The 57,671-nt window shown below is 65.0% G+C and carries 46 protein-coding genes (1 of these 46 running past the window's edge); 20 read left to right on the forward strand and 26 right to left on the reverse strand.

Going from position 1 to position 57,671, the window contains the following annotated elements; translation table 11 throughout:
• Both IB236_RS14865 and IB236_RS14870 read right to left on the reverse strand, forming a co-directional pair.
• Positions 1-382, reverse strand: a 382-nt coding sequence (locus IB236_RS14865; RefSeq protein WP_192421335.1) for a dihydrodipicolinate synthase family protein, incomplete at its 3' end; no start/stop codon positions are given.
• A gap of 49 nt (positions 383-431) precedes the next feature.
• Positions 432-1,403 carry a tripartite tricarboxylate transporter substrate binding protein gene (locus IB236_RS14870; RefSeq protein WP_056062533.1) on the reverse strand — a complete coding sequence of 324 codons (972 nt, stop codon included), beginning with the start codon at positions 1,401-1,403 and terminating at the stop codon, positions 432-434.
• A 382-nt stretch (positions 1,404-1,785) separates the two neighbouring features.
• Here IB236_RS14870 and IB236_RS14875 point away from each other — a divergent pair, with 382 nt between their 5' ends.
• Both IB236_RS14875 and IB236_RS14880 read left to right on the forward strand, forming a co-directional pair.
• Complete coding sequence (locus IB236_RS14875; RefSeq protein WP_192421336.1) at positions 1,786-2,883, forward strand: beta-propeller fold lactonase family protein; 1,098 nt, start codon at positions 1,786-1,788, stop codon at positions 2,881-2,883.
• A gap of 101 nt (positions 2,884-2,984) precedes the next feature.
• Positions 2,985-3,977 (forward strand): tripartite tricarboxylate transporter substrate binding protein, encoded by a 993-nt coding sequence (locus IB236_RS14880; protein WP_192421337.1) that lies wholly within the window; start codon positions 2,985-2,987, stop codon positions 3,975-3,977.
• 69 nt (positions 3,978-4,046) lie between these two features.
• Here the strand turns inward: IB236_RS14880 and IB236_RS14885 are convergent, their stop codons facing one another.
• Entirely contained in the window at positions 4,047-4,370 is a 324-nt protein-coding gene (locus IB236_RS14885; protein ID WP_192421338.1) for a helix-turn-helix transcriptional regulator, read from the reverse strand.
• A gap of 229 nt (positions 4,371-4,599) precedes the next feature.
• Here IB236_RS14885 and IB236_RS24615 point away from each other — a divergent pair, with 229 nt between their 5' ends.
• Positions 4,600-6,636: a tetratricopeptide repeat protein gene (locus tag IB236_RS24615; protein WP_192421339.1), complete on the forward strand. Its 2,037-nt coding sequence runs from the start codon at positions 4,600-4,602 to the stop codon at positions 6,634-6,636.
• Positions 6,637-6,670: 34 nt separating this feature from the next.
• Here IB236_RS24615 and IB236_RS14895 read toward each other — a convergent pair whose 3' ends face one another.
• From IB236_RS14895 to IB236_RS14940, 10 genes are all read right to left on the reverse strand, one after another.
• Positions 6,671-6,997, reverse strand: a complete 327-nt coding sequence (locus tag IB236_RS14895) for an EthD family reductase (protein ID WP_108497174.1) — start codon at positions 6,995-6,997, stop codon at positions 6,671-6,673.
• A gap of 114 nt (positions 6,998-7,111) precedes the next feature.
• Entirely contained in the window at positions 7,112-8,959 is a 1,848-nt protein-coding gene (locus IB236_RS14900; RefSeq protein WP_056745074.1) for an ABC transporter ATP-binding protein, read from the reverse strand.
• A 77-nt stretch (positions 8,960-9,036) separates the two neighbouring features.
• Positions 9,037-9,504 (reverse strand): CopD family protein, encoded by a 468-nt coding sequence (locus IB236_RS14905; RefSeq protein ID WP_056745072.1) that lies wholly within the window; start codon positions 9,502-9,504, stop codon positions 9,037-9,039.
• Positions 9,505-9,639: 135 nt separating this feature from the next.
• A complete protein-coding gene (locus IB236_RS14910; RefSeq protein ID WP_143227261.1) occupies positions 9,640-9,960 on the reverse strand; it encodes a hypothetical protein in 321 nt (106 codons plus the stop codon).
• A gap of 21 nt (positions 9,961-9,981) precedes the next feature.
• Positions 9,982-11,349, reverse strand: coding sequence for a bifunctional diguanylate cyclase/phosphodiesterase (locus tag IB236_RS14915; protein WP_056745068.1), 1,368 nt, complete (start codon positions 11,347-11,349; stop codon positions 9,982-9,984).
• A gap of 105 nt (positions 11,350-11,454) precedes the next feature.
• A complete protein-coding gene (locus IB236_RS14920) occupies positions 11,455-12,321 on the reverse strand; it encodes an oxaloacetate decarboxylase (RefSeq protein ID WP_056745066.1) in 867 nt (288 codons plus the stop codon).
• 80 nt (positions 12,322-12,401) lie between these two features.
• Positions 12,402-13,673 (reverse strand): PrpF domain-containing protein, encoded by a 1,272-nt coding sequence (locus tag IB236_RS14925; RefSeq protein WP_192421504.1) that lies wholly within the window; start codon positions 13,671-13,673, stop codon positions 12,402-12,404.
• Between the two features lie 41 nt (positions 13,674-13,714).
• The gene (acnD, locus tag IB236_RS14930; protein WP_192421340.1) at positions 13,715-16,351 is read right to left on the reverse strand and encodes a Fe/S-dependent 2-methylisocitrate dehydratase AcnD; all 2,637 of its coding nucleotides are present in this window, start codon (positions 16,349-16,351) and stop codon (positions 13,715-13,717) included.
• Positions 16,352-16,384: 33 nt separating this feature from the next.
• Positions 16,385-17,542 carry a 2-methylcitrate synthase gene (gene prpC, locus IB236_RS14935; RefSeq protein ID WP_192421341.1) on the reverse strand — a complete coding sequence of 386 codons (1,158 nt, stop codon included), beginning with the start codon at positions 17,540-17,542 and terminating at the stop codon, positions 16,385-16,387.
• Positions 17,539-17,934: an acyl-CoA thioesterase gene (locus IB236_RS14940; protein ID WP_056745058.1), complete on the reverse strand. Its 396-nt coding sequence runs from the start codon at positions 17,932-17,934 to the stop codon at positions 17,539-17,541. The genes prpC and IB236_RS14940 overlap by 4 nt, the downstream gene beginning before the upstream one ends.
• 134 nt (positions 17,935-18,068) lie before the next feature.
• Here IB236_RS14940 and IB236_RS14945 point away from each other — a divergent pair, with 134 nt between their 5' ends.
• The 8 genes from IB236_RS14945 (at position 18,069) to IB236_RS14980 (ending at position 34,237) form a co-directional block, all read left to right on the forward strand.
• The gene (locus IB236_RS14945; RefSeq protein WP_192421342.1) at positions 18,069-19,520 is read left to right on the forward strand and encodes a short-chain fatty acyl-CoA regulator family protein; all 1,452 of its coding nucleotides are present in this window, start codon (positions 18,069-18,071) and stop codon (positions 19,518-19,520) included.
• A 271-nt stretch (positions 19,521-19,791) separates the two neighbouring features.
• Positions 19,792-22,887: an EAL domain-containing protein gene (locus tag IB236_RS14950; RefSeq protein ID WP_056745054.1), complete on the forward strand. Its 3,096-nt coding sequence runs from the start codon at positions 19,792-19,794 to the stop codon at positions 22,885-22,887.
• 133 nt (positions 22,888-23,020) lie between these two features.
• A complete protein-coding gene (locus IB236_RS14955) occupies positions 23,021-24,085 on the forward strand; it encodes a diguanylate cyclase (protein ID WP_108499451.1) in 1,065 nt (354 codons plus the stop codon).
• Between the two features lie 261 nt (positions 24,086-24,346).
• A complete protein-coding gene (gene smc / locus IB236_RS14960; protein WP_192421343.1) occupies positions 24,347-27,871 on the forward strand; it encodes a chromosome segregation protein SMC in 3,525 nt (1,174 codons plus the stop codon).
• A gap of 16 nt (positions 27,872-27,887) precedes the next feature.
• On the forward strand, positions 27,888-29,003 hold the full coding sequence (locus tag IB236_RS14965) for a cell division protein FtsZ (RefSeq protein ID WP_121942968.1): 1,116 nt from the start codon (positions 27,888-27,890) through the stop codon (positions 29,001-29,003).
• Between the two features lie 14 nt (positions 29,004-29,017).
• A complete protein-coding gene (gene ligA / locus IB236_RS14970) occupies positions 29,018-31,171 on the forward strand; it encodes an NAD-dependent DNA ligase LigA (protein WP_056745046.1) in 2,154 nt (717 codons plus the stop codon).
• Positions 31,172-31,289: 118 nt separating this feature from the next.
• Positions 31,290-33,584, forward strand: coding sequence for a transglycosylase domain-containing protein (locus IB236_RS14975; RefSeq protein ID WP_192421344.1), 2,295 nt, complete (start codon positions 31,290-31,292; stop codon positions 33,582-33,584).
• 245 nt (positions 33,585-33,829) lie between these two features.
• Entirely contained in the window at positions 33,830-34,237 is a 408-nt protein-coding gene (locus IB236_RS14980) for a hypothetical protein (RefSeq protein ID WP_056062595.1), read from the forward strand.
• A 55-nt stretch (positions 34,238-34,292) separates the two neighbouring features.
• On the opposite strand, the gene IB236_RS14985 is transcribed toward IB236_RS14980, so the two are convergent.
• From IB236_RS14985 to IB236_RS14995, 3 genes are all read right to left on the reverse strand, one after another.
• The gene (locus tag IB236_RS14985; protein ID WP_056062597.1) at positions 34,293-34,526 is read right to left on the reverse strand and encodes a DUF1737 domain-containing protein; all 234 of its coding nucleotides are present in this window, start codon (positions 34,524-34,526) and stop codon (positions 34,293-34,295) included.
• Positions 34,527-34,534: 8 nt separating this feature from the next.
• The gene (locus IB236_RS14990; protein ID WP_015014179.1) at positions 34,535-35,086 is read right to left on the reverse strand and encodes an NUDIX hydrolase; all 552 of its coding nucleotides are present in this window, start codon (positions 35,084-35,086) and stop codon (positions 34,535-34,537) included.
• A gap of 117 nt (positions 35,087-35,203) precedes the next feature.
• Entirely contained in the window at positions 35,204-35,899 is a 696-nt protein-coding gene (locus tag IB236_RS14995; protein WP_192421345.1) for a fumarylacetoacetate hydrolase family protein, read from the reverse strand.
• A 121-nt stretch (positions 35,900-36,020) separates the two neighbouring features.
• Here IB236_RS14995 and IB236_RS15000 point away from each other — a divergent pair, with 121 nt between their 5' ends.
• The 3 genes from IB236_RS15000 (at position 36,021) to IB236_RS15010 (ending at position 38,158) form a co-directional block, all read left to right on the forward strand.
• The gene (locus tag IB236_RS15000) at positions 36,021-36,476 is read left to right on the forward strand and encodes a MarR family winged helix-turn-helix transcriptional regulator (RefSeq protein WP_043566498.1); all 456 of its coding nucleotides are present in this window, start codon (positions 36,021-36,023) and stop codon (positions 36,474-36,476) included.
• Positions 36,477-36,587: 111 nt separating this feature from the next.
• Positions 36,588-37,256 carry a maleylacetoacetate isomerase gene (gene maiA, locus IB236_RS15005; protein ID WP_121942964.1) on the forward strand — a complete coding sequence of 223 codons (669 nt, stop codon included), beginning with the start codon at positions 36,588-36,590 and terminating at the stop codon, positions 37,254-37,256.
• The gene (locus IB236_RS15010) at positions 37,253-38,158 is read left to right on the forward strand and encodes a polyphenol oxidase family protein (RefSeq protein WP_192421346.1); all 906 of its coding nucleotides are present in this window, start codon (positions 37,253-37,255) and stop codon (positions 38,156-38,158) included. Before maiA ends, IB236_RS15010 begins: the two co-directional genes overlap by 4 nt.
• On the opposite strand, the gene IB236_RS15015 is transcribed toward IB236_RS15010, so the two are convergent.
• A complete protein-coding gene (locus tag IB236_RS15015; protein WP_192421347.1) occupies positions 38,078-38,419 on the reverse strand; it encodes a hypothetical protein in 342 nt (113 codons plus the stop codon). The genes IB236_RS15010 and IB236_RS15015 overlap by 81 nt on opposite strands.
• A gap of 123 nt (positions 38,420-38,542) precedes the next feature.
• On the opposite strand from IB236_RS15015, the gene IB236_RS15020 reads away from it, so the two are divergent.
• The 5 genes from IB236_RS15020 to phbB all read left to right on the forward strand — a co-directional run bounded on the left by IB236_RS15020 (position 38,543) and on the right by phbB (position 44,963).
• Positions 38,543-40,243: an alpha/beta hydrolase gene (locus IB236_RS15020; RefSeq protein WP_192421348.1), complete on the forward strand. Its 1,701-nt coding sequence runs from the start codon at positions 38,543-38,545 to the stop codon at positions 40,241-40,243.
• A 70-nt stretch (positions 40,244-40,313) separates the two neighbouring features.
• Entirely contained in the window at positions 40,314-41,492 is a 1,179-nt protein-coding gene (locus tag IB236_RS15025) for an acetyl-CoA C-acetyltransferase (RefSeq protein ID WP_099730200.1), read from the forward strand.
• Between the two features lie 177 nt (positions 41,493-41,669).
• A complete protein-coding gene (locus IB236_RS15030) occupies positions 41,670-43,109 on the forward strand; it encodes a methyl-accepting chemotaxis protein (RefSeq protein WP_225581177.1) in 1,440 nt (479 codons plus the stop codon).
• An 81-nt stretch (positions 43,110-43,190) separates the two neighbouring features.
• Positions 43,191-43,973 carry an EAL domain-containing protein gene (locus IB236_RS15035; RefSeq protein ID WP_056062613.1) on the forward strand — a complete coding sequence of 261 codons (783 nt, stop codon included), beginning with the start codon at positions 43,191-43,193 and terminating at the stop codon, positions 43,971-43,973.
• A 252-nt stretch (positions 43,974-44,225) separates the two neighbouring features.
• Positions 44,226-44,963 (forward strand): acetoacetyl-CoA reductase, encoded by a 738-nt coding sequence (phbB, locus tag IB236_RS15040; protein ID WP_056062618.1) that lies wholly within the window; start codon positions 44,226-44,228, stop codon positions 44,961-44,963.
• A 476-nt stretch (positions 44,964-45,439) separates the two neighbouring features.
• Here the strand turns inward: phbB and IB236_RS15045 are convergent, their stop codons facing one another.
• From IB236_RS15045 to dapC, 6 genes are all read right to left on the reverse strand, one after another.
• On the reverse strand, positions 45,440-47,479 hold the full coding sequence (locus IB236_RS15045; protein WP_192421349.1) for an ABC-F family ATP-binding cassette domain-containing protein: 2,040 nt from the start codon (positions 47,477-47,479) through the stop codon (positions 45,440-45,442).
• A 115-nt stretch (positions 47,480-47,594) separates the two neighbouring features.
• Positions 47,595-48,536: a 50S ribosomal protein L3 N(5)-glutamine methyltransferase gene (prmB, locus tag IB236_RS15050; RefSeq protein WP_192421350.1), complete on the reverse strand. Its 942-nt coding sequence runs from the start codon at positions 48,534-48,536 to the stop codon at positions 47,595-47,597.
• A complete protein-coding gene (gene dapE / locus IB236_RS15055; protein ID WP_146870945.1) occupies positions 48,533-49,726 on the reverse strand; it encodes a succinyl-diaminopimelate desuccinylase in 1,194 nt (397 codons plus the stop codon). The genes prmB and dapE overlap by 4 nt, the downstream gene beginning before the upstream one ends.
• A 162-nt stretch (positions 49,727-49,888) precedes the next feature.
• The gene (locus tag IB236_RS15060; protein WP_056062628.1) at positions 49,889-51,052 is read right to left on the reverse strand and encodes a PilT/PilU family type 4a pilus ATPase; all 1,164 of its coding nucleotides are present in this window, start codon (positions 51,050-51,052) and stop codon (positions 49,889-49,891) included.
• Between the two features lie 71 nt (positions 51,053-51,123).
• A complete protein-coding gene (gene dapD / locus IB236_RS15065; RefSeq protein ID WP_056744941.1) occupies positions 51,124-51,957 on the reverse strand; it encodes a 2,3,4,5-tetrahydropyridine-2,6-dicarboxylate N-succinyltransferase in 834 nt (277 codons plus the stop codon).
• Between the two features lie 16 nt (positions 51,958-51,973).
• A complete protein-coding gene (gene dapC, locus IB236_RS15070) occupies positions 51,974-53,179 on the reverse strand; it encodes a succinyldiaminopimelate transaminase (RefSeq protein ID WP_192421351.1) in 1,206 nt (401 codons plus the stop codon).
• 180 nt (positions 53,180-53,359) lie between these two features.
• On the opposite strand from dapC, the gene IB236_RS15075 reads away from it, so the two are divergent.
• Positions 53,360-54,847, forward strand: coding sequence for a methyl-accepting chemotaxis protein (locus IB236_RS15075; protein ID WP_192421352.1), 1,488 nt, complete (start codon positions 53,360-53,362; stop codon positions 54,845-54,847).
• Positions 54,848-54,890: 43 nt separating this feature from the next.
• Here the strand turns inward: IB236_RS15075 and rsxB are convergent, their stop codons facing one another.
• The 3 genes from rsxB to IB236_RS15090 all read right to left on the reverse strand — a co-directional run.
• A complete protein-coding gene (gene rsxB / locus IB236_RS15080) occupies positions 54,891-55,598 on the reverse strand; it encodes an electron transport complex subunit RsxB (protein WP_192421353.1) in 708 nt (235 codons plus the stop codon).
• Complete coding sequence (locus IB236_RS15085) at positions 55,595-57,208, reverse strand: polyhydroxyalkanoate depolymerase (protein ID WP_099730207.1); 1,614 nt, start codon at positions 57,206-57,208, stop codon at positions 55,595-55,597. Before IB236_RS15085 ends, rsxB begins: the two co-directional genes overlap by 4 nt.
• A 205-nt stretch (positions 57,209-57,413) precedes the next feature.
• Positions 57,414-57,671: the 3' portion of a GTP pyrophosphokinase family protein gene (locus tag IB236_RS15090; protein WP_099730208.1), read on the reverse strand. Its footprint extends 831 nt past the window's final position; the window shows 258 of its 1,089 coding nt (coding positions 832-1,089); its start codon lies off the right edge, out of view — the gene reads right to left on this strand; it ends in the stop codon at positions 57,414-57,416.

Here is a 57,671-nt window from a genome sequence, read left to right on the forward strand (position 1 = left end):
CCACATGGGCGATCAGGCCTTCCTGGCCAGCTTCGGTCAGGTAATGCGGCAACAGCAGGATGCCATGGGCGCCCAGGCGCTCGGCCTCCTGGGCATGGGCAATGGCCGTGCGGGTGGGGCCACCGGCACCGGCAATGATCGGCACCTTGCCCCGGCAGGTATCCACGGCCGTCTTGATGACCTCGCTGTACTCCGGGCCCGAGAGCGAGAAGTACTCGCCGGTGCCACCGGCGGCAAACAGGGCGCTGGCGCCATAGGGGGCGAGCCACTCCAGGCGCTCGATGTAGGTCTTGGGGCGGAAGTTGCCCTGCTCGTCGAAGTCGGTGATGGGGAACGAGAGCAGGCCGGAGCCCATGATGGTTTTGAGTTCTTGCGGGGTCATGGTCATTGCAGCGGGAGAGGATGGTGAATGAAACGGGTGTCTGTGGCGCTCAGTCGAGCTTGATGTTGGCGGCCTTCACCACGCTGGCCCAGCGCGCGCGTTCCTTGGCGAAGAACTGGTCCTGTTCGGTGGAGGTCATGGTCACCACTTCGGCGCCCTGGCCGGCCAGGCGCGAGCGGATCTCGGGTGCGCGGATGGCGGTGATGAGCGCCTTGTTGAGCTTTTGCACGACCGCATCGGGTGTGCCCCGTGGCAGCAGCACGCCTTGCCAGGTGCCGGACTCATAGCCAGCCACACCTTGCTCGGCAATCGTGGGCACGTCGCCGATCAGCGGCATGCGGGTGGACTTGGAAACGCCCAGCACCTTGAGCTTGCCGTTTTGTACCTGGGGCAGGGTGGCCAGCATGCCGTTCATCAGCACCTGGGTCTGGCCCGCCACGGTGTCCTGAATTGCGGTGACGCCGCCCTTGTAGGGGATGTACTGCCAGCGTGCGCCGCTGGCGCGCTCCAGCGCCACGCCCGCCAGATGGGGCGCGCTGCCGGTGGCCGTCACGGCAAAGTTCAGCTCGTTCTTCTTGGAGTAGGCGATCAGCTCCTTGAGGTTGTTGACCGGCACCGAGGGGTGCACCACCAGCAGGTGGGGCGAGTAGGCCAGCATGGTCACACCGCGCAGGTCTTTGGAGGGGTCGAAAGACAGCTTGGTGTAGACCGAGGGGCTGATCGCCAGCGCGCCCACATCACACAGCAGCATGGTGTAGCCATCGGGCTCGGCTTTGGCCACAAAGTCGGCACCCAGGTTGCCATTGGCGCCGGGCTTGTTCTCGACGATCACGCTCTGCTTGAGCGATTCGGACAGCGCCTGGCTGATCGAGCGCGCAATGATGTCAGAGCTGCCGCCTGGTGGGTAGGGCACCACGATGCGCAGTGTCTTGGCAGGCCATTCAGCGGTCTGGGCCGTGGCAGAAGCTGCCGCCAGAGCGGCAGTGCAGGCCAGAAGAATTGCGCGACGTTGCAGGCTCATGGAATGTCTCCGTGTGTTTGTGTTGTTAGTCATCGTACAACTAGATCGAAAAATATGCAATCTATGCCGGTGCCATTCAGTGCATGTTTAGGTGGATTTCAGGGTTTGTACTGAGATTTCTGGTCCAAAAAAGTCCAGAGATTGTTGACTGGCGGGTGTTTCAAGGTTGTACGTGACATCGGGTAATCCCTTTCTCTGTCAGCGCTGAAGATGGGTCAGAATGCATTCCTTGTTGTATGACGACATATCACAATTACACGATGCTGCAGCAATGAATCGCCATGCGAATGGCGTCTCCGGGCGCAGCAGAACCACCACAGCCTCACTGGCGGGCGCGCTTCAGAGTCGCAGTCCAGCCGAAGGCATTACCAGGGGACCGAGCATGAGCATCCCATTTCGTATCCATCACCGCGTCGCGCCCGTGATGCTGGCCGTCGCAACCGCGCTGGGCGTACAGGCGGTACAGGCAGCCACCTGGGTGTACGTAGCCAATGCAGACAGCCAGGATGTGTCGGTGCTGGAGCTGGACCGCGCCGCCGGGACGCTCAAGCCCGTGGACACCACGGCACTGGGCGGCGCTGCCATGCCCATGGCCGTCAGCCCGGACAAGCGCGTGCTCTATGTGGCATTGCGCTCGCAGCCGTTTCGGGTGGTCAGCCTGGCCATTGACCCGGCGAGCGGCAAGCTGCGCAAGCTGGGCGAGGCGCCGTTGGCCGACAGCATGGCCAATATCGACACCGACGCCACCGGGCGCTGGCTGTTCGCAGCCTCCTACCCCGGACACAAAATCACGGTCAACAGCATTGGCAAGGACGGTGTCGTGGGAGCGGTGCAGCAGCTCATCCCCACCGCGCCCAACGCGCACGCCATCCACGCGGACGCAGCCAACCGCTATGTCTTTGCTACCAGCCTGGGTGGCGACCACCTCTCGGCCTGGAAGTTTGATGCAGAGACCGGCAAGCTCACCGCCCACGAGCCTGCGCTGACCCCCGTGGCGCCCGAAAAGTCCGGCCCCCGCCACTTCGTCTGGAGCGGCGACCAGCGCCACCTGTATCTGCTGGACGAACTGGATGCGGCCGTGCATGTGATGGCCTACGACAAGGAGCGTGGCACGCTGCGCCCGCTGCAGCGCACCACGGCGTTGCCCGCAGGTTTTGCGGGCAAGCCCTGGGCCGCCGACATTCACCTATCGCCCGATGGCCGCACGCTGTATGCGTCGGAGCGCACGTCCAGCACGCTGAGCGCATTTCGCGTCGATGCCGCCACCGGGCAGCTGCAGCCCCTGGGGCATGTGCCCACCGAAAAGACGCCGCGCGGTTTTGCAGTGGACGCGTCTGGCCGCTTCCTGATCGCTGCGGGACAGGAGTCGCACCACGTCGCACTGCACCCCATTGACCCCGCGACAGGCCTTCCCGGTGTGCCCACCCGCGTTCCGGTGGGCAAGAACCCCAACTGGATCGAGATCGTCGATATGCCCTGAGCGAGTAAGGGCGCGCGTTCACAGGCTGCACCGACAACACGGCCTCTGCAGGCGCCCTCGCTCTTTGCCCCCTTTTTTCATTGCCCCTAGGAGACAAACACATGCAACGCAGAACCCTGGTCCAATCCGCAGCGCTGGCAGCTGCAGGCGCGCTGATGGCGCTGCCCGCCATGGCCCAGACCACCTGGCCCACCGGCAAAGCCATCAGCTACGTGGTGCCCTTTGCCGCCGGTGGCACCACCGACACCCTGGCCCGTCTGATCGGCCAGCAACTCGGCACAGCCCTGGGCACGACGGTGGTGGTGGAGAACAAGGGCGGTGCGGCTGGCAGCATCGGCTCGGAGGCCGCCGCGCGCTCGGCCCCGGATGGCTTCACGCTGCTGGGTGGCACGGTCAGCTCGCATGCCATCAACATCAGCCTGTACCCCAAGCTGGGTTACGACCCCATCAAGTCGTTCAGCCCCGTCACGCTGATCGGCACCAACCCGGTGGTGCTGGTGGTGTCGGCCAACAGCCCTTATAAAACCCTGAAGGACGTGCTGACGGCCGCCAAGGGCAAGCAGGGCGGCCTGTCGTCCGCGTCCGCTGGCACCGGCAGCTCGCAGCATCTGGCGGTGGAACTGCTGGCCTACAAGTCGGGCGTGAAGTTCACGCACATCCCCTACAAGGGCAGCGGCCCCGCCATCCAGGACGTGATCAGCGGCCAGGTGGACATGATGTTCGACACCACCGTGGTGGCCGCCCCGCACATCCAGAGCGGCAAGCTGCGCGCCATTGCCGTCACGTCGCCCAAGCGCCTGGCCTCCATGCCCGACGTGCCCACGGTGGCGGAGTCCGGCGTGGCCGAACTCAAGGACTTCGAGGTGCAGTCCTGGCAGACGATTTTTGTGCCAGCGGGCACGCCCACCCCGGTGGTGAGCCGCCTGCACGACGAGATCCGCAAGATCCTCGCCCAGCCCGACATGCAGACCCGCCTTAAAGGTTTTGGCATGGAGCCTGCCGACATGAGCGTGGCCCAGATCGCCACGTTCCAGAAGGCTGAAGTGGACAAATGGGCGCAGGTCATCAAGGCGGCCAATATCAAGGTGGACTGATCGCCCGGCTTATCCTGTTTTCTTCCTGTAGAGACTTGGCGGAACTGCCTTTGGGCCGTTCCGCCTTTTTTATTGCGGGTTGGGCGCTGGCGCGCTCGCGGGGGCGTCCGTCGATGGCGAGCGATGTGCGAGCACGAGATCGGGATGCTGTCCGGTGAGCAACAGAAACATCGCGAACACGGGTCCCTGCATGTTGCGCTCGTCGGTCATGCTCTCCAGCGCCTGCCAGGTGCGCGACTGCACACCGCCCCGGCTGCCGGTCTGCAGTGGGTAACCCATGAGTTCGGCAGCTTGCGCCTGGCTGAGCCCGGCTGCAACGCGCGCGGCCTTAAGCTGCTCGCCGGTGGGCACAGGCATCGCAAGGGCCATGGCGGAAACGGGTGGTGTGGACATGATTTGCTATAAAAAGAAGAGCTAATTGGGCATGAAGTACCGGCGCTACAGCCCATTTTTACCCAAAAAGCGGGAGCGTTATCCGGGTGTGGTGCTGGCACATCACTGGACAAAACAGAGAGGTGCCGCGATGCAGGCTGGCGGAGGGCGCTTCTAGAATTTGCTCGCACTTGACGAGCGTCAACACAAACAACAAGCCGCATTCCGAGCGGCATCCGAGGAGGGAGCCGTGAGTTACACCATCCAGATCTGGGAGAAGCCCGCTGATTGGCCCTGGCCCGCCACCAAGGCCGAGGCGGACGCGCAGTACGAGCGCGTGGAGGCCGGCCCCCAGGTGCCGATGAACCCCCAATTCACTGCCTGGGCCCGGGCCGTCGAACAGCGCTTTGCCGGGTTCTGGGACATTTACCTCGGTGGTCCTGACATCACCGACCCGACCTTTGGCGTCGGCATCAACACCCGCTTTCCGGATTGGGGCCCGCCGTTTGACGATGGCTGGGAGCAGGCGGCCCGCCTGGGCCTGAATCTGTATGACCCACAAAGTGGCGTGCACTACCTGGCCAATGGCGACGCCCCTGAGGAGCCCGACTTGCAGGTGCGCCATGCGGTCCGTGCGCGGCAGGCGGGCGATGACGCCAAAGCCTGGGCCGAGTACCGGCGCTGGGCCGCGCGGGGCAACCCCCATGCGCTGTATGCGCTGGGTCGGGCCCTGCGTTTTGGCACCATGGGCCAGCGCAGGCACTTTGACCTGGCGGCTGCACTGCAGCTCATGGGCGCGCACGATGCGGAGACCCGCAAGGACGCCCAAGCCTTCTACGAGCGCTTTCCGGACAAGGCGAAGGCCCGCGTTCAGGCTCTGATGGCACGGCTGATGGACGCCCCGGGCGAGACACTGCTGCGGATCGCGGACGAAGAGCGCAAGGCAGTCGATGACGCCGTGGCCCGCAGCGAGCAACTGGCCTTGTACTCGCGCAAGCGCATTGAAGCGGCAGACGCCCTGGAGCCCGCAGCGGACCAGGGCCACGAGGTGGCAGCCTTTCTGCAGGCGCTGGAGACCGTGACCGGCTGGGAGCAACCGAACTTTGAGAACGCACGCTCCTGGTGCCAGCGCGCGGCAGACTGGGACCATGAACCCGCCAAACGCCTGTTGGCCGTGATGTTCGAGCGCGGCTGGGGCGGGCCGGCGGACGCGCAGCAGGCCGCCAAGTGGAACGCCGCCGCGCAAACGCAGCGGCAGCGGGCGCAGCAAAAGCAGCAGGCCCAGCAAGCGTCAGAATCGCCCGGCGGCCTCAGCCTGGCGCCCATGGCCGCGGATTCGTCCGCACCAGGTGCTGCAGCACCCCTGGTGTGGACTGGCAACCCTCTGCGCGACCTGCCGGGCTGGTACGCCCGCGAGGGCGATCCGCACGCCGCGTTCCACCTGGGCACCAGCGACGAGCATGGCCGCTATGGCGGCCCCGTGAACCTGGCCCAGGCCCGCGCCTGGTATGCCCAGGCGGCCGAGGCAGGCCACGCCGACGCCACCTACAACCTGGGCACCTTCATCGAAAGCGGCAAGGGCGGTCCCAAAGATGCCCTGGTGGCCAAGGCGTTGTTCATGCTGGCCAATACGCGGGGCACCACCATGCAGGTGGTCGACCTGCGCATCAAGCCGCAAGAGCAGGGGCCCGTGCGGGCCCTGGTGATGGCACTGCGCGAGCCGGGGCGGCTGCGTGCCGTGCTGCAAGAGCGGGGACTCGCACCGAACCTGCCGGCGCCGGTCGGGGCAGCCATCGGGCCTGTGGGTATCGCGGCAGCGGCCGGCCTGTCCGCAGGCGAATGGGGGCGCGGTGATGGAGCCCAGCCCTCGCCAGCCGCAGCCAGGCCGCCCCAACCCCAGACTCCGCGCTCGCAGGCTCCCAGCCCCTCGCGCAGCCGTACGGGTCAGACGCATCCCGGGGATGAGGGGGACGAAGACGATGCCTATGAAGGTGCCCGCTACGGGCGCTCCACCTCAGCGTTTGCCTGGCACCTGGGCCATGCCGCGCTGGGCATCGGTGTGGCCAACGGGGCATTGCTCATGGCCTTCTTCAAGCCCGGGGCCAGCTTTCGCGTGGGCATGGTGGTGCTGGGCCTGATCGCGGCGCTGGGCGCCTGGCTCACAGCGCGCGACTTTGACTGGTCGCCCCTGGCGCGCGCGGTGGTCGCCGCGCTGGCTGCCATCCCTTTGCTGGGCATGGGCGTGTGCCTGGGTCTGCTCTTCAAGGCCTTGCGCGAACGCGGGTAGTGGCGGACCCAACCACCGCATACCCCCGAGGCAGTCAGGCGGTCACAGGGTGCTCCAGCATCTGCGCAAAGTACGACTCGGGCTGGATGTTGGTGTAGTTGGGAATGTCTGCCGACAGCTCAGCCATCGTCGCCTTGGCGGCCGTTTGGGCCTGCCTCAGGTCGCTGAAGAACGCGTTGGTCAGCGCCACCACCTGGCCCGGGCGCGGCTCGCCAGGGTAGAGAACACGGTCGCTCTCCAGCCGCACCAGGCCCAGCGGCTGCAATGCTGCGCGGGCGATGCGCATGTGCTCGGAGTGGTAGTAGTCGTGGTTGAAGGTGGCGCCTTCACGCCAGCGGTAAACGGCGGTGACTTTGATCATCGGTGCGATTCCATCCGGTGGTTGAAACCCGCCACCGTAGGGACAACACACCCGCCGCACAGCCGCGTGCGCGACAGCGTGTCGCCCAGGCGGCTCGTGTCCGTCCTCGCCGACTCAGTCTTCCTCCGATTCGCCCAGGAACCCGCCGCTCTGGTGGCCCCACAGCCGGGCATACACGCCGCCCTGGCCCAGCAGCTGGGCGTGTGTGCCTTCTTCCACAATGCGGCCCGCGTCCATCACGATGAGGCGGTCCATGGCGGCAATGGTGGACAGGCGGTGGGCAATGGCGATCACCGTCTTGCCCTGCATCAAGCCGTCCAGGCTTTGCTGGATGGCCGCTTCCACCTCGGAGTCGAGCGCGCTGGTGGCTTCGTCCAGCAGCAGGATGGGCGCGTCTTTCAGCATCACGCGTGCAATGGCCACACGCTGGCGCTGGCCACCCGAGAGCTTGACGCCGCGTTCGCCCACATGGGCGTCATAGCCGGTGCGGCCCTGCAGGTCGGTGAGTGTGGCGATGAAGTCTGCGGCCTCTGCACGCGCGGCCGCCTGGTGCAGGTCGGCCTCGCTGGCATCGGGGCGGCCGTACAGGATGTTGTCGCGCATGGACCGGTGCAGCAACGAGGTGTCCTGCGTGACCATGCCGATGTGGCGGCGCAGGCTGTCCTGGGTCACGTGGGCAATGTCCTGTCCGTCGATGAGGATGCGGCCGGACTGCACATCGTGAAAGCGCAGCAGCAGGTTGACCAGCGTGGACTTGCCCGCGCCCGAGCGGCCAATCAGGCCGATCTTCTCGCCGGGGCGGATGGTGAGGTTGAGGCGGTCGATGACCGGACGGGCATCGGGGCCGCTGCCGTAGGCAAAGCTCATGTCCTCAAAGCGCACCTCGCCCTGGGTCACGACCAGGGGCTTGGCATCGGGGGCATCAACCACGGCGCGCGGTCGGGTCAGCGTGTTGATGCCGTCCTGGATGGTGCCCACGCTTTCAAACAGGGTGGTCATCTCCCACATCACCCAGTGCGCGTGGCCTGATACGCGCAGCGTCATCGCGGTGACGGCGGCCACGGCACCCGCACCCACCTCGCCGGCCGACCATAGCCACAGGGCCGTGCCGCACGCGCCGAGAATCATGGCCACCACCAGCAGCTGGTTGACGATCTCGAACAGGCTCACCAGGCGCATCTGCGCATAGCCGGTCAGCTTGAACGCGTCCATGGCGGCACGGGCGAATTCGGATTCGCGCCGCGTGTGCGAGAACAGCTTGACGGTGGCAATGTTGGTGTATGCGTCGGTGATGCGCCCGGTCATCACCGAGCGCGCGTCGGCCTGCGCCTTGCCCACCTGGCCCAGGCGCGGCACAAAGTACCAGCAGGCCAGGCCATAGGCCACCATCCACGCGGCAAACGGCAGCAGCAGCCGCGCGTCAAACCCGGCCAGCAGCACAAGGATGGTCACCAGGTAGATGCCCATGCCAATCACCACGTCGGTGGTTGTGAAGATCATGTCGCGCACGGCCAGCGCGGTCTGCATGATCTTGGTGGTGATGCGGCCCGCAAACTCGTCGGCGTAGAACGCCATGCTCTGGCCCAGCATCAGCCGGTGAAAGTTCCAGCGCAGCCGCAGCGGAAAGTTGATGGCCAGCACCTGGTGCTTGATGCTGGTCTGCAAGGCGACCAGCACCACCGATACCAGCAGCAGCGCAGTGATGCCGATCAGCGCCGCTTTGCGTTCGGCCCATAGCGTGCCCGGAGACGCGGACGTGGAGATCCAGTCCACCACCACGCCCAACACGGCAAACAGCAGGGCTTCGTAAATGGCAATGGCTGCGGACAAACCTGCCATGGCGGCCACGTAGCCACGCAGGCCACGGGTGCCGTCCCACACAAAGGCCAAAAAGGCCTTGGGAGGCAAGTGCGGCTCTGCAGCGGGGTAGGGGGGAAGCCGGCTTTCGAAGAAACGGAACAACGTCAAAACTCCTGGGGCCACGCGATGCGTGCTGCCGCGCGGGGCAGCAGCCTGCGGGCCCATCCAATCAATAGACCCTAGACCAGCAGCGTGACCACGACGATCACCACACCCAGCGCCAGGTTCACGCCCACCCAGCTGCGGATGCTGCCCAGGGCCTTGGCGCCGCTGGGCCAGTCCGACGCTGCCACGGCACGCTGCAGGCGCCGGAACAACGCAAAGCGGATATGGCCGAAGATGACCATCATCACCAGGCCCAGCGTGGCCATGATGGTCCAGTCCAGTGGCATGGAGAACACACCGCCCGTCTGAACGGCCTGCTTGGCCGCGCGGCCGATCATCCACAGGCCGCTGCCCAGCACCAGCACCACGGCGGCAGTGACTGCCGCAAAAAAACGCTGCAGCACGTCATGCATCAGCCGCACGCGCTGCGGGGGCTCCAGCGACTGCGCGGCAGGCCGCAGAAAAAAATGGGCGAACACCATGCCCCCCACCCACACGATGATGGACAGGACATGGACAAGCTTCAAGGCGTTGTAGAGCATGGGTGCGTGGCGCTGGGCGCCGAGTGTGGTGAAGTGCCCCAGGGATGGGCCAGAGCATCCGGCCGGGGGGTTGCGAATGCCAGGCCGCATTGTGCGGTGATATGCCTGCGGCGGTGAACCTCGACCCAAGAACCCCTATGTGTCTGCGTGGCCATGTGGCTTGCGCAAGAGTGCCTTGGCCAGGCGCCACATTGGGGGCAGCAGGAGGGCCGTGACCATGGGCACCCACACGGCCAGATAGCACCAGCTGGCCGGCCCGCTGTGGCCCACGCTTTCGATGCCTGTCGTGCGCTCCACCCATGACCACACCGGATAGAGCATCAGCGTGACGGCAAGGGCCACCGGCAAGGCCGCCACAGCCAGACCCAACCGCACCGCGCACTGCAGTACAAGCGGCTTGGTCCCGTTGTATGCCCCCACCGAAGTCGCCTCAGAGCCAGGGACGGACGTGTGCAAGACGGGCTGGGACCACGGACATCAGGAATGCAGGGGCGCCAGCGCCACCCGCACCTGGTTGCCGCCGTTGCGCTTGGACAGGTACATGGCTTCGTCGGCGTGGCCCAGCAGGCGGTGCTCTTCCCCACCATGCTCGGGGTAGATGGCCACGCCAATGCTGGGCTGGATGTACAGACGCTGGCCTTCGAGGTCGAAGTCCTGACCAAAGGCCGCGAGTATCTTGTCGGCCACCGCACAGGCGTGCTCGCGGGCTTGGCCGCCTTCAAGCAGCACCACAAATTCATCACCGCCCAGCCGCGCCACCGTGTCGGATGCGCGCACGCATTCGAGCAGCCGCTGCGCCACCCGCTGCAGCAGCAGATCGCCCATGGCATGGCCCAGGGTGTCGTTCACTTCCTTGAACCGGTCGAGGTCAATGAACAGCAGCGACAGCAGCGTCTGGTCGCGCCGCGCGCGGGCCAGGGCGGTCTTGAGCCGGTCCAGAAACAGCTGGCGGTTGGGTAGGTGCGTGAGCTGGTCGTACTGCGCCATATGTTCAAGGCGCTCATACATCTGCTTGCGTTCAATGGCGGCCGCTACCTGGGTGGAGACGAACTGCAGCAGCTCCTTGTCCTTGTCGGTGTAGCGGCCTTGTTCGGTGTAGCTTTGCAGCACCAGTGCTCCCAGGGGGCCACGCTGCGTCTGCAAGGGCACACCCAGCCAATACAGCGGCGCCTGCGTGGCATGCGCTGCAGCGCGCCAGTGCGTGGCCTTTGCTACCGACGAGTCCGGCGTGAGCAGCAAGGTGGCACCGCCACGGATCACCTCCGCATAGCGCGGGTCCTCGGCCAGCGCCATGGGTTCGGGCGCGGGCAGGTGCTCGTTGACGTGGTACGGAAAACTCAGCTGGTCATCGTGCGGGTTGTACAGGGCCACCGCAAAATTGGTGGCGGGCAACAGGCCGCCCACGATCTGGTGAATGTGCTGGAACAGGGCCTGCAGGTTGTGTGTGGTGTGCGCGGCTTCGGAGATGGCGTAGATCACCGCCTGCATCGACTCGGTGGCCTTGCGCGCGGTGATGTCGTGGGCCACGGCCAGCCGTACCTGCTTGTCGGGCAGCCAGCGGGCCGTCCAGCGGATGTGGGCGATGGAGCCATCCTTGCGCACGTAGCGGTTTTCAAACTGCAGCTGCAGCTCGCCCTGCGTCACGTTGTGGGCCTGTCGTTGGGTGGCGGGCAGGTCGTCGGGGTGCACCATGTCCAGCATCCGCTTGCCGATCACCTCGTCGGGGGTGTACCCAAAGATGCGCTCGAACGCTGAACTGACAAACACAATCGAGCTGTCTACCCGCACGATGCAGACGGCGTCGAGCAACAGGTCCACCAGGTTCAACGAAGAAATGCTTTGCATGGTGCAGCGCGCACGGTGTGCTGGAAAGACCCATTGTGCCCGGCACCGGAGGCTTGTGCGGCCTTGAAGGCAAAAACGCGACGGGTTCTTGCCCCGGGGGTGACACTAAGGCCTGGCGTACTTCGCTTCCAGCGTATCCCAGTCGGCTTTGCGCACCAGCCGCTGGCGCTCTGCAAACGGCGCGACCAGTGCGGGGTCTTCGTCAATGCGCTGCGCGTCGCGCAGCACGGTCAAGGCCTTTTGCATGCCAGCCACCGCGCCCTGCAGCGCTGCGTTGGCGTACAGCACCAGGCCATAGCCCAAGCCGGCGAGTTCTTCGGCGCTGGTGATGGGGGTCTTGCCTCCGATCACCATGTTCATCAACTGTGGTGCCGCCAGCCGCTGGGGCAGGGCGCGGATCTCTTCCAGTGTGGTGACGGCCTCCACAAACAGGATGTCCGCGCCCGCCTCCTGAAAGCGCTGGGCGCGCTCCACGGCGGCCTCGAAGCCCTGGGTGGCGCAGGCGTCGGTGCGGGCCAGGATGAGGGTGTCCGCATCGCGGCGCGCATCCACTGCGGCTTTGATCTTGCCCAGCATCTCGTCGGTGCTGATCACGTCCTTGCCGTTGAAATGCCCGCAGCGCTTGGGGCTGACCTGGTCTTCTAGCTGGATGCAGTCGGCCCCCGCGCGCTCCAGCACACGCACCGCATGGTAGGTGTTGAGGGCGTTGCCAAAACCCGTGTCGGCATCGACGATGAGCGGCAGCTCCACCGCGTCGCGGATGCGTGCGGTGTGGTCGGCAATGTCGGTCAGGCCCATGAAGGCCTGGTCGGGCAGGCCGAACCACATGTTGGTCACGCCAGCGCCGGTGACGTAGAGGGCTTCAAAGCCCAGGTCGGCCACCACGCGGGCGGAGAGGGCGTTGAAAGCGCCGGGCACGACGACGCCCCGGCGAGCCTGGGCCAGGGCTTTGAGTTGTTGTCTGGTGTTCATGGTTGGGGTGGTGAGCTGGGTTGCTATATGTTTGATAGCTATTGGCGCATGATTCACTAGCGCATCAAGCCCTTTTTGCTTTAAAAAATGTCGCCCGGCACCCGCACCCAGCCTTCCATCAGGATGCGGGCGCTGCGGCTCATGAGGGCCTTGGTCACCTTCCACTGGCCGTTGACCTGCGCTGCTTCGGCCCCCACGCGCAGGGTGCCCGAGGGGTGGCCAAACCGCACGCTGCTGCGCATGCCCCCGCCCGCTGCCAGGTTGACCAGCGTGCCGGGGATGGCTGCGGCCGTGCCAATGGCCACCGCTGCCGTGCCCATCATGGCGTGGTGCAGTTGGCCCATGGAGAGAGCGCGCACCAGCAGGTCGATGTCCTTGGCGTCAATGGCTTTGCCGCTGGAGGCCGTGTAGCTCGCCGGCGGTGCGACAAACGCGATCTTGGGCGTGTGCTGGCGCGTGGCGGCCTCGCTCACGTGCTGGATCAGGCCCATGCGCAGGGCGCCGTATGCACGGATCGTCTCGAAGCGCGCCAGTGCCGCCGCATCGCCGTTGATGACCCGCTGCAGCTCGGTGCCGGTGTAACCCAGCTCTTGTGCATTGAGAAAGAGGGTGGGGATACCCGCGTTGATCAGCGTGGCGGCAAAGCTGCCGACCCCGGGCACCTCCAAGGTGTCCACCACGTTGCCCGTCGGGAATAACGCCCCCACGCTCCCCACTGCGTGTGGTTCGCTGCCCCCCGAGGGGGCCCTCGCCAGCTTGGGGCGGCCCGGCGCTGTCGAGATGGCTCCCCCATCATCGCCATCGTCCGCCGGGTCCATGAACTCCAGCGCCACCTCGGCGGCGACAAAAGTCACGCCGTCCAATTCAAAGTCACCCGTTTCTTGCACCCGCCCCTGGGTGATAGGCACATGCGCGACGATGGTCCTGCCGATGTTGGCCTGCCAGATGCGAACCGGAAAGGTGCCGTTCTGTGGAATACGCGCCGCATCGATCAGCCCCATGTGGATGGCGCACGGCCCCACAGCGGCCGACAGGTTGCCGCAGTTGCCGCTCCAGTCCACAAAGGGCTGGTCGACGGATACCTGCCCAAACAGGTAGTCCACGTCGTGGCCCGGCCGCGTGCTGCGCGACAGGATCACCGCTTTGCTGGTACTCGACGACGCATTGCCCATGCCGTCGATCTGCTTGCCGTACGGATCTGGGCTGCCCAGCACGCGCAGCAGCAACGCGTCCCGCGCCGGGCCGGGTTGCTGGGCGGGGGCGGGCAGGTCGTCAAGGCGAAAGAACACGCCTTTGCTGGTGCCGCCCCGCAGGTAGGTGGCGGGGATGCGGATCTGTGGTGCGGGAAAAATGCTCATGGAGAATCATCAAATTGGATAGCGCGTGGCGCTTGCTAGACGGGCGCCAGAGCCTGTTTTGGTTCTGTATTCTTGGCCAAGAAGTCTTGCGCAAAGCGCTGCAGCACGCCGCCCGCCTGGTAGATCGAGACCTCTTCGGCGGTGTCGAGTCGGCATGTCATGGGCACCTTGGTTTCCTCGCCATTCTTGCGGTGGATGACCAGGGTGAGGTCGGTACGGGGTTGCATGTCTCCCTCCACGCCATACACCTCCGTCCCATCCAGCCCCAGCGTAGTGCGGTTGACCCCCGCCTCAAACTCCAGCGGCAACACCCCCATGCCAATCAGGTTGGTGCGGTGGATGCGCTCGAAGCCCTCGGCCACCACCACCTCCACACCCGCCAGCCGGACGCCCTTGGCGGCCCAGTCGCGGCTCGACCCCTGGCCGTAGTCGGCACCGGCAATGATGATGAGCGGCTGGCGGCGGTTCAGATAGGTTTCCATGGCCTCCCACATGCGCATGACCCGGCCTTCGGGCTCCACGCGGGCGAGCGATCCCTTTTTCACTTTGCCATCCACCACGGCCATCTCGTTGACGAGCTGCGGGTTGGCAAACGTGGCGCGCATGGCGGTGAGGTGGTCGCCCCGGTGCGTGGCGTAGGAGTTGAAGTCCTCCTCGGGCACGCCCATGTGGGCCAGGTATTCGCCCGCTGCGCTGTCCGGCAGGATGGCGTTCGATGGCGACAGGTGGTCGGTCGTGATGTTGTCGGGCAGGAGGGCCAGCGGACGCATGCCTTTCAACGTGCGCGGGTGGGCGGCGAGTGCACCGATGCCCTCGGTGTCCCAGTAGGGCGGGCGGCGGATGTAGGTGGACTGCGGGCGCCACTCGTACTGCGGCGACACGCGCTGGCCATCGTCGTGTCGGATGGCGAACATGGGTTCGTACACTGCGCGGTACTGCGCGGGCTTCACGGCAGTTTTCACCACGGCGTCGATTTCTGCGTCGCTGGGCCATAGGTCTTTGAGGCGAATCGCCTGGCCGTCCACCACCGCCAGCACGTCCTTTTCGATGTTAAAACGCACCGTGCCCGCCATCGCATAGGCCACCACCAGCGGGGGCGAGGCCAGAAACGCCTGCTTGGCATAGGGGTGGATGCGCCCGTCGAAATTGCGGTTGCCCGAGAGCACGGCGGTGGCGTACAGGTCGCGGTCAATGATCTCCTGCTGGATGGCAGGGTCCAGCGCCCCACTCATCCCGTTGCACGTGGTGCAGGCAAAGGCCACGATGCCAAAGCCGAGCTTTTCCAGGTCGGCCAGCAAGCCCGCTTCCTTCAAATACAGCTCCACCGCCTTGGAGCCGGGCGCCAGCGAGGTCTTGACCCAGGGCTTGCGCGTGAGGCCCAGCCGGTTGGCGTTGCGCGCCAGCAGCGCGGCGGCGATCACGTTGCGCGGGTTGGAGGTGTTGGTGCAGCTGGTGATGGCGGCAATGACCACAGCGCCATCGGGCATCGTGCCGTCCTGTGGTGCGGGCATGGCCCAGGGGCCCGCGATGCCTTGGGCCGCCAGGTCGGACGTGGCCACGCGCGCATGCGGGTTGGAGGGGCCGGCCAGGTTGCGCACCACGCTCGACAGGTCGAACACCAGGTTGCGCGCGTAGACCGCATCTTTGAGGGTGTCGGACCACAATCCCGCTGTCTTGGCATACGCCTCGACCCGCTTCACTTGTTCCGCCTCGCGGCCCGTCAGCGTCAGATACTCCAGCGTCTGTTCGTCGATGCTGAACAAGGCCGCCGTGGCACCATATTCGGGCGCCATGTTCGAGATGGTGGCGCGGTCGCCAATCGTGAGCTTGGCGGCGCCTTCGCCAAAGAACTCCAGATAGGCGCCCACCACCTTGGCCTTGCGCAAAAACTCGGTGAGCGCCAGCACCACATCGGTGGCGGTGATGCCGTCCTGGCGATGTCCGGTCAGCTCCACGCCCACGATTTCGGGCAGCCGCATCATCGATGCACGCCCCAGCATCACGTTCTCGGCCTCCAGGCCGCCCACGCCGATGGCGATCACGCCCAGCGCATCCACATGGGGGGTGTGGCTGTCGGTGCCCACGCAGGTGTCGGGGTAGGCCAAGCCCCGGTCGGCATGGACCACGGGCGACATTTTTTCCAGATTGATCTGGTGCATGATGCCGTTCCCCGCCGGGATCACATCCACATTGGCAAAGGCTTTTTTGGTCCACTCGATGAAGTGAAAACGGTCTTCGTTGCGGCGGTCTTCGATGGCGCGGTTCATGGCGAAGGCATCGGGGTCAAACCCGCCACATTCCACGGCCAGCGAGTGGTCCACGATCAGCTGCACCGGCACCACAGGGTTCACCTGGGCCGGGTCGCCACCCTCCATGGCAATCGCATCGCGCAGGCCCGCCAGATCCACCAGCGCCGTCTGGCCCAGAATGTCGTGGCACACCACGCGTGCCGGGTACCAGGGGAAGTCGCGGTCGCTGCGCCGCTCGACGAGCTGGCGCAGGCAGTCGTTGATGGTGGCCGGATCGGCGCGGCGCACGATGTTTTCGGCGTGGACCCGGGCGGTGTAGGGCAGGGTGGCCCAGGCGCCCGGTTGCAGGGATTCGACAGCCTCGCGGGCATCAAAGTAGTCGAGCTGCGTGCCGGGCAGCTTCTTGCGGTACAGAGTGTTCATGAGCGTGGGGCAGGGGGCTTCGGCCGTTTGGTTTTACTTGCGGTCCTGGATTGGTACGAACGCCAGGTCTTCGGGCCCGGTGTAGTTCGCACTCGGCCGGATGATCTTGTTGTCCTGCCGCTGCTCGATGATGTGTGCCGCCCAGCCGCTGGTGCGGGCAATCACAAACAGCGGCGTGAACATGGCGGTGGGCACGCCCATCATGTGGTAGCTCACGGCGCTGAACCAGTCGAGGTTGGGAAACATCTTTTTCACCTCCCACATCACGGTCTCCAGCCGCTCGGCAATGTCATACATCTTGGTGCTGCCAGCCTCTTGCGACAAGTTGTGCGCCACGCCCTTGATGACGACATTGCGTGGGTCGCTCACGGTGTAGACCGGGTGGCCGAAGCCAATGACCACCTCCTTGGCCTCCACGCGGCGGCGGATGTCGGCCTCGGCTTCGTCCGGGCTGTCGTAGCGTTTCTGGATCTCGAAAGCCACCTCGTTCGCGCCGCCATGCTTGGGGCCCCGGAGCGCGCCGATGGCGCCGGTAATGGCCGAATACATGTCGCTGCCCGTGCCGGCCACCACGCGGGCGGTGAAGGTGCTGGCGTTGAACTCGTGCTCGGCATACAGGTTCAGCGAGGTGTGCATGGCACGCTCCCAGGCAGCGCTGGGTTTGGAGCCGTGCAGCAGGTGCAAGAAGTGCGCACCGATGGAGTCGTCATCGGTCTCCACCTCGATGCGGCGGCCCGAACTGGCCCAGTGGTGCCAGTAGAGCAGCATGGAGCCCAGTGATGCCATGAGCCGGTCGGCAATGTCGCGCGCACCCGGCAGGTTGTGGTCGTCCTTTTCAGGCAGCGCACAGCCCAGGGCCGAGACGCCCGTGCGCATCACGTCCATGGGGTGGCTGGCGGCGGGCAGCTGCTCCAGCGCCTGCTTCACACTCATCGGCAGGCCGCGCAGGGCCTTGAGCTTGGACTTGTAGGCACGCAGTTCGGCGCGTGTGGGCAGCTTGCCGTGTACCAGCAGGTGGGCGATTTCTTCAAACTCGCAGACCTCGGCAATGTCGAGGATGTCGTAGCCCCGGTAGTGCAGGTCGTTGCCCGTGCGGCCTACGGTGCACAGGGCGGTGTTGCCCGCCGCCACGCCCGAGAGCGCGACGGACTTCTTGGGCTTGAAGCCCGGGGTTTCAACGGTGGTAGTCATGCGGTCTCCTGGTTTACATATGTGTTGGTGATGGCAGCGGGGCGGCCTTTGCCATCCACCGCCACCATTTCAAAAATCCCCTTCAGCACTTCGTCCTGGGGCGAGCCCAGCGTGGCGGCCAGACCGGTCACGCACACGGTGAGCGAGCTGCGGCCGACGCGGGTGACCCAGGCGCGGAGCGTGAGCACATGGCCCACGGGCACGGGGGCCAGAAAACGCACGTCGGTCACGCCCGCCATCACCACATCGCGCTGTGCGGCGCCGCGCGCTGCCAGAAACGCCGCCTTGGCCATGAGCTGCAGGGCGTTGCCGCCGAACAGCGTGCCGTAGTGGTTGGCTTCTGCGGGGAAGACGATTTCCGTCAGTTCGACGGTGCCAGTGGGGGTTGTCATGCTTCGCAATTTACGCACAATGGCATTCCGCTGTAAGTCCTGAATTGGCGAATGATTGCGAACGAAAACCCGTCAATTTGCGAATATTGCGAATGGCGATCAGGGTGCGACCAAAGAGCACCGAGAAAGATGGAATGAAAAAAACCTTCATGGGTGTGCGCCTGCGCCGCCTGCGCGAAGAGCGCGGCATGACCCAGATTGCGCTGGCCCGGGCGCTGGACCTATCGGCCAGTTACCTGAACCAGCTGGAGCAAAACCAGCGCCCGCTCACCGTGCCTGTACTCCTCAAGATCAACGCGGTGTTCGGCGTGGATGTGCAGCGCTTCTCAGACGACGATGAGGCGCGCCTCATCACGGGCCTGCGCGAGGTGTTGGCCGACTTGCCTGCCGGGGTCGGCGGGGAGGGTGCTGGCGATGCCGTGTCTCTGGCAGAGATCCGCGAGCTGGCCGCAGGCATGCCCGCTGTGGCGCGCACGCTGCTGGCGTTGCACCAGAGGCACCGTCAGGCGCTGGAGCGCCTGGCCGCCCTGGGCAATGACCGGGACGGCGAGGGCACCGTGGCCCAACATCCGCCCATGGCTTATGAAGAAGTGCGCGACTTCTTTTTTGCACGCCAGAACCACATTGCCGAGCTGGACGATGCTGCCGAACGCTGTGCCGCCGAATGGGGCCTGCTGCCCGGGAGAGCGGACGAAGCGCTGGCCCAACGCCTGCTCGTGGCCCACGGAGTGCGTGTGGTGGATGTGACCGACCTGCCCGGGCAGGCGCAACGGGTATTCCAGGCCGATGCCGGCGTGCTGCAGCTGGCGGCGGGCCTGGAGCGGGGGCAGCGGGCGTTTCAGATGGCGACGCAGCTGGCGTTTCTGGAGCAGGGCGCCGAGCTGCAACGTTTGGCCGCTGGCGCCGGGTTGTCCAGCGACCAGGCCCGGGCGCTGGCGCGCATCGGTCTGGCCAACTACTTTGCGGGGGCGCTGGTGTTGCCCTACACGGCCTTTTTGCAAGCGGCCGAAGCGGCGCACTACGACATCGACCGGCTGGGCCAGCAGTTTGGTGTCGGCTTCGAGACGGTGTGCCATCGCTTGTCCACGCTGCAGCGGCCCAGTGCGCGCGGCGTGCCGTTCTTCTTCATCCGGGTAGACCGCGCGGGCAACATCAGCAAGCGGCAGTCGGCCACACACTTTCACTTCAGCAAGATCGGTGGCACCTGCCCACTGTGGAATGTGTACGAGGCCTTCGCACAGCCAGGCCGCATCGTGCCGCAGGTGGCACGCATGCCCGATGGTCGCGCCTACCTGTGGGTGGCGCGTGTGGTATCGCGCAGCGGCGGCGGCTGGGGTGTGCCCGGCAAGGAGTTCTCCGTAGCCCTGGGGTGTGACATCCGCCACGCGTCGCAGCTGGTGTATTCACGCGGGCTGGACCTGGCCAACCCCGAGGCCGCCGTGCCGATTGGCATGGGTTGCAAGGTGTGCGAGCGAGACGCCTGTCCGCAACGCGCGTTTCCGCCCATCGGGCGGGCGTTGGATGTGAATGAAAACCACAGCCGTTTCGCGCCGTACCCCGTGGCGCCAGGGGCAGTTGTCGGGTAAACCCGTGGGCGTTCTGGTGGCGAAATATGCTCATCATTTCATAGCTTGTGAGGTAAGTCGCTGTGGCGCTAGAGGCACTTTTTTCTTAAATTTTTCGCCGTAACCAAATGTTGGCTCCACAGTGGCTGGATTGCCGCTATCCTGCGCAATTTGCATGGTGTCTGGTCGGCTCCCCGGCCAGCAAAGCAAAGGCACGTCTCTGACTTCTTCCACTTCTTCCCCGCTGGCTGCCCTGGCACCCCCAAGCCGCTATCGGCATTGGGTGGCGGGCATGGGTGTGGCCGTTCTGGGGTTGGTGGTGAGCCTGTGGCTGGCGCAGCACCAGGCCGCGTCGATGGCGCAGATCGAAGAAGCGCGCTTCACCCAGGAGACGCGGGCGTTCACCGAGGCGCTGAGCCAGCGCATTGCCGGTCACACCGAGGTGGTCAACGGCCTGCGGGGCCTGTTCACGGCCAACCCCCGCTTGTCGCGCCTGGACTTTGAACGGGCCGCCAGCGAGATGGAGGTGGGCCAGCGCTACCCCGGTGTTCGCAACCTGTCTTTCACGCGCTGGGTGCCTGGGCGTGAGCGCGAGGCCTATGAGGCCAGGGTGAGGGCGGACACCTCGTTGTCACCCGACGGCTTGCCCCAGTTCAAGATCCACCCGCCCGGCGAGCGTGCCGAGTACTTTGTGGCCGAGTATCTCTGGCCCATGTTCGGCAACGAGGGGGTGCTGGGCCTGGATATCAGTGCCCAGCCCGCCAACCTTGCCGCCATGCGCTACAGCCGCGACAGCGGACAGACCGTTGTGTCGGCTCCGTTCGATCTGCTGCAGGAGACAACACATCGCGCAGGCATCGTCATCCGCGTGCCGGTGTTCGACCCCACCGCCGGCACGGCCGAGCAGCGTTTTGTGGGCGCGGTGGCGTCCACCCTGCGGGTCTATGACCTGGTGCAGGGGCTGGGCAGCCAGGGGTTTCTGAACGGCATCGCTGTCGCCATGGCGGATCTCGGCCCGGTGCGCCCGGATTCGGGCGATGCCATGGTGCGCCCCCTGCTGGAGCAGACGGCCCCGGGCCTGCCCGGTGTGCGGCCCCTGGTGCGTGAGCTGGGAGTGCATGACCGGCGCTGGCAGCTTACTTTCTACCCGACCCGGTCGTTCCTGACGGCGTCGGAGACGCGCTTGCCGTGGCTGGCCGGGCTGGCGGCCGCGGTGGTGTCGTTGTTGCTGGCTTCCGTCGTGGCCCTGCTGGTGCGCCAGCGCACCCTGGCGCTGGTGCGCGCCCAGCTGTCCGACGATGCCCGGCGCGAGAGTGAGGAGCGGTTCCGTGCGCTCTTCAACCAGGCCACCGTGGGTGTCGCTCAGGTGGACTCGGCCACGGGCCAGTTTGTGCGCGTCAACCAGCGCTACGCCGACATCCTGGGGTACAGCCCGGAGGAAATGGTGGGCATGACCTTTCAGAGCCTCACCCACCCCGATGACCTGGCAGCGGACCTGGCGCAAGTGAGGCGGCTGCAGAGCGGCGATGTGCCCGAGTACCGGCTGGAAAAACGCTACATCCACAAGGACGGGCACGAGGTCTGGGGCGACCTGACCGTGTCGTCGATGTGGGCGTCAGGCTCCGCGCCCGGCCACCACATTGCCGTGGTGCAGGACATCACTGCGCGCAAGCGCATGGAAGAAAACCTGCGGGCCAATGAACAACGCCTGCGCAGCATTCTGGAGCGCCTGCCCATGGGGCTGTGCCTGGTGCAGGACGATGGGCTCATCAGCTTTCGCAACCAGCGGTATGTCCAGATCTGCGGCTACACGCAGGAGGAGGTGCCCGACACCGACACCTGGTGGCAGCGCGCCTACCCCGACGCTGCAGAGCGCGACGCGATCCGCCAGAGGCTGCTGGACACCAGGCACCTGGGCGTGATCCCGCTGGCCGAGTACACGATCCGCTGTGCGGACGGCAAGTACAAGCCGGTGGAGATCTCCGGCATTTTTGTCGAGGGGGGGCGCCTGATCACCATGCAGGACCTGAGCGAGCGCAAAGCCGCCGAGGAAGAGATCAACCAGCTGGCCTACTACGACCCGCTCACCCGCCTGCCCAACCGCCGTTTGCTAATGGACCGGCTGCAGCAGGCGCTGGCCACCAGCGCGCGCCACCAGCGCAGTGGTGCACTGCTGATGCTGGACCTGGACAACTTCAAGACGGTGAACGAAACCCGGGGCCACGACCGGGGCGATGCCTTGCTGTTGCAGGTGGCGCACCGTTTGCGCGGCTGTGTGCATGAAGACGACACCGTGGCCCGACAGGGCGGCGACGAATTTGTGGTGGTGCTGGAAGACCTGGGCGACAGCCCCGAGGAGGCCGCAGCGCGCGCCGAGGACGTAGGTCAGCGCATCCTGGGTGTGCTGCGCGAGCCCTACCAGATCGATGGCGCTGCGCACCACAGCTCGCTGAGCATGGGCGTCACCATCTACAGCGGCACACGCGAGACCGTGGACGAGCTGCTCAAGCGTGCCGACCTGGCGCTGTACCAGGCCAAGAACGCGGGGCGGGACACCTTGCGCTTTTATGACCCCCAGATGCAGGCTGCGGTCAGCGCCCGCGCCACGCTGGAGCTGGACATGCGGGTGGGCCTGGCCCAGGGCCAGTTCGAGCTGTATTACCAACCCCAGATCGACCACGGCCGCATTACCGGGGCCGAGGCGCTGCTGCGCTGGCGGCACCCGCGCGATGGATTCATCTCGCCCGCGCATTTCATCCCGCTGGCCGAAGAAACCGGCCTGATCCTGCCGCTTGGCGAGTGGGTGCTGCAGGCAGCCTGTCGGCGGCTGGCCGCATGGGCCCAGCAGCCCGACCTTGCCTTGCTGAGCCTGGCCGTGAACGTGAGCCCACGGCAGTTCCACCAAAGCGGCTTTGTTGCCCAGGTGCTTGCGGCGCTAGCGGGTGCGGGGGCTGACGGCCACCAGCTCAAGCTAGAGATGACCGAAGGCCTGCTGCTGCAAGACGTGGAAGACACCATCGACAAGATGGGCCAGCTCAAGGGCTACGGCGTGGGCTTTTCGCTGGACGACTTTGGCACTGGCTATTCGTCGCTGAGCTACCTCAAGCGCCTGCCGCTGGACCAGCTCAAGATCGACCAGAGCTTTGTGCGCGATGTGCTGACCGACCCCAATGACGCGGCGATTGCGCGCACGGTGGTGGCGCTGGGCACCAGCCTGGGCCTGCGCGTGATTGCGGAGGGCGTGGAGACCGAGGCGCAGCGCGAGTTTCTGGAGCGCCACCACTGCCACGCCTGGCAGGGCTACCTGCTCAGCCCCCCCGTGGCAGTGGCGGAGTTTGAGGCGCTGGTGCGCCGAACCAATGGCGCCCTGGACGGGCGCCTTGGATGACGCGGGGCCTGCGGCGGGCGCAGGGTGGCGTGCATTACGCGTGGTGCAGGTGGCAACACGCCGCCGGAAACCCTTTGCAACCGCAGTCTGGCTGCGCCACCTATGATGCAGGCGCTCCACCGCTGCCGCCTTCATGTTCTTCAAAAAGCCTTCGCCGCCCGCACCCTCGCCATTGACGCAGGGCTTTGACGCGCAGCGCGAACGCTCGGTGATTGCCGAGATGCTGCTCAAGCGCTCGGCCAAGCTGATCCTGGGGCGCAGCGAGCTGGAGATCATTCGCGGGGTGTGCCAGGCCATTGTGGATGTCTCCAGCCACATCCGCCTGGCCTGGACCTGGTTCGGTCCGACCGACACGCACACCATCCGCCCGCAGGTGTTTGCAGGCCCGGCGGCGGCCTATGCCGAATCGCTGAACATCGAACGCAACCTGCTCACCCGTATTGGCCCTGCCTTCACCACGCTGGACGGCAAGTCTGCGGGCCCTTTCACGGTGTCGCAGTTTTCGCCGTTTGGGCCCTGGCGCGACGCAGCCCGCCACCACGACATCCACCACGTGCTGGCCTTGCCCATCGCCTCCACCTTCAACGGCTACAGCGGCATCTTTGTGCTGTATGCCGACCGTGATGGCTACTTTGATGAAGTCGGCGTCAGCCTGTTTGCAGGGCTGGCCGAGCTGTTCGGCTCCCTCATGACCGTGGCCGCCGAGCGCCAGGAGCTGCAGCGCGCCGCCTACCACGATGCGCTCACCGGGCTGCTCAACCGCCATGCGGTGGACCTGATCGACCGGCGCGTGTACCGCGCCTCGCTGTTTGAGCCCGTCTCGTCCATCCTGTTGATGGACCTGGACCGGTTCAAGAGCATCAATGACCGTTTTGGCCACGACGCGGGCGACAAGGCCCTGCAGGCGGTGGCCCGGGTGCTGACCGACACCTTGCGGCGTGGCGACGAGATCATTCGCTGGGGCGGCGAGGAGTTTCTGGTCTGCCTGCCGCAGACCGCGCTGCCCGACGCGCTGAAGGTGGCCGAGAAACTGCGCCGCGCGGTGGAGAGCATCACCGATCCCGAGCAGCTCACCGTGTCGATTGGCGCGTGCGAAATCTCTGCACTGCAGCACCTGCCCCAGGCGGTGGCCCGCGCAGACGAAGCACTGTTCCAGGCCAAGTCGGGTGGGCGTAACCAGGTGTGTGTGCTGCATTGATGTTGCCCGCTTTTAGCTATCAAATTTGATAGCAAACAAGCCATATCACACTAGCGCATCAGGCCGTTTTTGCCGATTTTTCGCCTGCGCAGTGCCCCCAGGCGCCACCCACGGCCCCCGAGGCCGGGGGGCGGGCAGGCGGCGCGGTATCATTCCGGCCTTGCCCACACCCGGCCCTGCCGGTGTGTTTTACGCCGGGACTGCGCACCGGCGCCCTGGTTGACCCCCGCGTCCCTCCTGCATTTATCCGCCTTCTGATCCGTGCGTCTTACCTCGATCAAGCTTTCTGGCTTCAAGTCGTTCGCTGAACCCACCAACTTCATGCTGCCCGGGCAACTGGTGGGCGTGGTGGGCCCCAACGGCTGCGGCAAGTCCAACATCATGGATGCGGTGCGCTGGGTGCTGGGCGAGAGCAAGGCCAGCGAACTGCGTGGCGAGAGCATGCAGGACGTGATCTTCAGCGGCACCACCACGCGCAAGCAGGCCAGCCGTGCGAGTGTGGAGCTGGTGTTCGACAACTCCGACCACCGCGCAGGCGGCCAGTGGGGCCAATATGGCGAGGTGGCCGTGCGCCGCGTGCTCACGCGCGACGGCACGAGCAGCTACTACCTGAACAACCAGCCCGTGCGCCGCCGCGACGTGCAGGACGTGTTTCTGGGCACCGGCCTTGGGCCGCGCGCCTACGCCATCATCGGCCAGGGCACCATCAGCCGCATCATCGAAAGCCGCCCCGAAGAGCTGCGCCTGTTCCTCGAAGAGGCCGCCGGGGTCTCCAAATACAAGGAGCGCCGCCGCGAGACCGAAAACCGCCTCTCGGACACGCGCGAGAACCTCACGCGGGTCGAAGACATCCTGCGCGAGCTGAACGCCAACCTCGAAAAGCTCGAAAAGCAGGCCGAGGTGGCCGCCAGGTACAACGCGCTGAACTCCGACGCCACACTCAAGCAGCACCAGCTGTGGTTTTTGAAGCGGGCCGAGGCCGAAGAGCAGCAGAACAAGGTGCGCCTGGACGGCCTGCAGGCCGTGAACGACCTCGAATCGCGCATGGCCGACCTGCGTGCCGTCGAGTCCGACCTAGAAACTATCCGCCAGGCCCACTACGCCGCGGGCGACCAGGTCAACCAGGCCCAGGGCAAGCTGTACGAGGCCACGGCCGAGGTCGGCAAGCTCGAAGCCGAGATCCGCTACGTGGTCGAGGGCCGCCAGCGCGTGGAACAGCGCCTGGTGCAACTGGCCGAGCAGATCGCGCAGTGGCAGACCCGCAAGGAAGAGGCCGACATCGAGCTGGAGAACCTGGCCGGTGCGGGTGTGGACGCCGAAGAACGCGCCGAGCTGCTGGCCGCCCAGGTGGAAGAGCAGGCCATGCAGATGCCCGACCTGGAAGAGGCCCTGCGCCAGGCGCAAAGCCGCACGGCCGAGCAACGGACTGCCGTGGTGCAGGTGCAGCAGCAGATTGGCGTGCTCGCTGCCGAGCAGCGCAGCTTTGACGAGCAAAGCCGTCAGCTCGATGCCCGCTTCGAGCGCCTGCGCACCGACCGCAATGCGCTGGCCGCGCCCGATGAGGCCCGCCTGACCAACCTGCGCGAGCAACTCGAAGAAGCGCAAGAGATCGCCGAAACCACCGCAGCCCGCCTGCACGAGCTGCAGGAGTCCGTGCCCCAGCTGGACGACGACCGCCGCGCCCGCCAGCAGGCCGTCAACCGCGAGAGCGCACGCCAGGCCGAGTTGTCGGCCCGCATGGAGGCACTCAAGGCGCTGCAGGAAAAGGTCAAGACCGACGGCAAGCTGCGCCCCTGGCTCGCCAAGCACGGCCTCGATGGCCTGCAGGGCCTGTGGAGCCGTATCCACATCGAACCCGGCTGGGAAAACGCGCTCGAAGCGGCGCTGCGCGAGCGCCTGGCCGCCTTGGAAGTAGGGCGCCTGGACATGGTGCGCGGCTTCCTGGGCTCGGGCGGCAACGACGCGCCGCCCGCGCGCTTGGCCTTCTACAGCGCCCCCGCTGCGGGCCACCCGGAAACATCGTCGCCCCATGCTCGCCTGTCCGACCTGCTGCGCCTGAACGATGCCGGCCTACGTGCCGTGATGGTGGACTGGCTGCAAGGCTGCTACACCGCCCCCACGCTGGACGACGCCCTGGCCCGCCGCAGCACGCTGCAACCCGGGGAGGTGGTGTTTGTTCCTACCGGCCATGCGGTCAGCGCCCACAGCGTGAGCTTTTATGCGCAGGACTCTGAGCAGTCCGGCATGCTGGCCCGCGCGCAGGAGATCGAGCACCTCGAAAAGGAATTGCGCGCGCAGGCCCTGATCGCCGAAGAATCACGCACCGCTTTGGTCCGTGCGGAAGCGGCCTATGCCGATGCCTCGCAGCGCCTCGTGGCCGCACGCCGCGAAGCCACCGAAACACAAAGCCGTGCCCACGAGCTGCAGGTCGAAACCCTGCGCCTGACCCAGCTGGCCGAGCAGACCCGCGCCCGCAGCGCACAGATCGATGGCGACCTGGCCGAGGTCGAAGCCCAGCTGGCCGACCTGCAGGAACGCCGCGTGGCCGCCGAGGCCCGCTTTGAAGAGCTGGACATGCAGCTGGCCGACAGCCAGGAGCGCGAGGCCCAGCTGGGCGACAAGGTCATTGAGGCCGAACGCAAGCTCACCGCGTGCCGCGAACAGCAGCGCACGCTGGAGCGCCAGGCGCAGGAGGCCACGTTCTCGCAGCGCAGCCTGGAGGCGCGCCGGGGCGAACTCAACCGCTCTATCGAAACCGCCACACAACAGGCCAAGGCCCTGGCCGACGAAGAGCAGCGTGCGCGCGATGAGCTTGCCCGCCTGTCGGATGCGGCTGCGCAAGGCGGCCTGCAGGCCGCGCTGGAAGTGAAGATGGAGCGCGAAAAGGCGCTCGCCGCCCAGCGCAGCGAATACGACGATCTGACGACCAAGCTGCGCGCCAGCGACGAGCGCCGCATGCAGCTGGAGCGCGCGCTCGACCCGCTGCGCCAGCGCATTACTGAGTTCCAGCTCAAGGAACAGGCCGCGCGCCTGGGCCTGGAGCAGTACACCACCTTGCTGCAAGACGCTCAGGCCGATCTGGAAGCCGTGGCCCAGTCAATCACCGAGGGCAATGTGCGCATGGGCGGCCTGCAGAGCGAAATCGACCGCCTGCACCGCGAGATTGCGGCACTGGGCGCCGTCAACCTGGCCGCGCTGGATGAATTGAAGCTGGCCAGCGAGCGCAAGGTGTTCCTCGATGCGCAGACCGCCGACCTGACCGAGGCCATGAACACGCTGGAAGACGCGATCCGCAAGATCGACGGCGAAACGCGCCAGCTGCTCTCGGGCACGTTCGACACCGTGAACGCGCACTTTGGCCGCATGTTCCCCGAGCTGTTCGGTGGCGGCCAGGCCAAGCTCATCATCACCGGCGACGAAATTCTCGATTCCGGCGTACAGGTGATGGCCCAGCCACCTGGCAAGAAGAACCAGACCATTCACCTGCTGTCGGGGGGCGAAAAGGCCCTCACGGCCATCGCGCTGGTGTTTGCCATCTTCCAGCTCAACCCCGCGCCGTTCTGCCTGCTGGACGAGGTGGACGCGCCGCTGGACGACGCCAACACCGAGCGTTATGCCAAGCTGGTATCCAGCATGAGCAAGGGCACGCAGTTTTTGTTCATCAGCCACAACAAGATCGCGATGGAAATGGCCGAGCAACTGATCGGCGTGACCATGCAGGAGCAGGGCGTGTCGCGCATCGTGGCCGTCGACATGGAGTCGGCCCTGACGATGGTGGACGCTTGAACCCATTGATTCAAACATGAGCACATTGCAACTGAGTCTCGCCATCATCGGTGGCCTGGTGCTGGCCCTGATCGTGGCCTACAACACCTGGACCTCGCGTCGCAACGCGCCCAAGCGCGCCTTGCCCACGGAGCACGACCCAGCGGCAGAGCCCGCGCAGCGCCTGGAGCCGGGTTTTGATGCCGCTGCAGCGGGGGCAATGCCGCCCAGCGAGTTCCATGGCCTGGACCGGGGGCCGGAGCCGTCTGAACACACCGTGGATGCGGGCGACGCCCTGCAACTGCCCGTGCCACCGTTTTCGTCCGAGCGCCGCCCCGGGCTGGACCCGCTCATCGACGTGATCGCCTCGCTGCAGCCCGAGCATGTGGTGTCGGGCGATGCGGCGCTGGCCGCGCTGCCGCCCACCCGCCGCGCAGGCAGCAAGCCCTTTGCCATCGAAGGCCTGAACGAAGCCACCCAGCAGTGGGAGACCCCGGCCCCTGGCCAGCGCTACCAGTCTTTCCAGGCCGGCGTGCAACTGGCCAACCGCATGGGCGCGCTCAACGAGATCGAGTTCTCCGAGTTCGTGGTCAAGGCCCAGGCCTTTGCCGACACCATCAACGCCGCCCCCGACTTCCCCGACATGCTGCAGGAAGTGGCCCGCGCGCGTGAGCTGGACCAGTTCGCCAGCGACCACGACGCCCAGCTCATGTTCATGCTGCGCGCCCGCCAGGCCGCCTGGAGCCCTGGCTACGTGCAGCAGAACGCTGCCCGCCTGGGCTTCGTGCCCGGCGCCATGCCCGGCCGCCTGGTGCTGCCCGCCAGCACCCAGGGCCTGCCGCCCTTGCTCACCCTGGGGTACGACACCCAGGCCGCGCTGGCCGAAGACCCGGACCAGTCCGCGATTCGCGACATCACCCTGAGCCTGGATGTCGCCCAGGTGCACCGCACCGAGCAGCCCTTTGCCCGCCTGCGCGACGTGGCCGCCGCCCTGTGCCAGGCCATGGATGGCGTGCTGTGCGACCAGAACGGCACGCCGCTGCCCGCCATGGCCATGGACCCGATCGCTGCGGACCTGGAGCTGCTGTATGACCAGCTCGATGGACGCGATCTGTCGGCGGGGTCGGTGCTGGCGCGGCGCCTTTTCAGCTGAGCGCCGGTGCGGCCATGACCGACAATCTGGATCTTTTTTCGGCTCCAGCGCTAGTGGATCAAGCGCAACCAGCTATCAAAATCAAAGCACTTCGCGACCAGCTCAACCACTGGGCCCACCAGTACTACGTGCTGGACGAGCCCACCGTGCCCGATGCCGAATACGACCGCGTGTTCCGCGAGCTGCAGGCCCTGGAAGCCGCGCACCCCGATCTGGTCACTCCGGATTCGCCCACGCAGCGCGTGATTGGCGCGGTGATGGAGGGCCTGGCCCCCGTGCGCCATACGGTGCCCATGCTCAGCATTTACACCGAAACCGACACCGAGGCCACGGGCGCCCAGGCGTTTGATGCCCGCGTGCGGCGCGAGCTGGGTCTGACGGATGCTGACCCTGCCATCGAATACGTGGCCGAGCCCAAGTTTGACGGCCTGGCCATGAGCCTGCGCTATGAAAACGGCCGCCTGGTGCAGGCCGCCACGCGCGGTGATGGCGAGGTGGGCGAGGACGTGACGCACAACATCCGCACCATCCGCCAGATTCCGCTGACCCTGCCCGACGGCGTGCCTTCTTTGCTCGAAGTGCGCGGCGAGGTCTACATGCGCCGCGCCGACTTCGACGCGCTGAACGAGCGCCAGCGGGAGCAGGGCGGCAAGACCTTTGTGAACCCACGCAATGCGGCTGCGGGTGCGGTGCGCCAGCTGGACTCCAACATCACCGCCCAGCGGCCCCTGAGCTTTTTTGCCTATGGCCTGGGCGCCATCACGCCGCCTGCCGAGGGTGGGCCCGTGTTCCGCACGCATTTCGAGATGCTGCAGACGTTGAAATCCTGGGGTTTTCCTGTGGCAGCGCAGGTACAAATTGCGGTGGGTGCTACTGAATTGGTAGCGTTTCACCAGCAGGTAGGTGCCAGCCGCGATGCGCTGCCGTACGACATTGACGGCGTCGTCTACAAGGTCAACTCCCTGCAGCTGCAGCGCGACCTGGGCTTCAAGACCCGCGAGCCGCGCTGGGCCGTGGCGCACAAGTACCCCGCGCAGGAGATGGCCACCAAGGTCGAAGGCATCGACGTGCAGGTGGGGCGCACCGGCAAGATCACACCCGTGGCGCGCCTGACACCAGTTTTTGTCGGCGGGGTTACCGTCACTAACGCCACGCTGCACAACCTATTCGAAATTCGCAAAAAAGGCGTGCGGGTGGGCGATCAGGTGATCGTGCGCCGAGCCGGCGATGTGATTCCCGAAGTCGTGGGAGTGATGCCCCCACTCACGGATGCGACGGAAGTCATTTCTGTTGATGGTGTGCCCGTCAAGCGGCATCACGGAAACCCTCCTCGCGAGATTTACGTCCCCAACTTCCGTATGCCCAAGGCCTGCCCCGTGTGTGGCAGCGCCGTGGTGCGCGAAAAAGGCGAGGCCAACCACCGCTGCACGGGCGGCCTGTTCTGTGCCGCGCAGCGCAAGGAAGCCATCCTGCACTTTGCCGCGCGCCGCGCCATGGACATCGAGGGCCTGGGCGACAAGCTGGTGGACCAGCTGGTGGATGCCAATGTGATCCGCACGCTGCCCGACCTGTACCGGCTGGGCCTGACCTCGCTGATTGCGCTGGAGCGCATGGCCGAAAAATCGGCCCAGAACGTGCTGGCTGCGCTCGAAAAATCCAAGCAGACCACCTTGCCACGTTTTCTGTTCGGCCTGGGACTGCGTCACGTGGGCGAGGCCACGGCCAAGGACCTCGCACGGCACTTTGGCACACTGGACGCCATCATGGACGCCAGCGTGGAGCAGTTGCTGGAGGTGAACGACGTGGGCCCCGTGGTGGCGCAGAGCCTGCACACTTTCTTCCAGCAACCGCACAACCGCGAGGTGGTCGAGCAACTGCGCGCCTGCGGCGTGACCTGGCCCGAGGGGCCGGTGGCCGAGCGCGCTCCGCAGATCCTGGCGGGCAAGACGGTGGTGCTGACCGGTACCTTGCCAACGCTGAGCCGAGACGCCGCCAAAGACCTGCTGGAGGCGGCTGGTGCCAAGGTGGCGGGCTCCGTCAGCAAAAAGACCAGCTACGTGGTGGCGGGCGAAGAAGCCGGCAGCAAGCTGGCCAAGGCCCAGGAACTGGGTGTGCCCGTGCTCGACGAAGCCGGCATGCTGGAACTGTTGTCAGGCCAGGGTGTCTGACGGAGCACGGTGCACCATGCCCGACTCTTTTTTCGCGTTCTCATTCCCCTTTCTCCTTCCTGACCAGCCCCTGGTGGGGCGGTCCTGAAGCGACCCCCAATCTCCCGGCGATTCATTGATGCACAACTGGCTGCTTTCTTTCCGGGCCCGCATGGCGGGCCTGTTGGCCTGGGTTCCCCGGCCCGTGCGGCGCCTGCTGCTGTGGACGGTGGTGGCGGTGCCCGCTGCGCTGCTGGTGTTCACGCTGGCGCTGGTGCCTTTTACTCCCGGCATCAGCGACATCCGCAAGGCCAAGAGCGAGCTGCCGGCGCAGCTCATGTCGGCCGACGGCAAGCTGCTGGCCGAATACCGCTGGGCCAACCGCGAATGGGTGGAGCTGAACCAGATCTCGCCCAACGTGGTGGACGCGCTGATAGCAACCGAGGACCACCGTTTCTACAAGCACTTCGGGCTGGACTGGCGGCGCACGGCGTCGTCGGTGGTGCTGACGCTGCGCGGGGACCCGCAGGGCGGCTCCACCATCACCCAGCAGCTGGCGCGCAATCTGTTCCCAGAGGAAATCGGGCGCTCGCGCACGCTCACGCGCAAGCTCAAGGAGGCGATCACCGCGCTCAAGATCGAGGCGTCGTATTCCAAGGACGAGATCCTGGAGACCTACCTCAACACCGTGCCGTTTCTGTACAACGCCTATGGCATCGAGATGGCCGCGCGCACCTATTTCGACAAGTCGGCCGACAAGCTCAATGTGCTGGAAAGCGCCACGCTGATTGGCATGCTCAAGGGCACGGCCTACTACAACCCGGTGCTCAACCCCGAGCGCGCGCAGGCCCGCCGCAACACGGTGCTGTCGCAGATGGTCAAGCGGGGCAAGCTCGATGCCAAGCAGTTCGAAACCCTGCAAAAACGCCCGCTGCGCATCAACTTCGAACGCCAGACGGAGGTGATGGGCCCGGCGCCGCACTTTGCGATCCAGCTGCGCAAGCAGCTCATCGACTGGGCCGACAGCAAGGGCTACAGCCTGTATTCGGACGGTCTGGTGATTCGCACCACCATCGATTCGCGCCTGCAGGCCTATGCCAACCAGGCGGTGGCACGGCAGGGCCGGCAATTGCAAGGCGTGGCAGACACCGCCTGGTCGCAGCGCAACGGCTGGGGCCCCAAGAACGAGCTGGTGCAGACCCTGGTGCGCGAGAGCGCCGAATACCGCGCAGCCGTGGACAAGGGCGACACCCCTGACGACGCCCTGAAGGCGCTGATGGATGACGCCGCCTTCATGGCCAAGCTGCGCGCCGAAAAGACGCGTGTGCAGGCGGGCTTTCTGGCGCAAGACCCGGTCACCGGCCATGTGCTGGCCTGGGTGGGCAGCCGCGACTTTGCACAAGACCCGTTTGACCACGTGCAGGCAGCGCGCCGCCAGCCGGGCTCTACCTTCAAGCCATTTGTGTACGGCGCCGCGTTTGCCAACGGCGCCACGCCCGAAGACACGCTGATGGATACCGCCGTCGAAATCCCGCTGGGCGGCGGCCGCGTCTGGCGCCCCACCGACGGTGGCCCGCCCACCGACCAGCCCATGACGCTGGCCGATGGCCTCGCGCTGTCCAAGAACACCATCACCGCGCAGGTGATGCAGCAGGTGGGCCCGGCCCGCGTGGCCGAAGTGGCACGCGCACTGGGCGTGCGGCAGTCCAAGCTGGAGGAGGTTCCGTCCCTCGCGCTGGGCACCAGCCCGGTCACGCTCAAGGAGATGATCTCGGCCTACAGCAGCATCGTGAACCTGGGCCGCTATGTGGAGCCCGTGCTCATCACCAGCATCGAAGACCGCCACGGCAAGGTGCTGGAGACCTTTGCCAAGCCCGTGCCGGAAGAGGTCTTCCAACCCCGTGCTGCCCAGACCCTGCGCAACACCATGCGCGGTGCCGTGGACCGGGGCACGGCCACAGCCATCCGCACGCGGTATGGCATCCAGGCCGATGTGGCGGGCAAGACCGGCACCACGCAGGACAACACCGATGGCTGGTTCATCCTGATGCACACCCGCGTGGTGGCGGGCGCGTGGGCCGGCTTCAACGACGGGCGCATCACGCTGCGCAGCGACTACTGGGGGCAGGGCGCGCGCAGTGCGTTGCCCATGGTGGGCGAGTTCATGCAGCAGGCCATCCGCAACAAGGTGATCGACGGCAACGACCGGTTTGTGGATGAGTTTGACACCAGCCCGCCGCCACCGCCCGACAGCTCGCTCAGCACCATGCGCGACTGGATCCGGGGGCTGTTCCGCACCGACCCCCAGCAACCCCCGGTGCCTGGCATGCCGCCAAGGCCTGCGGGTGCGGGTGGTTTGCCGCCGGTCACCATCGATCCACCGGGTTCTGTCTCGCCGCCTGTGCCTGCGGAAGACCGGGTGGGGGGCGAATAGGCCGTTGCGTCTTCTGGGCTTCTGTGACACCAGCGCCTTCGGCGCGATGGGGTGGGTGTTGCCTTGGGGCCTTCCAGCAAGGCTGCCTGGGTTGGGGCTTTGCGATGTGTAGGACGTTGTCGCCAAAGTCTGCGTCCAGCGTTTGTCGCCCGCACTAAGCGCGCAAGCGAACAGACCCTGCCAGAGGTGCCTCGCACAGTGGCGCATGCAGTCGTTGGACTGCATGCAACGCCAAAGGACTCACCATGAAAACAATCACCACCACCTTGCTGGTACTGGCCACCCTGACGCTGGGCGCCTGCACCGGCCCCATGGGCCCTCCGGGCGCGCAAGGCAATACCGGCAACACGGGTTACACCGGCAAGACTGGCGATACTGGCTACACCGGCGCGACGGGAGCCACGGGCAACCAGGGCAATACGGGCTACACCGGTGCCACAGGCAGTATGGGCTCGACAGGGGCCACCGGAGGACAGGGCAGCACCGGTGCGACCGGCATGCAGGGGGCTACCGGCTACCAGGGTGACACGGGGGCCACGGGCGCAAAGGGAAATACGGGCAACACCGGCAGCAAGGGCAACACCGGAAACACCGGCAGTGCCGGTAGCTCGGGCGACGGCAATACCGTCATCGTGATTCCTGCCAAGCCTTGATGCGCTGCGCGCGGCAGGTGCGATAAGACCACGGCCTGATGGGCTGGCCGCGCAGTCAGGCCACCGTACCGGGCCACACGATGGCCTGCGCCACGATCACGGTCTGCCCATTGAAGGTGGCCGCAGGAGAGCCATACAGCCGATAGCCCAGCGCCAGCGCGTCGCTCACGCGGCGGCAGAAGCTGGCGTCGTCGGGGCCGGTGAGCAGGCGGTAGGCGGGCAGGCCATCGGGCGGCACACTGGCCTGTGGGGTGGCCACGGGTGATGCTGTGGAGGTGGCAACTGTCATGGCAGGGCCTACTCAATGTCGATGAAGTGCATGCCCATGGTGCCCGCCTTGCGGTCGGCAAAGTAGCACTCCAGTGTTTCTTTCACGGTGCGGAAGGCCAGCTCGTCCCAGGGCACCTCGTCTTCGGCAAACAGCCGCGCCTCGATGGTCTCGTAGCCCGGGTTGAACTGGTCGCTGAGCAGCGTGGCGCGGTAGAACAGGTGCACCTGGCCCACGCGGCGCACATTCAGCAGGCTGAACAGGGGGCCGATCTCGATCTGCGCACCGGCTTCCTCATCGGTCTCGCGCGCCGCACCCTGTGCCGTGGTTTCGTCCAGCTCCATGAAGCCTGCGGGCAGCGTCCATTTGCCCCAGCGGGGTTCGATGTTGCGCTTGCACAGCAGGATGCGGCCATCGGGCAGCGCGGGCACCGTGCCCACCACATTGAGCGGGTTCTCGTAGTGCACCGTGTTGCAGGCGGGGCAGACTGCACGCTGTTTGGTGTCGCCGTCGTCCGGCAGGCGGTACACCACGGCGGTGCCACAGGCGCGGCAATGTTTGATGGGGCTGCGGTAGGTCATGCAGGGGTTTGAGGGTCAGAATGGCTGGTAGCGATAGTGAAACATGCGCTACCAGCTATGAAAATCGTACCGTTTTCGGCGTTCGCCTGGCCGGGCAGCAGGGCAGCCCGGTGGTCTTCAGACTACGGTCAAGCGCAAAGGCGTGAGGCCGTCCACACCGCCTTCGAGCGTATCGCCACGCACCACGGCGCCCACGCCTTCGGGGGTGCCGGTGTAGATCAGGTCGCCGGGCTGCAGCTCCCACGCGGCCGACAGGTGCTCGATGGTCTCGGCAATGTTCCAGATCAACTGGGTCACGGTGCTGCGCTGGCGGTCCGCTCCGTTGACCTGCAGCCAGATGGGCGCATTGGCCACATCACCTGCCTGGGCTGCCGGCGTGATGGGACCGATGGGCGCGCTGGCGTCAAAGCCCTTGCCAATGCACCAGGGGCGGCCCTGTTTCTTCATGTCGTTTTGCAGGTCGCGGCGGGTCATGTCCAGGCCCACGGCGTAGCCATAAATGTGGCTGAAAGCGTCGGCAGCCTGGATGTTCTTGCCGCCCTTGCCAATGGCCACCACCAGCTCGATCTCGTGGTGCAGGTTGGCGGTCAGGCTGGGGTAGGGCAGTTGCCCGGTTTCGCCCGCGTTGACGACCACGATGGCATCCGCAGGCTTGAGGAAGAAGAACGGTGGCTCGCGGCCGGTGAAACCCATCTCCTTGGCGTGTTCTTCGTAGTTGCGGCCCACGCAGTAGATGCGGTGCACCGGAAACCGGTCGCCGCTGCCCACCACGGGCACGCTGACCACGGGGGCTGGAGGAAACACGTAGCTCATGTCTGCCTTTCAATGGTTCTGGGAATGCTGTCAAAAAGCCGGGCGCAGCACCGTGTGCGCCGCAGTGTGGCAGTGTGCCATGGGCGCAGACCCTCTGCTGGGGGGCGCTACACTCGCGCCCATGGCAAAGAGCTTCGATTTCCACAATACGCCGGGCCACCTGGTGCGCCGCGCCCACCAGCGGACAGTGGCACTTTTCATGGAAGAGACGGCCGGATTCGACGTGACGCCGGTGCAGTTCGCCATCCTGCACGAGCTGCTGGCCCAGCCGGGCGAAGACCAGGTCACCCTGGCGGCCCGCGTGGCGTTTGATGCAGCCACTTCCGGCTCGGTGATCGGGCGTCTGGAAAAGCGCGGCTGGATCCGCCGCGAGCCCGACACCCGCGACCGCCGCCGCAAGCTGCTGTGGATCACCCCCGAAGGCGAAGTGGCCGCCCTGCAGATGCGCGACGCCGCCCAGCGAGTGCAGGAACGCCTGACCGCACCGCTCACCGCCCAGGAAAGCGCTGACCTGATGGTGCTGCTCTCCAAAGTCGTATACAACCACCAGGACCCGGCAGGCACTTCGGGCGCCTGACCGGCACGTCCCGCGCTCTCAGGCCCCAGAGGCTTGCCATTTGCGGCGTGCTGGCACCACGGTGCGCCGGTTCCGTATCTCCACAGACCCCATCACAGGCACCGTTCTTCCATGCAGCTGTACAACTACTTCCGCTCCTCTGCCTCGTTCCGCGTGCGCATCGCGCTGCAGATCAAGGGTCTGGACTATGACTACCTGCCCGTGCACCTCGTCAAGGGCGAACACAAGGACCCCGAGTACCTGCGCCGCATTGGCGATGCACTGGTGCCCACGCTGGTGACCGACGGGGGGACGGCGCTGTCCCAGTCCATGGCCATCATCGAATACCTGGACGAAACCCACCCGACTCCCGCTTTGCTTCCCTCCACGCCGCTGGCCCGGGCCCGGGTGCGGGCGCTGGCGCAGATGGTGGCGTGCGAGATCCATCCGCTCAACAACCTGCGCGTGCTCAAGTACCTGGTGCGCGACCTGAAGGTGGATGAGGATGCCAAGAACGCCTGGTATCACCACTGGGTGCGCGGCGGTCTGGAGGCATTTGAGCGGCAGCTGGGGCTGCTGGCGCAAGAACGCGCAGCGCAGGGCATGGCGCCCTCGGTGCTGTGCTGGGGCGATACGCCCACGCTGGCCGACTGCTGCCTGGTGCCCCAGATCTTCAATGCCCAGCGCTTCAAGGTCAGTCTGGACGGCCTGCCACTCACCATGGGGGTGTTTGACGCCTGCATGGCACTGCCTGCATTCCAGCAGGCGCAGCCCTCGGCTTGCCCGGACAACGAAGCGTGACGCCTGTGTCATCGTCGGTCTCAAGCTGGCACGCAGACTGGCTGGTGCCCGACTGGCCGGCACCGCCCGGTGTGCATGCGCTGTGCACCACGCGCACGGGCGGCGTGAGCCGCGCACCGTACGACCAGTTGAACCTGGGCACCCATGTGGGCGACGATTCGTTGGCGGTGGCTGCCAACCGGCAGACCTTGCAGTCCGCCTTGCAATCCACCACCCCGGACGCCCGCGCGGTGTTCCTGAACCAGGTGCACGGCGACGGCGTTGTATTGCTGGATGCGAGCACGCCCGATGGCACAGAGGCCGACGCCTGCGTGGCCAGCGCACCCGGCGCCGTCTGCACCATCATGGTGGCCGACTGCCTGCCCGTGCTGCTGGCCCACCGCTCAGGCCAGGTGGTGGCTGCGGCCCACGCCGGCTGGCGCGGACTGGCCGGGCATGCAGGGCAGGGCGTGTTGGAAGCGGTTTTCAAGCATTTTTGCCATGAAGCGCTAGTGCATCATGCCTCGGTAGCTATCAAAAACGGAGCATTGGCGCCAGACTCTCCGGCCGCTTCAGAGCTTGCTGCCCACACGCTGGCCTGGTTGGGCCCCTGCATTGGCCCCACAGCTTTCGAGGTAGGGGCTGAGGTGCGTGCAGCGTTCTGCGACGCGCCGGGCGCATTGGGCGCTGCGGCTGCTCCATGTTTTGTGGCCCGTCCCGACTCACCGGGCAAGTACCTGTGCGATCTGGCAGGGCTGGCCCGGCTGCGGCTGCGTGCCATGGGCATCACGCACATTTACGGCAACAACAGCACCCCGCCGTGGTGCACCGTCACGCAGGCCTCAAGGTTCTTTTCGCACCGCCGTGACAGCGCCGCCCTCGGCGGCAGCGGGCGCTTTGCAGCCTGCATCTGGCGCGGCTGACGCTGCCGGCTCGACTCCCGCATCGGCCACGCGGGCCGCAGCCTGCTCCGCGTCATATGCAGCCTGTTCGGCCGCCTCCCGTTCCTTGATCTTGCGCTTGCGCGAGGGCGTGCCCAGGATGTACACCAGGATGCCCATGGGCAGCAGGCCATACAGCGCAAACGTGATGATGGCGCCCAGCACGGTGCCTTGCGGACTGGTGGCCTCGGCCACCGCCATCATGAGAGTGACGTAGGTCCAGGCGATGACGATGAGGTACATTGGTTTGTGTGCACTGAAAGCGTTGAATTCGTTGCCATGCACCATGGCGGTGGGCAACAATGAACCCGCGAAACAAAAATCAGGCCCCAGCCGCTGTGAGCGACCAACCATCGAGGAATGAGCATGACTTCTGAATCACCCTGGGCCGAGAGCGCCCAGCAGTTCCAGCAGATTTTCGGGCAAAGCTGGTCGCAGGCGCTGCAATCGTTCCAGAAACTGGACCTGGGGGCGCAGGTACCCGCCGCCGCACCCCTGAAGCTGTCGCAAACCAAGCTGCAGGCATTGCAGCAGCAATACCTCAAAGAAGCGCAGGACCTCTGGGCGCAGGGCCTGCAGGGCACCCCCGAGGTCAAGGACAAACGTTTTGCCGGTGAGGGCTGGGCCAGCAACCCCGTGGCAGCGTTTTCCGCCGCCGCCTACCTGCTCAATGCCCGCACCCTGATGGGGCTGGCCGAGGCGGTCGAGGCCGACGAAAAGACCAAGGCCCGCATCCGATTTGGCGTGGAGCAGTGGATGGCAGCCATGGCGCCCAGCAACTTCCTCGCCTTCAATGCCGAAGCGCAGAAGAAAGCCATCGAGACCAAGGGCGAGAGCATCGCCAAGGGCATGCAGAACCTGCTGCACGACATCACGCAGGGCCATGTGTCGATGACCGACGAGAGCCTGTTCGAGGTAGGCCGCAATGTGGCCACCACCGAAGGCGCTGTGGTGTTCGAAAACGAGCTGTTCCAGCTGCTTGAATACAAGCCCCTCACGGCCAAGGTGTACGAGCGCCCGTTCCTGCTGGTGCCGCCCTGCATCAACAAGTTCTATATCCTTGACCTGCAGCCCGAGAACTCGCTGATCCGCTACGCGGTGGAACAAGGCCACCGCACCTTCGTGGTGAGCTGGCGCAACCCTGATGACAGCCTGGCCCACAAGACCTGGGACGACTACGTGGAAGATGGCGCCATGGCCGCCATCGACGTAGTGCAGAACATCACCGGTGCCGAGCAGATCAACGCGCTGGGTTTTTGCGTGGGCGGCACCATCCTGTCCAATGCGCTGGCGGTGCTGGCAGCGCGCGGCGACGAGCCCGTGGCCAGTGCCACCTTCCTCACCACGCTGATTGACTTCACCGACACGGGTATTCTGGACGTGTTCATTGATGAAGCCTTCGTCAAGTTCCGCGAGATGCAGATGGGCCATGGCGGGCTGATGAAGGGGCAGGACCTGGCGTCCACCTTCAGCTTCTTGCGACCCAACGATCTGGTCTGGAACTACGTGGTGGGCAACTACCTCAAGGGCGAAACGCCGCCGCCGTTTGACCTGCTGTACTGGAACAGCGACAGCACCAACCTGCCCGGCCCGTTCTACGCCTGGTACCTGCGCAATTTCTACCTCGAAAACAACCTGGTCAAGCCGGGCAAGCTCACCGTGTGCGGCGAAAAGCTGGACCTGGGCAGCCTCGACCTGCCTGTCTACATCTACGGCTCGCGCGAAGACCACATCGTGCCCGCCACGGCCGCTTATGCGTCCACCCAGGTGCTGCCGGGCAAGAAGCGTTTTGTGATGGGCGCCTCAGGCCACATCGCGGGCGTGATCAACCCACCCGCCAAGGGCAAGCGCAGCCACTGGACCCGCGCCGACGGCAAGTTCCCAGGCACGCTGGACCAATGGCTGGAAGGCGCTACCGAGCACCCCGGCAGCTGGTGGACCGACTGGTCAGGCTGGCTCAAGAGCCATGCGGGCAAACAGATTGCCGCGCCCAAGGCCTATGGCAAAGGCACCAAGTTCAAGGCCATCGAGCCCGCGCCCGGCCGCTATGTCAAGCAGAAAGCCTGATACGCAAAAGTCCTGACTTTTGGCGCTGCGAGAATCACTGAACCACCACTCACCACTACAAGGACATTCCATGGAAGACATCGTCATCGTTTCTGCCGCTCGCACTGCTGTGGGCAAGTTTGGTGGCTCGCTGGCCAAGACGCCTGCGACCGAACTCGGCGCTATCGTGATCCGTGAAGCCATCGCGCGCGCAGGTCTCTCGTCCGACCAGATCGGCGAAGTCATCATGGGCCAGGTGCTGGCAGCTGGCGTGGGCCAGAACCCCGCGCGTCAGGCCTCCATGAAGGCGGGCGTGGCCAAGGAAACCCCTGCACTCACCATCAACGCGGTGTGCGGCTCCGGTTTGAAGGCGGTCATGCTGGCCGCCCAGGCTGTGGCCTGGGGTGACAGCGAGATCGTCGTGGCCGGCGGCCAGGAGAGCATGAGTCTGGCGCCGCACGTGCTGCCCAACTCGCGCGACGGCCAGCGCATGGGCGACTGGAAGCTGATCGACACCATGATCGTGGACGGCTTGTGGGACGTGTACAACCAGTACCACATGGGCATCACGGCTGAAAACGTGGCCAAGCAGTACGGCATCACCCGCGACATGCAGGACGCACTGGCCCTGGCCAGCCAGCAAAAGGCAGCTGCTGCACAAGATGCTGGCAAGTTCGCCGATGAAATCGTCGGCGTGAGCCTGGCTCAGAAGAAGGGTGACCCCATCCTGTTCAACACCGACGAGTACCTCAACCGCAAGACCAACGCTGAAGCCCTGGCCGGCCTGCGCCCCGCCTTTGACAAGGCGGGCAGCGTGACCGCCGGCAACGCATCGGGCCTGAACGATGGCGCCGCCGCTGTGGTGGTGATGAGCGCCAAGAAGGCAGCGGCCCTTGGCCTCAAGCCCCTGGCGCGCATCGCCGCTTTTGGCACCAGCGGCCTGGACCCTGCCACCATGGGCATGGGCCCCGTGCCGGCCTCGCGCAAGGCCTTGCAGCGCGCAGGCTGGAACGCCGCCGATGTGGACTTGTTCGAGCTGAACGAAGCCTTCGCCGCACAGGCCTGCGCTGTGAACAAGGAACTGGCCATTGACCCCGCCAAGGTCAACGTGAACGGAGGCGCCATCGCCATCGGCCACCCCATCGGCGCGTCGGGCTGCCGCATTCTGGTCACGCTCTTGCACGAAATGCAGCGCCGTGACGCGAAGAAGGGCCTGGCCGCGCTGTGTATCGGTGGTGGCATGGGTGTGTCGCTGGCTGTAGAGCGTTAACCTCAAAGCCTCGGCCAGGACTGCCCTGGCTGGTTGTTGATTGACGGGGCAGCAGGCGACAAAAAAAGGCCGCATTGACATGCGGCCCTTTTTTTGTCCAGTCGAATATTGAAATGAATAGTCACAAAATTACCAAATAGTTTACAATTAATACATAACGGTTAATTTTTGATCTCTATGTCCATTTTTTCTGCGCCCCCCGCGGATTTCTCAGAACGTGCAGCTGGTCCGGTCCCAGGCGCTTTGCTCGGTGACCGGGTCATCTTGGCAGCTATTGGACTGAGTTCGCTGGCAGCCATTGCGCTGGGCTTGCAGTTTGTGGATTCGATGCTGGCGTTGACGGCAGTTTTGCTGTTGGGTGCGGTTGCCGCTGTGGCCTATGCTTTGGCTCCGGGCACGCTGGCATCGCGTCTTGTGTTGTCGTTTGTGCAGGTTAGCTTGGTTGCACTGCATATCCAGTTGGCTCGCGGCATGCTGGAGTTCCATTTCGGTGTCTTCGTGACGCTGGCGCTGCTACTGGTGTATCTGGACTGGCGGCCCATTGTTTGGGCTGCGGCATTGTTCGCCGTACACCATGTTGTGTTTGATCGGCTTCAGGCGGCAGGGGTTGGCCTGTACTGCATTACCGCTCCTGACCTGGGCCAGGTGATGTTGCATGCGCTGTACGTGGTGATCCAGACGGTGTTGGAGGTCATCCTGGCCGTGAAGATGGGCCGGACGGCTCAAGAATCCACCGAGCTGCGACGTCTGACGGCGTCGCTGGCGCACGGTGACCGCATCATGTTGGACATGTCACGCTTGTCAGTTCACACGCCAGGCGGGCGGGCGCTGAAGGATGCCCTGGACCGGATGCATCAGACCGTAGCTACCGTGCAGCAGGCCGCAGCCGGCATGGCAGTGGCGTGCGAAGAAATCGCAAGCGGAGCGCAAGACCTGTCTGTACGCACCGAACATGCTGCCGGTAGTTTGCAAGCCACGTCTGCCAGCATGGAACAGTTGACAGGCACCGTGGGGCAGACTGCCGCTGCGTCCGCCGAGGCCAACACGCTGGCGGTGTCGGCCGCAGGGGTAGCCCGGCGCGGTGGGGACGTGGTGGGCGAAGTGGTGCGGGCCATGCGTGATATCAACGAAGGCTCAGCTCGCATTGCTGACATCACAGGAGTGATTGACTCCATCGCATTTCAGACCAACATCCTTGCCCTCAATGCGGCTGTGGAGGCTGCGCGTGCTGGTGAGCAGGGGCGCGGATTTGCAGTAGTCGCCACCGAAGTGCGGGGGCTGGCGCAGCGCTCGGCACAAGCAGCCCGCGAGATCTCGGGCTTGATCGGCGCATCGGTGCAAAAGGCGTCACAGGGAGGACTATTGGCTGATGATGCCGGCCGTACCATGGCCGAAATTGTGAGATCGGTCCAGCGTGTGAGCGCGATGATGGGTGAGATTCATACTGCAGCCAGAGACCAGTCCTCGGGCATAGCGCAGGTCAATCAGTCGGTGGGCCAGCTTGATCAGATGACGCAGCAAAATGCCGCTCTTGTGGAGGAATCGGCTGCAGCCGCCGCGACCCTCAAAGGCCAAGCCGACCGGCTGGCCGAGGCGGTGGCGGTCTTCGTGCTTTAGTCGCTGGGGCCGCGTTGGGGCTATGGTCTACGTAGCAACACGAGGCTGCAGCTTTGTAATGATGCGTTACCATGGTTCTCCATGACAGTGACCATTTTTGCCCAACCCTTCGAACCTGTGGGCTGCCAATCCTGTCGTGACAAGACGCAGCTTCCGTTCGACTTCACGATGGCGTTCCAGCCCATCATGGATCTGGAGTTGGATCGTCCGTTCGCCTACGAAGCGCTGGTACGCGGTGTGGATGGCGAGTCGGCTGGTACGGTGCTGTCGTGGGTGGATGACACCAACCGCTACCGGTTTGACCAAGCGTGCCGCGTCAAGGCCATTGAACTAGCGTCGCGCCTGGGGCTCGCCAGCCTGCCAGACTGCCGACTGAGCATCAACTTCCTGCCCAATGCGGTGTATCGGCCCGAGACTTGCATCCGCGCCACCATGGAGGCGGCTGAAGAGTTCGATTTTCCGCACAACCGGATCATGTTCGAGGTGACGGAGGGCGAGCAGGTCAGCAATGGTGCACACCTGAAGTCCATCTTCAATGAATACCGGCGCCAGGGCCTCATTACGGCCATCGACGACTTTGGTGCGGGCTACGCGGGGCTGAACATGCTGGTGCAATTTCAGCCGCATGTGCTCAAGATCGATATGGAGCTCATTCGCAACATCGATCAGGACCCCGTGCGACAGGCGATCGTGTGCGGCATTGCGCTGGTCTGCCAACGGTTGTCCATCGACATTGTGGCGGAGGGCATCGAAACCTCGGCTGAGTCCGCCTACCTGAGTTCGGTGGGCGTTCGCTACCAGCAAGGTTATCTGTTCGCCAAGCCGGGATGGGAATCCTTGCCGCTGGCGCCACGGCACGTCTAGCGCAACACAGCGCCTGCATTTCAAGCCAGTCCTTGCGGGGGTGCCGCAGTCCACAGCAGCCAATCCGCTGCCTCCATTTGGTGCATCTGCAGGCGCTACGCCGGTGACGCGTCGCTAAGCGTACCTCGCGTCAGCTGTGTGACGCATGTGGATATGTCAAAAAGGAAAGGGCTTCAGTGTTTTCCTTCACGGCGGTGCCCAATTTCTTCGGTAGAGTGGGTCCTGAGCCAATCACTAACAAGGAGAAATCACATGAGCCAGAAAGTCGCGTATGTCACCGGTGGCATGGGAGGCATCGGTACCGCCATTTGCCAGCGCCTGCACAAGGAAGGTTTCAAAGTCATCGCTGGTTGCGGCCCGACACGGGACCACGCCAAATGGCTGGCAGAGCAAAAGGCCCTGGGCTACACGTTTTATGCGTCGGTCGGTAATGTGGGTGATTGGGATTCCACCGTGGAAGCCTTTGGCAAGACCAAGGCAGAGCACGGCACCATTGACGTGCTGGTGAACAACGCTGGCATCACACGCGACCGCATGTTCCTCAAGATGTCGCGCGAAGACTGGGACGCCGTGATCGAAACCAACCTCAACAGCATGTTCAATGTCACCAAACAGGTGGTGTCTGACATGGTGGAAAAGGGCTGGGGCCGCATCATCAACATCAGCTCCGTCAACGGCGAAAAAGGTCAGGCGGGGCAAACCAACTATTCCGCCGCCAAGGCGGGCATGCATGGCTTCTCGATGGCCCTGGCGCAGGAACTGGCCACCAAGGGCGTCACCGTCAATACGGTAAGCCCAGGCTACATCGGCACTGACATGGTCAAGGCAATCCGTCCGGATGTTCTGGAAAAGATTGTCGCCACGGTGCCTGTCAAGCGCCTGGGTGAGCCCAGCGAGATTGCGTCGATCATCGCATGGCTGGCCTCGGAAGAGGGCGGATACGCCACCGGTGCAGACTTTTCGGTCAATGGCGGCCTGCACATGGGCTAGAGGCTGTTCCGTCCTTTTGGACCAACAAAAAACCCCGCATCTGCGGGGTTTTTTGTTGGGACTTGCAAGAATTGCGGAGGTTAACTCCGACCTTGCTATGGTCCACGTGAGAAATATGGAGCCAATGTGGCCACATTTCTCATGCCTTGGTATGGTTTATGCTTGATGTGCACTGTGAGGCTACACAACAGAGGCAAGGCCGCAGCGCTTTAGAAGGGGGCCGGTGCGCGCTTACGGTCGCGTTCGTCTTCGGGCCAAGCGGACAAGATTGCGGTGGTATTCATGGTGGAAAACTCCTGTGATGTACCAACAACGCGGGCGGTCCACAGTCCGTTGACAACCTTTCGCAAAAAAATGCAACCGCAATAGCCTGTAGGTTCACACTAAAAATAGCTACACATTTGGTAGCATAAAAGCGAGACGGGTCAATGGAAAGTCCGGAAAATTCTGGAAAGAATTTACAGGACTTTACATCTCTAGCCCACCGATGCCGCTGAAATTTCTTCGAGTTCGGAAGAAATTTCCAGCCAACGCTCTTCCAGTTTTTCCGTTTCATCATTTGCGGCTTTCAAACGCCGGCCGCACTCGGCGATCTCTGCAGGAGGCAAGGCTTCCGTCAGTTTTTGCTCCAATTGGGTGCGTTCTGCACTCAGGGCGGTCAAGCGTTTATCGATCTGTTCCAGCTCTTTTTTGAGTGGCCGGGTCTTTTCGGCCAGCTGCTGGCGCGTTTGAGCGTCAAGCTTGCGCTGCTCGCGCCCATCACGCGAAGGGGACAGAGCGGGAGCCGGTGCTGGCGCGGCAACGGAGGCCAGCGTGACCACGGGTGCCGGTGTTGCGGCGGGCGCTGCTGCAGGAGCTTGTGAGGCCAGCGCCTGCTCGGCAAGGCGTGCTTCTTCGCGCAGGCGCTTGGACTCTTCGAGCAGGTAACGTTGATAGTCGTCCAGGTCGCCGTCGAACGGGCCAACCACACCCCGGCCCACCATCCAGAAGTCCTCACAGACCGAGCGCAGCAGGGCGCGGTCGTGGCTGACCAGCATCACAGTGCCATCGAAGTCGTTGAGCGCCATCGCCAGGGCCTCGCGGGTGGCCAGGTCCAGGTGGTTGGTAGGCTCGTCCAGCAGCAGCAGGTTGGGGCGCTGCCATACGATCATGGCCAGCACCAGGCGCGCTTTTTCACCGCCGCTCATGGTGCCAACGGCCTGCTTGACCATGTCCCCGGTGAAGTTGAAGCTGCCCAGGTAGCTGCGCAGATCCTGCTCCCGGCTGGGTTGCTTGGCATCAGGCCCCAGCTCCTTGGCCAAGCGGATCATGTGCTCCAGCGGGTGTTCGCTGGGGCGCAGCACGTCGAGTTCCTGCTGGGCAAAGTAGCCAATGTTCAGGCCCTTGCCCTCGGTGATGCTGCCGCCCAGTGCTTTCATGGTGCGCGCAATGGTCTTGACCAGCGTGGACTTGCCCTGACCGTTAGCGCCCAGGATGCCGATGCGCTGCCCCGCCAGCACCGAACGGTTGACGCCCGTAAGAATGGTGGTGGGCGTGCCCTCGTCGTCCACATAGCCGAACGAGGCGTCGCTGATGGCCAGCATTGGGTTGGGCAAGTTGGCCGGTTCCTTGAACTCGAAAGTGAAGTCCGCCTCGGCGAGCACAGGCCCGATTTTCTCCATGCGTTCGAGTTGCTTGACCCGGCTTTGCGCCTGCTTGGCCTTGCTGGCCTTGGCCTTGAAGCGGTCGATGAATTTCTGCAGGTGGGCCATCTTCTCCTGCTGCTTGGCAAAGCTGGCCTGTTGCAGTTCGAGCTGCTGGGCGCGCAGCTCTTCGAACTTGCTGTAGTTGCCACCGTAGCGGTTCAACTCGCCCTGCTGGATTTGCAGGGTGACGTTGGTGATGGCGTCCAGGAACTCGCGGTCGTGGCTGATCACGATCATGGTGCCCGCGTAGCGCTTGAGCCAGGCTTCGAGCCAGACCAGGGCGTCCAAGTCCAAGTGATTGGTGGGCTCGTCCAGCAGCAGGAGGTCGCTGGGACACATCAGCGCACGCGCCAGTTGCAGTCGCATGCGCCAGCCACCGGAGAAGCTGTTGACGGGCTGGTCGAGTTCGCTCACGCGAAAACCCAGGCCCAGGATCAGCGCCTGGGCACGCGCCACGGCATCGTGCGCGCCGGCGTCATGCAGGTCAGAATAGGCATGGGCAATGGCCATCCCATCGTCGCTGGCCTCGGCTTCGGCCAACTGGCGTTGCACCTCGGCCAGACGCGTGTCGCCTTCAAGCACAAAATCGGTGGCCGACTGGTCGGTCTCGGGCATGTTCTGCGCGACCTCGGCCATCCGCCAGCTCGACGGGATGTGAAAATCCCCGCCATCTTCATGGAGCTTGCCGCTGAGCAGCGCAAACAGGCTGGACTTGCCCGCGCCATTGCGGCCCACAAGCCCGACGCTTTCGCCGGGGTTGATGGTGGTGGACACGCTGTCGAGCACGACTTTCGTGCCTCGGCGCAGGGTAACGTTCTTGAGGGTGATCATCCGGGAATCAGAAAAAAGCGCACCCGCACGAGGCGGGTGGCATGCAAAACTCTGGGGGCCAGCGCAACTGCCAACGGCACAGCCGCTGCAGCTGCCAAAGGTGGCGTAAAGGGCTCTATTGTGCCGTGAGCCGGGTTTGGGCAGCCAGCGCCCGCCGGGTGACCAGCAAAACCTGGTTTTCTCCTGCACTGGTATCGAGCCAGAAAACCGGCAATTGCGGAAAGGCCGCCTCGAAATAGTCGCGTTCGTTGCCGATCTCCAGAATGATCACAGCGTCTTCGCTCATGCAAGCGGGCGCGGCAGCAAACAGCTGGCGCACAAAGTCCATGCCGTCCTTGCCACCGGCGAGGGCCAGTTCGGGCTCTGCGCGGTATTCGCTGGGCAGCACGGCCATGCTGTCGGCGTTGACGTAGGGCGGGTTGCACAGGATCAGGTCCCAGGGGCCGGGCAGAGCACTCAGTCCATCGGACAACTGCAAGGTGATACGCTCCCGCAGCCCATGTTTGTCCACATTGATGCTCGCCACGGCCAAGGCGTCGGGCGAAATATCGGCACCGGTCACTTCGACTTCGGGCCAGGCCATCGCCGCCAGCACAGCCAGGCTGCCGTTGCCCGTGCAAAGGTCCAGCACCCGATGGGTGCGGTCGCTCAGGAAATCGTCCACGCTGCCGTCCACCAGCAACTCTGCAATGAAGCTGCGCGGCACGATGGCGCGCTCGTCCACATAGAACGGCACGCCCTGGAGCCAGGCCTCGCGCGTGAGGTAGGCGGCAGGCTTGCGACTGGCAATGCGTTCTGCAAAAAGTGTAGCAACCAACGCCTTTTCTGCGGGCGCTACCGGCTTGTTTTTGATGGACTCTGGTGCATCGGAGAGGTCGCTATCCAGCGGGAGGCCCAGGCGCCACAACACGAGCCATGCAGCTTCGTCGTGCGCATTGGTGGTGCCATGGCCGAACGAGACGCCGGCCGACTCCAGCTGCTGAGAGCCCCATTCGATCAGTGCGCCAACGGTGTCACCTGCAACTGCCGGTGGGTGGTGGCTGGGTGCCTTGCTCATGCGACCACCGCCTGGGCCGCCAGGGCCTGTGCATGCAGGTTCTCCAGCGTGCGGCGGTAGATGTTCTTGAGCGGCTCGATATCGGCCACCACCACATGCTCGTCGATCTTGTGGATCGTTGCATTGGACGGGCCCAGTTCGATTACCTGGGGGCAGATCTGCGCAATGAAACGCCCGTCGCTGGTTCCACCGGTGGTGGAGAGTTCGGTGGTGATGCCCGTCTCGGAGGCGATGGCCTGCTGCACGGCGCCCACCAGTTCACCGGGCGTGGTGAGGAAGGGCTGGCCGCCCAGCGTCCAGCGCAGGTCATATTCGAGGCCGTGGCGGTCAAGCACGGCGTGCACGCGCTGCTGCAGCCCCTCTGCCGTCGATTCGGTCGAGAAGCGGAAGTTGAAGTCGATCACCACCTCACCCGGGATCACGTTGGTGGCGCCGGTGCCGCCATGGATGTTGCTGATCTGCCAGCTGGTGGGCGGAAAGAAGGCATTGCCGTTGTCCCACGCGGTGGAAGCCAGTTCTGCCAGTGCGGGCAGGGCCTGGTGGATGGGGTTGCGGGCCAGTTGTGGGTAGGCGATGTGGCCTTGGACACCGCGGACGCTGAGCTTGCCACTCAAGGTGCCACGCCGTCCATTCTTGATCATGTCACCGGTTTTCTCGACCGAGGTCGGTTCACCCACGATGCAGTAATCAAGCTTTTCGCCACGCGCCTGGAGCTGCTCGACCACGACCTTGGTGCCGTCAACGGAAGGACCTTCCTCGTCACTGGTCAGCAAAAAGGCCAGCTCGATCAGCGGTGCGGGCGTGGCGGCCAGGAACTCTTCCACCGCGACCACAAAGGCTGCGATGGAGGTCTTCATGTCGCTCGCACCCCGGCCATAGAGCTTGCCGTCCTTGTGGGTGGGCACGAATGGGTCACTGCTCCACTGGGCCAGCGGGCCAGTGGGGACGACATCGGTATGGCCTGCGAATACTACTGTTTTGATAGCGGATGAGGCATGATTCACTAGCGCTACCGGTCGCTTTGCCCACAAATTGCTGACACGGAAGTCTGTGGGGCCACTGTCCAGTCGTTCGCACACAAACCCGAGCGGAGCGAGCCGTGCGGCCAGCAGATCCAGGCAGCCGGCGTCCTCCGGCGTGATGGAGGGCAGGGAGATGAGCTGTTCAGTCAGGTGCAGGGTACGGGACATGGGATGGGGTCAGGGAATGGAGACAGGCAGCCGGGCTGCGATCATGGGTACAGGCATTGGCGCTGCGTGGCCCCGGCCAGAGCCGCAAAACAAGAGCTGCTCGGCAGCGAGCGCGTCATTCCCCTGAGGGAGGGCTCCGCAAGCCGCTCGAGGGACGTCACATCACGCCGCCGGCTTGACGTCCAGCACGATCTCGGTGAACGACGGTGCATCGTCGGGTGCATCGCGTGCTTCTTTCTGGGCCTTGGCGGCGTTGGCGGCCAAGGAAAAGTCGTTTTGCAGGCGCCACATCAAGTTGGTGGGCGAATCGGCGTAGGCCATGCCTTCCTTGCGGTCGATCTGCGCATCCATGATGAGGCGGGCCAGCGCTTCTTCAAAGGTCTGCGATCCTTCGGCCATGGATTTTTCCATGGCCTCGCGGACGCCCGAGAAGTCGCCTTTTTCGATGAGATCGGACACCAGCTTGGTGTTGAGCATGACTTCAACTGCCGGCACCCGGCCGCCGTCGGTCTTGCGCACCAGGCGCTGGGAAACCACGGCTTTGAGTGCCGATGCCAGGTCGCCCAGCATGGTGGGTCGTACTTCGACGGGGTAGAACGACAAGATGCGGTTGAGCGCGTGGTAGCTGTTGTTGCCGTGCAGCGTGGCCAGGCACAGGTGTCCCGACTGCGCATAGGCGATGGCGGCCGACATGGTTTCACGGTCGCGGATTTCGCCGATCAGGATCACGTCGGGTGCCTGGCGCAGCGCGTTTTTCAGGGCGGTCTGCAGGGACTGGGTGTCGCTGCCGATCTCGCGCTGGTTGACGATGGATTTCTTGTTCTTGAACTGGTATTCGACCGGGTCCTCGATGGTGAGGATGTGGCCTGTGAGCGCCTCGTTGCGGGTGTCGATCATCGACGCCAGCGAAGTGCTCTTGCCGGAACCCGTGGCACCCACCATCAGGATCAGTCCGCGTTTTTCCAAGATGAGTTCGCGCATCACCGGGGGCAGGCCCAAGGAATCGAACTCGGGAATCTGTTGCGAGATGAAGCGGATCACCACCGCATAGCTGCCACGCTGGCGCATGGCGCTGACACGGAAGCGGCCCACGCCGCTGAGCGGCACACCCATATTGAGTTCGCCGGTTTCTTCCAGCTCTTCGATACGGTCCGGGGGGACCACTTCGGACAGCAGGTTGCGCGGCGCATCGGGCGGCAGGATCTGGTTGTTGATGGGCACACACTCGCCGTTGATCTTGATCAGCGCGGGCGCGTTGGCCGACAGATAGACGTCGGAGGCCTTTTTCTCTGCCATCAGGCGAAGAATTCGTTCCATCGTGCTCATGGTGTTTCCCTCTTGTTGTCAGTCTCTGTCGGTGGGGCGAACGGCCCGGGCCGTCCGCAGGTCCCCGTCAATCAGTCGCGCAGCAGGTCGTTGATGCTGGTCTTGGAGCGCGTTTGCGCATCGACCTGCTTGACGATGATGGCAGCGTACATGCTGTAGGGCGTGCCGTTGGCGGCCGTCTTGGGCAGGTTGCCGCTCACCACCACCGAGCCCGAGGGCACGCGGCCGTAGCTGATTTCGCCGGTGGCACGGTTGAAGATCGGGGTGCTCTGGCCCAGGTACACGCCCATGCCCAGTACGGAGTTTTCTTCGACCACCACGCCTTCGACCACCTCGGAGCGTGCGCCGATGAAGCAGTTGTCTTCAATGATGGTGGGGCCGGCCTGCAGAGGCTCCAGCACACCGCCAATGCCCACGCCACCCGACAGGTGCACGTTGGAGCCAATCTGTGCGCACGAACCCACGGTGGCCCAGGTGTCGACCATGGTGCCTTCGCCCACGTAGGCGCCGATGTTCACGTACGACGGCATCAGGATCGCGCCCTTGGCGATGAAGCTGCCACGGCGGGCCACGGCGGGCGGCACCACGCGCACGCCGGTGGCTTTCATCTCTTCTTCGGACAGGTGGGCAAATTTGGTCTGCACCTTGTCGTAAAAGCCCAGGTCGCCAGCCTTGACGACTTCGTTGTCCTTGAGGCGGAACGACAGCAGCACGGCCTTCTTGATCCACTGGTGCACCGTCCACTGGCCCACGCCTTCGCGGGTGGCCACGCGCAGCTTGCCATTGTTCAGCTCGGCAATCACATGCTCGACGGCGTCCTGGATCTCCTTGGGGGCGGCGGCGGGCGAGAGGCTGGCGCGGTTTTCCCAGGCGTTGTCGATGAGGGTTTGGAGTTGTTGGGTCATGTTGTTGTCGATCAGATCAGGCAGTACGGGATTGGATGAATTGCACGATGCGCAGCGCAGCTTCCACGCATTCTTCGGCTTCGGCCACCAGGGCCATGCGCACGCGCTGGGCGCCGGGGTTGCTCCCCTGGGCCTCGCGGGCCAGGTAGCTGCCGGGCAGCACCGTGACATTGTATTGAGCCAGCAGGGCGCGCGCGAACTCGGCATCGTCCATCCCCAGGGCTTCCGGTACTTTGGCCCACAGGTAAAAACCGGCATCCGGCAGGGCGACTTCCATCACGCCAGCCAGCAGCGGTGTGACCTGGGCAAACTTCTTGCGGTACAGCGCCCGGTTGTCCACCACGTGCTTTTCATCCCCCCAGGCAGCGATGCTGGCGGCCTGCACGATGGGGCTCATGGCGCTGCCGTGGTAGGTGCGGTAGAGCAAGAACGACTTGATCAGCGCTGCGTCGCCAGCCACGAAGCCGCTGCGCATGCCGGGCACATTGCTGCGTTTTGACAGACTGGTAAAGGAGATCAGGTTCTTGAAGTCGCCGCGCCCCAGCTGCGCCGCAGCCTGCAGGCCGCCCAGGGGCGGCTCGTCGCGGAAATAGATCTCGCTGTAGCACTCGTCCGAGGCAATCACAAAACCGTAGCGGTCGCTCAGCTCAAACAGCTTCTTCCACTCGCTGAGCGGCATCACGGCGCCCGTGGGGTTGCCAGGGGAGCAGACGAAGAGCAGCTGGGTTCGTTGCCACACAGCTTCGGGCACTGCGTCCCAGTTCACCGCAAAGTTGCGGCCGGGGTCGCTGGCCGCGTAGTACGGCTGGGCTCCCGCCAGCAAGGCGGCACCTTCGTAGATTTGATAGAACGGATTGGGGCAGACGACCAGCGGCTGGCCGTGCGAGGGATCGATGATGGTCTGCGCAAATGCAAACAGTGCCTCACGCGAGCCGTTGACGGGCAGCACCTGGGTGCCCGGGTCCAGGGTCAGCGCATAGCGCTGTTGTATCCACTGGGTGAAGGCCTCGCGCAGCTTGGGTTCGCCTGCGGTGGCAGGGTAACTGGCCAGTCCGCCCAGGTTGTTACTGAGTGCATCTTTGATGAACTGCGGTGTAGGATGGCGCGGCTCACCCATGCCCAGGCTGATGGGGCTGTAAGCCGCCGGGAGTGTGACTCCCGCAAAGAGTTGCCGCAGCCGCTCGAAGGGGTAAGGCTGGAGTTGGGAGAGCAGGGGATTCATGGAGCGACATTATGGGCGAAGGGCATACGCCCACGGCACGGTGCAGGGTGTCGCGCCGTCCATGGCGAGGGCGGGGCCAGGTGCGCAGTCAAGCACTGTTCACCCCACGCACGGTTGTCAATCCGACGTAAGAGCGGGCACATAGCATGGCCCACATTCAAAAACGATAACGGAGACAAGATGTCTGGATTCCTACCGCTGCGCCCCGGGCTCTGGTGGATGCGCAGGTGGCACCTGCCGGGCAAACTGGTGACGCTGGGCGTGGTGATGGCTGGCGCCCTGGCGACGGCCGCCGTAGATGCTCCGTGGTGGGCGGCGGCATTGGCAGCCGCCGTGGTTCTGTATGCATTGTGCGCGTTGTATGCGGGTCTGGCATCCGACCTGCAAGGCTTGGCGCATGCGATGGAGCAGACCACACGCGGTGACTTGTGTGCCAGGGCGGGTGTTTATGGGCGGGACGAGGTCGGGTCCATGGCCCAGTCGCTGGACCGCATGGTGCTCACACTGTCGTCCATGGTGGCCGATATCCGCAGCAATGCCGCATTGGTGGCCCATGCGGGACAAAGCCTGGCGCAAGGTAACCGGTCTCTGGCCGATCGCACCGAACAGCAGGCGGCCAACCTGGAGCAGACGGCTGCCAGCGTGGAGCAGCTGTCGTCGGCCGTGCAGAACAACGCACAGACCGCGCGCAGCGCCGATGCCCGCGCCGCAGAAGTACGCAAGGCCGCCGACACCGGAGCCGAGGCCATGGCCCGCGCCGTGCAGTCGGTGGAGGCCATCCAGCAAAGCGCGCGCCGCATGACCGAGATCATTGGTGTCATCGACAGCATTGCGTTTCAGACCAACATCCTGGCCCTGAACGCTGCGGTGGAGGCCGCCCGTGCGGGTGAGCAGGGCCGCGGCTTTGCCGTGGTGGCGGGCGAGGTGCGCACGCTGGCCAAGCGCTCGGGCGACGCGGCGCGGGAGATCCGCGAGCTGATCAGCGCCTCGGTCAGCCAGGTGGAGGCCAGCGCCGGGTTGATCCGGTCGGCGGGCGAGGGCATTGCCAACATGGCCAGCGGTATCCGCAGCGTGGCGGCGAGCATGACCGAGATCTCCGGCTCCAGCGCCGAGCAAAGCACGGGCCTGAGCGAAGTAAGCTCCGCCGTGCAGCAGCTCGATCAGATCACGCAGCACAACGCCCAGATGGTGGGCCATGCGGTCTCGCAGGCCGAGGCGCTGGAGCACCGCGCGTCCACCCTGTCGCAAGCGGTGGCGGCGTTTCGCCTGCAGCAGGGCACCGCCGATGAGGCAGTGGCTCTTGTGAACAAGGCGGTGGCGCTGCACAAGACCAGTTCGCGTGATCAATTCCTGCGCAGCATCACCGACAAGACCCAGCCCTACCATGACCGCGACATGTATGTGTTTGTGCTCGACGCTGGCGGCACTTACCTGGCGTTTGGCGGCAACCCGGCCAAGGTGGGCACGCGGGTGCAAGACATCCCCGGCATCGCTGGCGACCGACTGGTGAGCGACATCGTGACCCAGGCCGACCGCGCCCCGGGGTGGGTGGAGTACGACATCAACAACCCGGCCACCGGCGCGGTGCAAACCAAGATGTCCTACGTGAGCCGGGTGGGGGACTGGTACGTGGGCTGCGGCGTGTACAAATCGCTGGCCGCGCGATAACCGCAGACAGGCGGTTGCTGGTCCAGCGGACCAGGTGCCGTTCTCAGCGCGCTCCCTTTTCACGCAGTTGCCGTGCGCGCTCCATGGCGGCGGCAATGGCCGCCTTGCGTGCCTCCATGCCCTCGGCAGCCACCGCAGCGGCGGCTGGGCTGTGGGTGGCGGCCGATGTCGAATCGGCCTGCGCTCCGGAGCCTTCGTCCTCTACATCCTCCAGCGGCACCCGCTGACGGTGTTGCTGATACCGCTGTTTGGCTTGGAGCGCGAGCGCATCAGACCACGCAGCCCATCCGGTGGCCATGCCGCTGGCGCTGTCGAGCTGGATGCAATCTACCGGGCAGACCGGGATGCACAGCTCGCACCCTGTGCAGTAAGGCTCGATGACGGTGTGCATTTTCTTGTTGGAGCCCACGATGGCGTCGGTGGGGCAGGCCTTGATGCACAAGGTGCAGCCAATGCACCACGCCTCGTCGATGAAGGCCACGCGGCGCGGTGCCTCCTCCCCATGGTCGGTGCTCAAGGGCGCCACGGCATGGCCCGTGATGGCGGCCAAGCGGGCCACGCCCTCAGCACCGCCCGGAGGGCACTGGGTGATGGCCGCCTCCCCCTGGGCGATGGCCTGCGCATAGCTGGCGCAGTCGGGATAGCCGCAGCGCGTGCACTGCGTCTGGGGCAGGGCGGCATCAATCCGCGCTGCCAGGTCGGTGAGGGCAGCGTGGGATGGGGTCGTGCTGGCGGAGGCGGGGTGGCTCAAGCCTTGCGCGCCTTGCTCTTGCTGCCGCTGCGGGTGGACGGCGCTGCAGTGGCGCTGGTCTGGGCCGTGGCCAGATCAGCGGTGGGCGCCTGCGCTGCACCTGTGGGCGCCGCGGCGGGCTGCACCCAGCGGGTGGCCACAGCGGTGGCCGCCACGGGCTTGGCCGCAGCGCGGACTGGAGCAGGCTTGGCTGCTGCCGTAGGCGCCTTGGTCGCCTTGATCACCTTGGTGGCGGCGGGTTTGGCAGCCGGTGCGGGCTTGCTGGCAACCTTGGCAGGGGCCGGTGCAGGGCTGGCGAGCCTGGGGGCCGGTGTGGACGTTGCGGCCACAGTGGCGGGCTTGGCAGGCAACTCGTGTTCCAGGATGAATGCGCGCACCTTGGGGTACACGATGTCGCGCCAGCGGCGGCCACTGAAGATACCGTAGTGGCCTGCGCCCTTGGCTTCCAGGTGGCGTTGCTCCTTGCGCACGATGCCGCTGCACAGGTCGTGGGCCGCTTCGGTCTGGCCCGAGCCAGAGATGTCGTCCAGCTCGCCTTCCACCGTGAAGAGGGCTGTGGTCTTGATGTCTTGCGGACGCACGCGCTCCAGCTTGCCGGCGGGTGAGCGCACATCCCAGGTGCCGTTCACCAGCTTGTAATCCTGGAACACGGTCTGGATGGTTTCGAGGTAGTAGTCCGCATCCATGTCCAGCACGGCGTTGTACTCGTCGTAGAACTTGCGGTGCGCCTCGGCACTTGCGTCGTCGCCCTTGATCAGGTCCTTGAAATAATCGTAGTGGCTGGTCGCATGGCGGTCCGGGTTCATGGCCACAAAACCGGTGTACTGCAAAAACCCCGGGTACACGCGGCGGCCCGCGCCCGGGAATTTTTCCGGCACGCGGTAGATCACGTTGTTCTCAAACCACTCGTAGCTGCGGTTGGTCGCCAGATTGTTCACTGCCGTGGGCGACTTGCGAGCGTCGATGGGGCCACCCATCATGGTCATCGTCAGGGGCGTTTTCTCGCCGCGGCTGGCCATCAGCGACACGGCTGCCAACACGGGCACCGTCGGTTGGCACACACTGATCACGTGGCAGTTGCCGTAGATGCCTTGCAGATGGCGGATGAAGTCCTGCACGTAGTTGACGTAGTCGTCGAGGTGGAACTCCCCCTCTGACAGCGGCACCAAGCGGGCGTTCTTCCAGTCGGTGATGTAGACCTTGTGGTCCTTGAGCATGGTGCGCACGGTGTCGCGCAGCAGCGTGGCGTAGTGGCCCGAGAGCGGTGCCACGATCAGCACCACGGGCTGGCCCTTGAGCTTGGTCAGCGTGGCAGGATCGTCCGAAAAGCGCTTGAAGCGGCGCAGCTCGCAAAACGGCTTGTCCACCTCAATGCGTTCATGGATAGCCACACCGATACCGTCCACGTCGACCGTGTGGATATCGAAGGCAGGCTTTTCGTAGTCCTTGCCCAGGCGGTAGAGCAGGTCGTAACCGGCAGCCATGCGCTGTGCTGCTGAGGTCTGGCTCAGCGGCGAGACGGGGTTGCTGAACAACTTGGAAGCCGCCTGCGCAAAATCTGTGAAGGGCTCCATCAAGGAGCGCTGGGTTTCGTAGAGGTGGTACAGCATGGGGCGAAACTCCGTTTTGTTGCAGTGCAATATAGCAGCACTTGGTAACAAGCGCATGGAGTAAAACCACCAATGTCCAGTCGCCTATGCGACAAATTGACGTGGCCCCAGGGGCGGCGCGCCGGTTCGGCGACGAAGGCTGCGAGGCTGTCAAAAATGATAGCAACTCAGGCAATTAGCACTAGCGCTTGCGCCGATTTTCGCCTCAACCCTGCACTTTGGGCTCCGCGTTGTCGCTCAGCCAGGCCTCGAACGACTCGCGGGCCGAGTTGCGCAGTGCGGGGCGGAACGCCGTCTTGTTACTCAGATACAGGCAATGCCGGATCACGGTGTACGGGTTGAAGCTGCCCTGCGGGTTTTGCTCTTCAAAGTGCTGCTTGTAGCGTTTGACCACTCCGATCGTCTCGCGCATCAAACTGTTAAAGCGCGCACGTGTCATGCCGGCTGACCAGGCCTGGATGTC

Origin of the sequence: Acidovorax sp. ACV02, from assembly GCF_014851475.1 — a bacterium.
In the GTDB taxonomy this organism is placed as follows: domain Bacteria; phylum Pseudomonadota; class Gammaproteobacteria; order Burkholderiales; family Burkholderiaceae_C; genus Acidovorax; species Acidovorax delafieldii.

What these genes read in the sequence shown, in the direction of transcription:
- IB236_RS14870 (WP_056062533.1), bottom strand. Translation starts at nt 1,403, where the DNA reads ATGAGCCTGCAACGTCGCGCAATTCTTCTGGCCTGCACTGCCGCTCTG.
- IB236_RS14875 (WP_192421336.1), top strand. Translation starts at nt 1,786, where the DNA reads ATGAGCATCCCATTTCGTATCCATCACCGCGTCGCGCCCGTGATGCTG.
- IB236_RS14880 (WP_192421337.1), top strand. Translation starts at nt 2,985, where the DNA reads ATGCAACGCAGAACCCTGGTCCAATCCGCAGCGCTGGCAGCTGCAGGC.
- IB236_RS14885 (WP_192421338.1), bottom strand. Translation starts at nt 4,370, where the DNA reads ATGTCCACACCACCCGTTTCCGCCATGGCCCTTGCGATGCCTGTGCCC.
- IB236_RS14895 (WP_108497174.1), bottom strand. Translation starts at nt 6,997, where the DNA reads ATGATCAAAGTCACCGCCGTTTACCGCTGGCGTGAAGGCGCCACCTTC.
- IB236_RS14905 (WP_056745072.1), bottom strand. Translation starts at nt 9,504, where the DNA reads ATGCTCTACAACGCCTTGAAGCTTGTCCATGTCCTGTCCATCATCGTG.
- IB236_RS14915 (WP_056745068.1), bottom strand. Translation starts at nt 11,349, where the DNA reads ATGCAAAGCATTTCTTCGTTGAACCTGGTGGACCTGTTGCTCGACGCC.
- IB236_RS14920 (WP_056745066.1), bottom strand. Translation starts at nt 12,321, where the DNA reads ATGAACACCAGACAACAACTCAAAGCCCTGGCCCAGGCTCGCCGGGGC.
- acnD (WP_192421340.1), bottom strand. Translation starts at nt 16,351, where the DNA reads ATGAACACTCTGTACCGCAAGAAGCTGCCCGGCACGCAGCTCGACTAC.
- prpC (WP_192421341.1), bottom strand. Translation starts at nt 17,542, where the DNA reads ATGACTACCACCGTTGAAACCCCGGGCTTCAAGCCCAAGAAGTCCGTC.
- IB236_RS14940 (WP_056745058.1), bottom strand. Translation starts at nt 17,934, where the DNA reads ATGACAACCCCCACTGGCACCGTCGAACTGACGGAAATCGTCTTCCCC.
- IB236_RS14945 (WP_192421342.1), top strand. Translation starts at nt 18,069, where the DNA reads ATGAAAAAAACCTTCATGGGTGTGCGCCTGCGCCGCCTGCGCGAAGAG.
- IB236_RS14950 (WP_056745054.1), top strand. Translation starts at nt 19,792, where the DNA reads ATGGGTGTGGCCGTTCTGGGGTTGGTGGTGAGCCTGTGGCTGGCGCAG.
- IB236_RS14955 (WP_108499451.1), top strand. Translation starts at nt 23,021, where the DNA reads ATGTTCTTCAAAAAGCCTTCGCCGCCCGCACCCTCGCCATTGACGCAG.
- IB236_RS14965 (WP_121942968.1), top strand. Translation starts at nt 27,888, where the DNA reads ATGAGCACATTGCAACTGAGTCTCGCCATCATCGGTGGCCTGGTGCTG.
- ligA (WP_056745046.1), top strand. Translation starts at nt 29,018, where the DNA reads ATGACCGACAATCTGGATCTTTTTTCGGCTCCAGCGCTAGTGGATCAA.
- IB236_RS14975 (WP_192421344.1), top strand. Translation starts at nt 31,290, where the DNA reads ATGCACAACTGGCTGCTTTCTTTCCGGGCCCGCATGGCGGGCCTGTTG.
- IB236_RS14980 (WP_056062595.1), top strand. Translation starts at nt 33,830, where the DNA reads ATGAAAACAATCACCACCACCTTGCTGGTACTGGCCACCCTGACGCTG.
- IB236_RS14985 (WP_056062597.1), bottom strand. Translation starts at nt 34,526, where the DNA reads ATGACAGTTGCCACCTCCACAGCATCACCCGTGGCCACCCCACAGGCC.
- IB236_RS14990 (WP_015014179.1), bottom strand. Translation starts at nt 35,086, where the DNA reads ATGACCTACCGCAGCCCCATCAAACATTGCCGCGCCTGTGGCACCGCC.
- IB236_RS14995 (WP_192421345.1), bottom strand. Translation starts at nt 35,899, where the DNA reads ATGAGCTACGTGTTTCCTCCAGCCCCCGTGGTCAGCGTGCCCGTGGTG.
- IB236_RS15000 (WP_043566498.1), top strand. Translation starts at nt 36,021, where the DNA reads ATGGCAAAGAGCTTCGATTTCCACAATACGCCGGGCCACCTGGTGCGC.
- maiA (WP_121942964.1), top strand. Translation starts at nt 36,588, where the DNA reads ATGCAGCTGTACAACTACTTCCGCTCCTCTGCCTCGTTCCGCGTGCGC.
- IB236_RS15015 (WP_192421347.1), bottom strand. Translation starts at nt 38,419, where the DNA reads ATGTACCTCATCGTCATCGCCTGGACCTACGTCACTCTCATGATGGCG.
- IB236_RS15020 (WP_192421348.1), top strand. Translation starts at nt 38,543, where the DNA reads ATGACTTCTGAATCACCCTGGGCCGAGAGCGCCCAGCAGTTCCAGCAG.
- IB236_RS15025 (WP_099730200.1), top strand. Translation starts at nt 40,314, where the DNA reads ATGGAAGACATCGTCATCGTTTCTGCCGCTCGCACTGCTGTGGGCAAG.
- IB236_RS15030 (WP_225581177.1), top strand. Translation starts at nt 41,670, where the DNA reads ATGTCCATTTTTTCTGCGCCCCCCGCGGATTTCTCAGAACGTGCAGCT.
- IB236_RS15035 (WP_056062613.1), top strand. Translation starts at nt 43,191, where the DNA reads ATGACAGTGACCATTTTTGCCCAACCCTTCGAACCTGTGGGCTGCCAA.
- phbB (WP_056062618.1), top strand. Translation starts at nt 44,226, where the DNA reads ATGAGCCAGAAAGTCGCGTATGTCACCGGTGGCATGGGAGGCATCGGT.
- IB236_RS15045 (WP_192421349.1), bottom strand. Translation starts at nt 47,479, where the DNA reads ATGATCACCCTCAAGAACGTTACCCTGCGCCGAGGCACGAAAGTCGTG.
- prmB (WP_192421350.1), bottom strand. Translation starts at nt 48,536, where the DNA reads ATGAGCAAGGCACCCAGCCACCACCCACCGGCAGTTGCAGGTGACACC.
- dapE (WP_146870945.1), bottom strand. Translation starts at nt 49,726, where the DNA reads ATGTCCCGTACCCTGCACCTGACTGAACAGCTCATCTCCCTGCCCTCC.
- IB236_RS15060 (WP_056062628.1), bottom strand. Translation starts at nt 51,052, where the DNA reads ATGAGCACGATGGAACGAATTCTTCGCCTGATGGCAGAGAAAAAGGCC.
- dapD (WP_056744941.1), bottom strand. Translation starts at nt 51,957, where the DNA reads ATGACCCAACAACTCCAAACCCTCATCGACAACGCCTGGGAAAACCGC.
- dapC (WP_192421351.1), bottom strand. Translation starts at nt 53,179, where the DNA reads ATGAATCCCCTGCTCTCCCAACTCCAGCCTTACCCCTTCGAGCGGCTG.
- IB236_RS15075 (WP_192421352.1), top strand. Translation starts at nt 53,360, where the DNA reads ATGTCTGGATTCCTACCGCTGCGCCCCGGGCTCTGGTGGATGCGCAGG.
- IB236_RS15085 (WP_099730207.1), bottom strand. Translation starts at nt 57,208, where the DNA reads ATGCTGTACCACCTCTACGAAACCCAGCGCTCCTTGATGGAGCCCTTC.